The following is a 53,490-nucleotide window of genomic DNA, read 5'->3' as shown; positions in this document are numbered from 1 at the left end:
AGATGTGTATAAGAGACAGCCCCGACCGCCGCCCCGGACGCCAAGGCCGCCGACGTCAGGGTCTCGGTGCTCAACGGCACCGGCGAGGCCGGGCTCGGCGGCAAGGCCGCGGAGGCCGTCAAGGGCGCCGGCTACACCGTCACCACCGTCGGCAACGCGCCCGGAAAGCCCCGCGGCACCACCGTCGTCGAGTACGGCACCGGCGAGCGCGCCTCCGCCGAGGCGGTCGCCAAGCTGTTCCCGGGCGCGACCGTCCAGCCCGGCGGCCGGGGCATCAGCGTCGTCCTCGGCCACGACTTCGCGGTCGCCGTGACCGCCGCCAACCCGGCCGCCGGTGCCCCCGCCGCCCCGGCCCCGCTGCCCACCAGCGTCAGCGGCGCCGCCCGCTCGGCGGACGACGACCCCTGCGCCAACCTCTCGTACGGCTGAGCCCCTCCGGACGGCGGCCGAGCAGCGGCAGGCCGACGCGCAACGGCGGGGCACCCCCGGACCACCGATCCCGGAAGCGCCCCGCCGCCCCTCACCTTCGAGGCATCACCGGCCGAGTCATCGCCGGCCGAGGCGTCGTCAGCGCCGCGTCCCGCAGGACGGGCAGAACGCGGCGCCGTCCGGAACGTCCTTGTGGCAGCTCGTGCACTGGACGGGCTGCGCCAGCCGGTACCCGCAGCCCGGGCAGAACGGCGTGCCGTGCGTCTCGGTGTGGCACTGCGGGCAGACCAGCTGGCGCGGCGCGTTCACGTCGAACTCGGCACCCGACTGCTGCCCGGCCTGGTACGCGCGGTCGCTGACCGCGTCGTTGAGGCCGCGGTGCTGCGCCGCCATCGCCTCGGCCGCGGTGTCCGGGGCGCAGTTGTGGCACAGGCCCTGGGCGGGGTTGAAGCAGCGGCCGCAGACGTAGTGGGTGCACCGGGCGCAACGGTTGAAGTGCGTCTGGGCGTTGGCGATCGCGCGCTGGAAGGCGGCGTCCCGCGTGGTGCCCCAGGTCTGGCCGGCCAGGCCGTCGGCGGCGTTGCTGATGGTGTTGGCGTTGCCGCCGATGAGGTTCCAGGCGGCGCTGACGCCCTTGCCTATCCAGCCGGCCATCTGACCGGTCCGGAACGCCTCGAACGGCGATCGCCAGGTGTCCGAGCAGCGGTAGCAGTAGAACTCGAACTGGAAGCCCGCGCCGGTGCCGTACTGCTCGCACAGGTCGCGGTAGTTGCTGCTGAAGTAGATCTCCGAAGTCACGTCGTCCCCGGTTGCTGAAAGTGGCATGTCGGCGGTCGCTCCCAGGGACGATAGGGCTCGCCGAACGGTTCCGCCAAGGAGTTGCGACGCGGCTGCTCAGAGGCCCGAGACCGGCAGCAGCAGCACCCGGGCGGGGTCGAATCGCTGCCAGCACGCGGGCTGCCCGCTGCGGCCGACCCGCAGCCGGCACCACTGCCGGCCGGCCGCGTCCTGCCACCAGCCGCTGATCCGGCCGAGCGCCCAGGTGCCGTCGCCGAGGTCCACCTCGACCGGCTGGTAGACCCACCGGACGTCCCGGCCCGCCGGGCCCGCCGTCTCCCCGGCGCCCCGGGGACCGCACTGACTCTCCATCACGGCTCCGCCTCCCGGTTCGGCCCCGGCCGCCGCCACCCGGTCAGGGCCGGCCGCACGGCCAGGAGCACAGCTCATCTCCGGAACTCTACAGGCGTGTAGAGAACGGCGGGGGGCGTTCCGTCGAACCCGGTCGACCCGCCCCGGCCCGGCCAGGCCGGGCCCGGCCCCTCGGGCTCACCTGCCCTTGCGCGCCGATGCCCCGCGGCCCGATGCCTGGCCGACCTCGGCCGCACCCGCCTCGGCCCCGCCCGCCGTAACCCCAGCCGCCGTAACCCCGCCCGCCGAGCGCCGGCGCCGCCACAACGCGACCGGCAGCACGCCGGCCAGCGCGAGCGCCTCCGGTGCCGGCGGCGCCTCGAACGGCGCGCCGGCGGCCCCGGCCGCCCCGGCCGGCACCTTGTCGAAGGTGTCCGGGACGGGCAGGGTGGACCAGTCCGACAGCGGCCACGCCACCACGAAGGCCCGGCCGACCACGTTGTCGACCGGCACGAAGCCGTCGCCGGTCTCGTTGTGGTGCCAGCGGGAGTCCCGCGAGTTGTTGCGGTGGTCGCCCATCACCCAGAGCTTGCCCTTGGGGACGGTGATGGTGCCGACCGGGTCGTTGTCGCAGGGCGTCGAGCCGGGGAACAGGTACGGCTCGTCCAGCGCGACGCCGTTGACCTTCACCGGGCCGCCCGCCTCGCACACGACGGTGTCCCCGCCGACCGCGATCACACGCTTGATCAGGTCCTTCTCGTCCGCCGAGGGCATCAGGCCGACGGTACTCAGCGCCTTCTGAACGGCGCCCGTGAAGGAGTCGCCGGAGCTCGTCGGCACGCTCTCCAGCCAGCCGCCCGGGTCGCGGAAGACCACCACCTCCCCGCGCTCGGGCTTCGCACCGAACCACGGGGTGAACTTGTCGACCAGCACCCGGTCGCCGATCGCCAGGGTCTGCTCCATCGAACCGGAGGGGATGGAGAAGGCCTGCACGAAGAAGGTCTTGATGCCGAGCGAGAGCAGCAGTGCGATCACCAGCAGGATCGGCAGCTCCTGCCAGAACGGGCGCTTCTTCCGCGGGCGCTTCGCCTCCGCACCCGCCCGGCCTTCCCCGGCTTCGTCACTCTCGCCGGACTCCGTGCTCTGCTGCACACTCATCTTCTCGGCCCCTCCCGACGGCCCGACGGGAGCCGTGTAGAAGACCCCCTGTCAGGAACGAACCTACCGAACAGAGGTTCCCGGGCGCGCCCTGACGTGCATGCGCTCGCCCTGCGGGCCGAACAGGCTGAGGAACTCCACCGGGTGCGGGCCGGCGTTGCCGAACGCGTGCGGGGTGCGGGTGTCGAACTCGGCGGCCTCACCGGCGGTCAGCACCAGGTCGCGCGCACCGAGTACCAGCCGCAGCCGGCCGGACAGCACGTACAGCCACTCGTAGCCCTCGTGCACCTTCAACTCCGGCTCGGGCTCGGTGTTCCGGCCCGGCGGCACGATGTGCTTGAACGCGTGCATCCCGCCCAGGTGACGGGTGAGCGGGATGATCGTCTGACCGTTCCTGGTCACCGGGCGCGGGTGGATCCGCGGGTCGCCGGTCGCCGGTGCGCCGACCAGTTCGTCCAACGGCACCCGGTACTCCCGGGCCAGCGGCAGCAGCAGTTCCAGGGTCGGCTTGCGCTGCCCGGACTCCAGCCGGGACAGGGTGCTGAGCGAGATCCCGGTCACGGCCGCCAGTTTGGCGAGCGTGGTGCCACGCTCCCGGCGCAGGGCGCGCAGCCGGGGGCCCACCGTGGTGAGGACGCTCTCGAACTCTTCGTCGACCATGCCTGCCATTTGCCGCTACGGCAAGGGCCCTTGTCAATCCGGCACACGGGTGAGGCCGGAGGCCCGTCCTCCGGGGCCCTATCCTCGCGTCATGCGCATCCACCTCACCCGGGACTCCGTCGCGGCCGGCGACGACGTCGACGCCCCGCACCACGCCACGGTCGACCTGCCCGACGGCCTCGACACCCCGGCCGCCCTCCTCGCCCTCGACCTCCCCCGGATCTGGCTGCCGCAGATCGGCGGCGGCCGGGCCACCTGGGTGGTACGCGCCGCCGACGGCACCCCGCTCGCCGTCCTCGCCCAGCAGTGGCCGCACCCGCGCCCGCTCCCGGCCGGCCGGGGCCCGCTCGCCGGGCTGGCCGGACCGGACGGAACCGTCCGACTGCACGTCGAGTACCGGCTCCAACGCGACCCGGACGCCGAATACGAACGTCTCGGCTAGGGCCTGTCGGCCGTACGGCCCGTACGGTCCTGAAGTCGGACCGTACGGCTACCGGTACTCGCGCAGCCGGGGCCGGACGCCCAGCGCGGTGAGGCCGAGCGCCACCGCCAGCACGCCCGCCGCCAGGGCCGCCGTGCCGCCGTCGAGGTCGTCGTCGGTCGCGGCGATCGCGGTGTCCATCGCCCTGGCGTTGATCGCGATGGTGTCGCCGATCGCGGTGCCCAACTGCTCGAAGTCGTAGTTGGACTGCCCCTTCGAGAGCCCGGTGTTGAGCGTGACCGCCTCCTTGAGCTTCCCCGCGGTGCGCAGGTCACGGATCTTGCGGTCGGTCAGCTGGTACTGCTGGAAGGTGTCCAGCACCCGCTCCGCGGCGTCCTGTTCGCCCGCGAAGGTGATGTTGCGCAGCTCGCTGCCGAGGTAGCCGCCGAAGGGGACCACCGCGTGGTCCGCGCGGTGCCGATCGGCGGCGGCGGCCAGTCGGTCGTTGTAGCCGGCCAGGGTGGTGCCCTCGATGCGGGCGATCGCCTGGGTCTGCTCCAGGAAGACCTGCTCGTACACGGTGGCGCGGGTCGGGTCGATCAGGTAGCGGCTCTCGTCGGCGTTCATGTCGTACGCGATGGCGCGGGCCCGGCTCAGCGCGATCACCGAGTCGTAGGCGTTGCTCTTGGCGGTCACCAGGTGGTCGTCGGCGCGGCCCACCAGGGCCAGCCCGGTCACCAGCACCGCACCGGTCAGCAGGGTGACGGCGGCCAGCGCCGGGTTGACCACCCGGTGGTAGCGCACGGCCAGGGCGCGCTGGAGGCCGAGCAGCGCGGCGAGGGCGAGCAGCCCGACGACGAGCAGCCACCACCAGCCGCTGCCCAGGGCGTCGCGCTGCTGCTGGTAGACGTGGTCGACGGTGGCCTCGTTGGCGACGGTGACCTGGTCGGCGGCGGGCAGCAGTTGCTGGCGCAGCAGGTCGGTGGCCTGCCGGTAGGTCTCCAGCGCGGCCGACGAGGGCTGTCCGGCCGGGGACTTGGCCTGTTCCTCCAGCAGCTGCGCCCGGGCCACCAGGGCCTCGTAGCTGCCGAGCCGGCCGAGCACCAGCTGGACGGCACGCTGCCCGGCCGGGTCGTCGGCGGCCGCCTGGGCGGCCTGCTGGAGGTCGTCGTCGGCCTGCGCGCGGCGCTGCTCGTAGGTGTCCAGGGTCTGCCTGCGCAGCGCCGTGTAGTCGGGGTCGGCGCCGATCAGCAGCAGGTTGGCGGCCTGGGCGTCCATGTCGCTGAGCGCGAAGTAGAGGTCGGCGGCACGGGTGGCCTGTGGGGCCGCCCGGTGGCCGATGGTGTCGGTGCCGTCGCGGGCGCCGCCGAGCACGTCGGTGGCGGTGGTCCCGAGGGCGAGCAGGGCGGCCAGGCTGAGCGCGGTGAGGGCGCGCACCAGGCGCGGGGTGGTCCAGTGGGCCCTGCTGCCGACCGTTCGGACGCCTCGGCCGAGGCGGGCCAGGGCACTCGGCGGCTCGGCCGGGGCAGGGTCCGCTTCCCCTGCCGGGCTCCCCTCCCCCGGGCTCCCCTCCCCCGAGCTCCCCTCCCCCGGGCTCCCCTCCCCCGAGCTCTCCTCCCCCGAGCTCTCCGAGCTCCTCGACGTGGTCGTCCCGCGCTCCATGGAGGTCGTCATGACCGCACGTCCCTTTCCCCCGTTGCACGGCCTGCCGGGGTTCCGGACGGAAGCCCCAACGCAGAACCGTTTCTTTCTTCCGCCGCGCGACGTTAGCGCCGCACCACCTGCGGCAAGGTGCGCCCTGACGCCTCCTTGACACCGCAGGGCACCGTTCTTGACGCTTCCTTAGCGCCCTCCCGGCGCCCGGCAGGTCAGCGCCCCCGGCGAACGGCCGGCAGGCAGAGCCGGGCGGCGGCCGCCTCGGCCTCACTCCCCCGGGGTCCGCCCCCCGGCCCTCGGCCCGTGTCCTGGACCCGCGCCCCACGTCCCGAACCCCACGTCAACGGCCGTCCCGCGCAGCGGCGTTCGTCCAGGTGAAGCCGTTACGGGGGGCCGTCCACGCCACTACGCTACGTGGCATGACTTCTTCGGAAAGGGCCCCGGGGCGGGGCACTGCGGTGGTGATCGGCGGCGGGCTGGCCGGGTTGGCGGCGGCATGGGCGCTGCGCGGCTTCGCCGAGCGGATCGTCGTGGTGGAGCGGGACCGGTACCCGGCGGAGGCGGCGTTCCGGGCCGGGGTGCCGCAGGGGCGGCACGCGCACCTGGTGCTGGAGGCCGGGCACCGGGCGCTGGAGGAGATGATGCCCGGGATCAAGGCGGAGCTGACGGCCGCGGGCGCGCTCCGGGTGACCACCTCGGAGGTCAAGTGGCTCAGCTCCGCCGGGTGGATGGCCGACTACCCGGCGCGGATGGCCTTCCTCTCCTGCACCAGGCCGGTGCTGGACAAGCTCGTTCTGGACCGGGTCCGCACCGAGGCCTCGATCGAGTTCCTGGAGGGCACCGACGTGGTCGGCCTGCTCGGGTCCGCCGGAGCGGTGACCGGGGTGAAGGTCCGCGAGCGTGGCCCGGAGCGCGGCGAAACCCACGACATCGCGGCCGAGTTGGTGATCGACGCGGCCGGCCGCTCGACCGCGGTGCCGAAGTTGCTGGCGGAACTCGGCTGCCGGCCGGTGCCCGAGGAGCGGGTGGACGCGGGCGTCGCGTACTCCTCCCGGCTGTTCCACCGCCCGGCCGGGGCCGACCTCGGCGGCCAGGCGGTCTACCTGCAGACCAAGGCCCCGGACGCGCCGCGGATGGGCGTCCTGCTGCCGGTCGAGGGCGACCGCTGGATCGTCAGCCTCGCCGGGATGCGCGGCGCCGAACCCGAGCCGGGAGAGGAGGGGTTCACCAAGCACCTGGCCGGGCTGCGCGATCCGCTCCTGCGCGAGGCCCTGCGGGACGCCGAACCGGCGGGCGAGGTCCGCGGTTTCCTCCCCGGCCCGGGCGTGCGCCGCCACTACGAACGCGCATGCCCCGACGGCCTGGTGGCCGTCGGCGACGCCGCGAGCACCTTCAACCCGGTGTACGGCCAGGGAGTCACCGTCGCCCTGTTCTGCGCCCAGGCCCTGCGCCGCACCGCACTGCGGCACGGCGGCATCGGACATGTCACGGCCCGGGAGGCGCGGCGCGCCATCGCGACGGCGTCCAAGAACCCGTGGGTGATGTCCTGCGCCGAGGACGCCCGCTTCGACACCACCACGGGCGCACCGTCCGGCGCCCTGCTCAGGCTCCAGCACCGCTTCCTGGACAAGGTGCTGGCCGGCGCCACCCGCGACCCGGTGGTCACCGAGGCGTTCCACGAGGTGCTGTCCCTGGTGGCGCCGCCGTCGCTGCTGTTCCGCCCATCGGTGCTCGGCGCCGTCCTGCGGGGCTGAACGGGCACCGGCGCCGCGAGGCCGTCCGGACCGTCCCTGGTCCGGGCGGCGCTGGACGGCGCTGGACGGCTCCTGACGGCTCCGGACAGCGCTGGACAGCGCTGGACGGCTCCGGACCGTGCCCGCCGGCGGGCGCGGGTGCTACCCGTCGAGGTGCGCGGCGACGTACGGGATCGCCACCTGCTCCAGGGCGCGCCGACCGAACGCGGGGTGGACGTTGACCTCGAAGACCACGCCGCCGCTCTCCGCGGCGAGGTCCACGCCCGCGAGGTCGAGCCCCAGGGACACAGCTGCGGCGATCGCCAACTCGGCGAGACCGTCCGGCAGTTCGCTGCCGTCCAACAGGGTGGACACGGCGCCGCGGCTCTCGTTGCAGGGCGCGTCCGGGTCCGCCTGGACGTGCTCGACCACACGCACCACCCGGCCGTGCAGCACCACCACCCGGTACTGGTGGCGGCGGCCGTCCGGGAGGAAGTTCCGGGCGTCGCGGGCGATCAGCCAGTCCGCCCCCGTCCCCGCGTAGTGGCTCGCGGCGGCCTGGAGTTGGGCGTGGGTGGTGACGTGGAAGACGTCGCCGCCGCCCATCCCGACGCAGGGCCGGGCCCAGACGTCTCCGCCGAGCCGCTCGAAGGCCTCGGCGGCGGTCTGCGGGCTCGGCCGGGACAGCGCGACGCTGGGCATCTGCGGGACACCGTCCCGGCGGAACCGGGCGACGGTGGCGTCCTTCTCGGTGGCCGCCCGCCACGCCTCCGCGTCCGTGCCGAGCGAGCGGGCACCGTACTTGCGCAGCAGCCGCTGGCAGTCCTCGAACTCCCGGCGCCGGTGCGGCGGGATCTCGTAGACGACCACGGCATCGGCGGCCACGGCCCGGCCGTCCGCCAGCAGCCGGATCCCGCCCGCGTCGTCGGCCTCGATCCGGCCACCGCCGCCGGTCATGAAGTGCCGGGCGTCCAGGTGTACCGACTCCCGGCCGGTCAGCGTCCGCGCGGCGGTGGCGAGTACCTCCCGGCTGCCCTCGGTCGAGCTGTGATCGGTCAGGAGTACGAGGTCTCGTCGGCCCATCCGGCCATGGAAGCGGCTGTGGCGCGACAGCGACAAGACGGCCCGGTGCGCCATCGGCCGCGGGCCGTGGCCGAAACCCGCGCCGTGCCGGGCCGCGCCAGGCGCCCCTTCCCTGCGTACCAACGGTCGTTCGAACGCGATCGCTCCATCGACTGCGGCCGCCCCTTCGACGTGCGGCCGCTTAATTCGGATGCGGCCGCTCCGGGGCGCCCGCTATGGTGGCCCGCATGTCTACGCCCCGAATTTCCTAGCTGACGGACCCGCCTCCACGCCACCCGTGTGTCCGTCAGCTGTTTCGGAGCGTTATCCCATGATCACCACCCGTGGTGTCGACGTGCGCGTCGGCGCCCGTCTGCTGTTGTCCGACGTCACCCTGCACGTCGCCCCCGGCGACCGGATCGGCCTGGTCGGCCGCAACGGCGCCGGCAAGACCACCCTGCTCGCCACCCTCGCCGGGCAGTCGGCGCCCGCCGCCGGAACGGTCACCCGGACCGGGGCCGTCGGCTACCTCCCGCAGGACTCCCGCACCGCCGACCCGGCCGTCACCCTCACCGACCGCATCCTGTCCGCCCGCGGCCTGGACACCGCCGTCCGCGCACTGCGCGCCGCCGAGGAGGCGATGGCCTCGGCGGGCTCCCCGGCGGAGCAGCATCGGGCGATGGACGGGTACGCGCGCGCCGAGGCGGCCTTCCAGGCCCGGGGCGGCTACGCGGCCGAGGCCGAGGCCGCCCGGGTCGCGGCCGGGCTCGGCCTGCCCGCCCGGGTGATGGGCTCCCCCGTCGGCACGCTCTCCGGCGGCCAGCGCCGCCGGGTCGAACTGGCCCGGATCCTGTTCGCCGACCACCACACCCTGCTGCTGGACGAGCCGACCAACCACCTGGACGCCGACGCCGTCACCTGGCTGCGCGGCTTCCTCACCGCCCACCAGGGCGGGGTCGTGCTGATCAGCCACGACCTCGGCCTGCTGGAGGAGACCGTCAACCGGGTCTTCCACCTGGACCCGCAGCGCGCCGCGATCGACGTCCACAACACCGGTTGGCAGGCCTACCTCACCCAGCGCGCCGCCGACGAGCGCCGCCGAACCCGGGAACGCGCCAACGCCGAACGCAAGGCCGCCGCGCTGCACGCCCAAGCCGACCGGATGCGGGCCAACGTCGCCACCGCGACCACCGCCCGCAGCATGGCCCGGCGCGCCGACCGGATGCTCGCCGAGCTCGAACCCGTCCGGCAGGCCGAGCGCACCGCCCGGATCCGGCTGCCCGAACCCGCCCCCTGCGGCCGGATGCCGCTCGGTGCGATCAGCCTCAGCAAGTCCTACGCCGGCCGGCCGGTGCTGACCGGCCTCGACCTGGCCGTGGACCGGGGCAGCCGACTGGTCGTGCTCGGCCTCAACGGCGCCGGCAAGACCACCCTGTTGCGGATCCTGGCCGGGCAGGAGAGCCCCGACTCGGGCCGGGTCGTGCCCGGACCGGGGCTGCGGCTCGGCTACTTCGCCCAGGAGCACGACACCCTCGACCCGGCCCGCAGCGTCCGGGACAACCTCGCCCAGGCCGCACCCGGCCTCGGCGACGGCGAACTCCGGCACGTGCTCGGCGCGTTCCTCTTGCGGGGCGACGACGCCGACAAGCCCGCCGGAGTCCTGTCCGGCGGGGAGAAGACCCGCCTCGCCCTGGCGGGCCTGGTCCACTCCGGTGCCAACGTCCTGCTCCTGGACGAGCCCACCAACAACCTGGATCCGGCCTCCCGCACCGAGGTCCTCGGCGCGGTCGGCACCTACCCGGGCGCGATCGTGATGGTCACCCACGACCCGGGCGCCATCGAGGCCCTCCGCCCCGACCGCGTCCTGCTCCTGCCGGACGGCGACGAGGACCTCTGGCACGACTCCTACCTGGACCTGGTCGTCCGGGCGTAGGCACGCGTGCTGCGGCGGGCGTAGTGCGGCTCGGGTCCTAAGGCTTCCGAGCCTCGATCAGGAACCGCGCCGAGTGGGCGACGAACGGCCCCTCGGCGCGGATCCGCGCGTCCAGCTCACGCAGCCGGTCGAGGTGGGCGGCCACGGTGAAGCCCGGGACCATCCAGATCACCTTGCGCAGGAAGTACACCACCGCGCCGATGTCGCGGAACTCCATCCGCAACCGCTCGGAACGCAGGTCCACCACCTCCAGCCCGGCCTCCCGGGCCTCGGCGCTCTCGACCTCGGGGCGACGGCCCGCGCGCGCCTGCGGCTGCGGCCCGAGGAAGTACTCGACCAGCTCGAAGACGGACGCCGGACCGACGTGCTGGGCGAAGTAGCTGCCGCCGGGCCGCAGCACCCGGGCGATCTCCGTCCACCAGGCCCGCACCGGGTGTCGGCTGCTGACCAGGTCGAAGGCCTCGTCCGCGAAGGGCAGCGGCGGCTCGTCCGGGTCCGCGACGACCACCGCGCCCAGCGGGTTCAGCAGCCGCGTGGCGCGGGCCAGGTTCGGCGGCCAGGACTCGGTCGCCGCCACGACGGCCGGACGGCGTCCGTGCGGCTCGGCGCGGCCAAGCTCTCCGGCGAGCCGCAGGGCACCGGCCAGCACCTCACCGCCGCCGGTCTGGACGTCCAGGGCCGCCGTCGCCGTGCCCAACCGCTCGGACAGCAGCCGCTGGTAGCCCCACGAGGGGCGCTCTTCGGTGGCCCGGCCGTCCAGCCATGAGAAGTCCCAGCCGTCCACGGACACGGCCTCGGCCTCGGCGATCAGCTCTTCGAAGGTGCGCATGCCCGCATCCTCCCGGCGACGGCTCCGCCCGGCCACCGAATTCCGCGTCGCCCCGGTGCCGGGCATGGACGCCCCAGCCCCACCACCGGCCCTCGGGCCGTCCGACCACCCCTGCTCAGTCGCCCTTACTGGGTCATCCCTGCTGCGTCATCCCTGCTGGGTCACGCCGGCCACCGTGGCCGCCCGGGAGCCACATCCACGATGCGCGGGTGACGGACGGCCTCCAGCTCGGTGTCGGCGAGCAGGTCGGCGATCAGGGCGGGCGGGCCGAAGACCTCGGTGGCGTTGAGGTCATAGTTGGTCAGGACGAACCAGGAGCGGTCCGATGGCCACCAGTGCGCGGGGAACCGGCACCCCGAAGGGTCTGCGTCGTGGTGGGCCACCGCCTCGTCCAGGCGCCCGCGGTGGGCCTCGACCGGTTCCAGCAGGTCCTCGATCGCCGCCGAGGCGAAGCAGCAGGCCGTCCCCGGCCCGTCGGCGCTGTGCCGGGCGAGCACTTCCACCAGCCGGGCCAGGCAGTCGCGGTCCGGCGCCCCGAGCTGCGGCCACTCGACCTCGCCCGCCGGCCTGACACGCTCGTCGAACACCAGGTTCGACAGGGTGCCCGGCCAGTCCGCGAGCTGTCGCCCGGCGCCCGCCAGGGCCTCGGACCAGCACACCCGCTGCCCGTCCACCCGCAGCGTGTGCAGCACCCAGCAGCCGTCCGCGAAGCCGTGCTCGGGGGCGTTCGGCTCGTAGCCCAGCACGGCGTCCGGCGCCTCCAGCAGCGGGCGCAGCCCGTCCAGACCGTCCTCGTCCGGCACCCGTTCCACCGCACCCGCCCCCTTCTCGGCTCCGAAAACCGGTTACTCCGCGCCGGTACGCCTGGGCGAGGATAGCGCCCTGCCGAACGGGCCGGTCACCGCCTCGCCTCGCCCCCTCCGTCACGACCCGTGCCGCCGACTTCCCCTCGTGACTCCCAGCCACGCCCCGAGCACGCCACGGATCGGGCGGACCGCTGCCGTGGGCACCCCCACCCCGACCTACCTAGCCTGGAGAGGAGGAGGCGAATCACCATGCTGGGAGACGCACCGGTGCTGGCCATGATTCCTGCCGCCGATCTGGCGCGGGCCAAGGCCTTCTACACCGACACCCTGGGCCTGAAGCTCGTCGAGGAGACCCCGGAGGATCTCACCTTCGAGAGCGGCGGCACCTTGTTCGGCATGTACCAGACACCGAGCGGTGGCCAGGCCGCGCACACCCTGGCCAGCTTCAAGGTCGCCGACCTCGACGGCGAGATGTCGGCACTCCGCGCGCGCGGCATCACCTTCGAGGAGTACGACTTCCCCGGTCTGAAGACCGTCGACGGCATCGCCGAGGGCAGTGACGGCCTGCGTGCGGCCTGGTTCAAGGACAGCGAAGGAAACATCCTCTGCGTGGCCGAGAGGCCCACGAAGTAGCACCCGCCCTCAGTCGGTGCCCGGCCCGCTCAACGCGAGCGGGCCGGGCACCGACGGGGCAAGCCGTCAGCCGATCGGGCAGCCGAGGGGGCGAGCGGTCCGAGCGAGCGGGAGGACCGAGGGATGACGTCGGCGAAGGAGGCCGCGGACCGCTGGCGGAAGCGGCTGGCCCGGCAGCGCACCCGCTTCGAGCGGGCACGGGCCGAGGCCGAGCGGCACTTCCCGGTGATTACCGAGCTGACGGCCCGCCTGTTCTCTCCTGCCCTGCTGGACGCCGCCACCCGATTGGCCGCCCAGACGTTCCTCACCCTGATCCCGCTGCTGTTCGCTGTGGCCGCCTTCGCTCCCCCCGCCGTACGGGACCAACTGCTCGACTCACTGCGCACGGTGTTCGGCCTCAAGGGCACCTCGGAGGAGCAGCTGCAGCAGGCCCTGCGCGGCGCCGGGGACTTGCGGCAGACCACCGGCATCATCGGCGTCCTCATGGCGCTGGTGTCCGCGACCAGCTGCAGCCGCGCCGTCGCCCGGGTCTGCGAGCGCGCCTGGCTGTTGCCGAAGGCCGGCACCCGGGTGGCGGCGTGGCGGTGGCTGCTGTGGATCGTCGCCTGGGTGGCCGCGCTGGTCCTGCAGGGCCCGCTTCGGGACGGCTTCGGCACCGGCCTCTGGTTGGGCCTGCCACTCACCTTCGCCGCGTCCGTCACTTTGTGGTGGTGGACCACCCACCTCCTGCTGAGCGCGCGGATCGGCTGGCTGCCGCTGCTTCCGGGCGCCGTGCTCACCGCGGCGGCGGTCACCGCGATGTCGTTCAGCGCCAGGGTCTACATGCCGGCCGCGCTGAACCGCGCGCTGGCCCAGTACGGTTCGCTGGGCCTGGTCCTGATGGTGCTGTCCTGGCTGATCGCGCTCTGCGCCGCCGTCACCTTCGCCATCACGGCCGGGGCGGTGCTGGCCCAGGGCCCGCCACTGGACGCCTACCTCCGCAGGCCCCGCACCGAGCAGCACACCGGCTGACCGGACGGTTCCCCGCCGATCAGTGCCCGCGCACCCGGCGCCAACTCCTCCGCGCGGAGTCGACCGGGTCGAACGAACCCGGGCGCTCCCGGGTCAGCGGGTAGCAGGCGAACCCGATCAGCGCCGCGCTCAAGTGGCCGATGCTGGTGTAGTCCCGGCTCCGCTGGACACCCAGGCCGTAGACGACCAGCACCCCGACCGCGTACAGGTAGCGCCAGGGCCGCACGATCAGGTAGGTGAGCACCGCGACCACCCCGGCGAGCGCGTAACTGACTCCGTAGTCCAGGGTGTAGACGGCCTTCGGCGGGGCGAGACCGCGGTGGATCGCCCAGCCGAGCACGCCCTCACTGAGGTAGGTCGCGCCGACGTGGGCGAGCATCGCCACCGAGATCCAGCGCAGCGTGCCCAGCCAGCGCTCGGCGGGTACGTGGAAGAGGTTGTAGAGCAGGAAGTAGAACACCCACCCGCCGCCCGCGATCCACAGCGCGCTGGTCACCAGCACGCGGACCGGCGAGACCTGCAGGTGGTGCAGATTGGTCGAACGCCGCTCCAGGATGCGGTCGGCGGTCACCGGGTCGACGTGCCGGATGACCTGCGTGGTGACGAGCAGGATCGCCAGCCAGGTGTACGTCCCCGGCGCGCGCCGAACGTAGGCCCACACCGTGTGGGCGGCACGCGACCACCGGGGCCTCCGATGCGCCCCGGAGTCCCGGGCGGTACTGCCGGCCATCGACGCCTCCTCGACCGTCCTCCCCCGTCCCTCCCTACCCCGGCCCCTCCCGGGCTCCTTCCTCACCCTGGCCCGGCCCCGCCACCACCCGCCGCCGCGGCGGCCCGTACGGGTGATCCGGCCCCTCCTGCCGCCTGCCGGCGGGCCCCGACGATCACGCTCCGCTGACGTACGCTGGCGATCCGACCCTCCCGGCCACGACCTCCTCGGCCACGCACCGGGCGTGCCGGTACCGGGAACCACAGAGCAAAGGGCAGCAGGCACGATGAGCGACCGCCTCGGGACGAGGACACCGACCGGCCCCACTGTCGCCCGGCACCGGGCCCTGAGAACCGCCGCCCGCCTGCGGCTCACCACGGCGTACGTCCTGCTGCTGACCGTGACGGCCTCCTGGCTCGCCAGCCAGGGCCACGCCGAGCGCGCCAGGTTCGTCCGGCACAACAGCAGCAACATCCACCACATGGAAGTTGGCAAGTGGTGGACCCTGTTCACCAGTGGGCTGGTGGTCGACGGGGTCCCGGCCTGGGCGGGCATCGCGGCGGTCGCCGTCGTCCTGGGCCTGGCCGAGTGGCGCTGGGGCCCGGCCCGGGCCGCCGCCGTCTTCGTCTTCGGGCACCTGGGAGCCACCCTGCTCACCGAGGGCGCCATGTGGGTGATGCTGACCGCCCACATCCCCGGCGCGCTCTCCCGCGCCCGGGACGTGGGCATCAGCTACGGCCTGGTCGCCACCGGCGCCTGCCTGCTCGCCCGGGGCCCGGTACTGCTGCGCCGCTACGGCCTGCCGGCGCTCGCCCTCGCCCTGGCCACCGCCTGGGCGTTCGACCAGCAGCTGGCCGACGCCGGGCACCTGGTCGCACTCGGCCTCGGCGTGCTCGCCTCCCGGACGGCCTGGCTGCGGGCCCGCGCGCCCCTGCCGCGCTGACACCGCACCCGTGGGACGGGCCGGAGCCGCACATGAGTCCGGCCCGTCCCGCTTTCCCACCCCTCCCTCAACCCCTTCCCTCCCCCTTCTCAACCCCTTCCCTCCCGCCCTCGACCGACCAGGACCGCGCCCCCGCGCACCGCAGTCCCAGCCGAGTCGATCGCATGCTCTTGCATTACTCTGCAAATCTATGCCAGAGTTCGGGCATCGGATCGAATACGCCGAATCCCGTCACACATCGCTGAACAGGGGCCCGCAGCGCGGGTCATAGGGTGCATCCATGTCGAAGGTCTTGAGCAAGCTGCCGGTCGGTGAACGGATCGGCATCGCATTCTCCGGTGGGTTGGACACCTCCGTCGCCGTCGCGTGGATGCGCGAGCACGGTGCCGTCCCCTACGCCTACACGGCCGACATCGGCCAGTACGACGAGCCCAACCTCGCCGACGTCCCGGCCCGGGGCCGTGCGTACGGCGCCGAGCAGGCGCGCCTGGTCGACTGCCGGGAGGCGCTCGTCGAGGAGGGCCTGGCCGCCCTCGCCTGCGGCGCCTTCCACATCCGCTCCGCCGGGCAGACGTACTTCAACACCACCCCGCTCGGCCGCGCCGTGACCGGCACCCTGCTGGTCCGCGCCATGCAGGAGGACGGGGTCTCCATCTGGGGCGACGGCTCCACCTACAAGGGCAACGACATCGAGCGGTTCTACCGCTACGGCCTGCTCGCCAACCCCAACCTGCGGATCTACAAGCCGTGGCTGGACCAGGACTTCGTCGACCAGCTCGGCGGCCGCAAGGAGATGTCCGAGTGGCTCGCCGAGCGCGACCTGCCCTACCGGGACTCCGCCGAGAAGGCCTACTCCACCGACGCCAACATCTGGGGTGCCACCCATGAGGCCAAGCGGCTGGAGTTCCTGGACACCTCGATGGAGATCGTCAGCCCGATCATGGGCGTGGCCTTCTGGGACCCGGCGGTCGAGATCCAGACCGAGGACATCACCGTCGAGTTCGAGTTCGGCCGCCCGGTCCGGATCAACGGACAGGAGTTCGCCAGCGCCGTCGACCTGGTCCACGAGGCGAACCGTGTCGGCGGGCGCCACGGTCTCGGCATGTCGGACCAGATCGAGAACCGGATCATCGAGGCCAAGAGCCGCGGCATCTACGAGGCCCCCGGCATGGCGCTGCTGCACATCGCCTACGAGCGGCTGCTCAACGCCATCCACAACGAAGACACCATCGCCACGTACCACACCCAGGGCCGCCGGCTGGGCCGGCTGCTCTACGAGGGCCGCTGGTTCGACCCGCAGTCGCTGATGCTCCGGGACAGCATCCAGCGCTGGATCGGCCACCCGGTCACCGGCAGCGTCACCCTGCGGCTGCGGCGCGGCCAGGACTACTCGGTCATCGACACCCAGGGCCCCAACTTCAGCTACCACCCGGAGAAGCTGTCCATGGAGCGCAGTGTCGACGCCGCGTTCGTCCCGGACGACCGCATCGGCCAGCTGACCATGCGCAACCTCGACATCGCCGACTCGCGCAGCAAGCTGGAGCAGTACGCGGTGCACGGCCAGCTGGCGCCGTGGAGCGGCCTGATCGGCGAGCTCGCCCCGGGCGGGGCGGCGCCCATCGCCGCGGGCACCGGCGACGAGGCGCCGTCCACCGCGCTCGACCACGCGGCGCTCGAGTCCGGCACCGACTGACGGACTGGGGTGGGCCCGACGGGTCCACCACTGCCACGCACGGAGGCCGCCGCACCACACCGGTGCGGCGGCCTCCCCCGTCCTCGCCACCGTCCTCGCCCCGCCCGCCTCGCCCTCCCGCGGGCCCGCACGCCCCTCACCCGGACGGCCGAGTCGACCGTGCACGCCGGGCCGCACCGTAGCTGAATGGCGGACGTGCGCCCGGCGACGGGAAGGCGGGAACCGGGATGGGTGAAGCGGTCGGTTCGATGCTGGCCTCGGCGCTGGCAGTCGCGTTCAGCCCGCTGCCGCTGATCACCGTGGTCCTGATCCTGGCCACCCCTCGCGGCCGGACCAACGGGCTCGCCTTCGCGGCCGGCTGGGTGCTCGGCCTCGCCGCGCCGGTGGCCGCCGTCGTGGTGGCCGGCAGCGCGTTGAACCGGACCCAGCCCGTTCCCACCTGGTCGTTCTGGGTCAAGCTCGTCCTGGGAGTGCTCCTCCTGCTGGCCGCCGCGCGACAGTGGCACGACCGACCACGCGCGGGGCACATCACGGCTCCGCCGAGCTGGTTGCAGGCGGTCGACCGTTACACGGCCGCCAGGTCCGCCGGCCTCGGTCTCGCGCTCGTCGGGCGCAGCCCGAGGTCACTGCTGCCGGCCGTCGGCGGCGCCGCCTCGATCGCCGCCACCGGGACCGGCGCCGGAGCCGAGGCGGCGGCAGCGGCCCTGATGGTGGTGATCGGTTCGCTCTGCGCAGTCCTGCCGCTCGCGGTCCGTCTGCGCGGCGGGGAGCGTTCCGCCCGGCTCCTCGGCGAGTGGAGGGCCTGGACTGCCACCCACGCCGCCGCGGTCCTGACCACGGTCCCGGCCGTGCTGGGCGCCGCCTACCTGGGCGACGCCATCTCCGGACTCACATGATCAACAGCTCTGCCCCCAGCGCCCCTACCGCCTGTCACCGTATCCGCACCACACCACGCCCCCGCACCGCCCGGACACCCAGCCGCACGGGGTCCGCCCTCGGCCGTGCCGCCAGCGCATCCCTGAGCGTCAGCAGGATCTCGCCGTCGTAGCGCTCCGCCAGCACCCGGGCCAGTTCGGCCGCGCCGCCGGGCCGTACGTCGGGCGCCAGGGTCGGCAGCCGCCCGGGGCCGCTGAGGTCCTGGGCCTGGGCGGCCCAGCGGGCCGCGTCGTTCCGCTCGCCCTCGGCGGTGTAGTGCACGGCCAGGCAGTGCACGGCCAGCTGGTCCCCGTACTGGGCGGCGATCCGCCACCAGAAGACGCCGTCCGCCGACCGGCCCAGGCCGTAGAGCAGGCAGCCGAGGGTGCGGAAGGCGGTCTTCTCTGCGAGTTCGAGGTCCAGGGCCAGCTCCCCCGGTTCCGCCGCGCCCGCCACGCCCGCGCACAGGTGCCGGAGGTCCCGCCGGAGCTCCGCTCGCCCTCCGGCCCAAGGGGGCTGCCCCGAAGCCGAACCCGAACCCGAACCGACACCGGACCCCGGGCCGCCCGACCCCACGCTCGATCCGCCCCCCGGCCCCGAGCCCGGCCCCGGCCCCGGACCTGACCCTGACCCCGGCCCCCAGCCCCAGCCGACACCCGAACCTGTACCGGCCGCCGTCCCGCTCCCCGGATTCGGCCCGGCGGCCGGAGCGTGCGGCGGCCGGGCGCCCGCCGGCGGACGGGCCGGGCGCTCGCGGACGGCCGGAGTGGGCCGGCGGGGGGGGGGGGGGGGGGGGGGCCGGGGGGGGGGGGGGGAGCCGTTCGGCCAGCCGCCGGGTGAAGGCCACCGGGTCGTGGTCGTCGAACTCCCGCTCCAGCTCGGCAGAGTGCGCGCGCAGCAGCTCCACGACCCTCATGTCCCCGACCTCATGTCGCTGCCCTCATGTCTCTGCCCTCATGTCTCCGCCCCGCCGTCGTCCTCCGGGTGCTCCAGCAGGTATTCGAGGTGTCTGCGCCCGAGGCTGTAGTAGGTGCGGGCGGTGGTGTGCGCGATGCCGAGCGACCGGCCGATGTCGTGGTAGGACAGGCCCGCCTGGCGCAGCCGGACCACGTCGGCCTGGACCGGTGCGGCCCGCGCGAGTTCGTCCATCGCCCAGTCCAGGGCGTCCAGTTCGGCGAGTTCGTCCAGCTCGTCCTGGCTGGTGTCGGGGCGGCGCTGGGCGATCACCCGCAGCCGTTTGCGTTCGGCGCGGCGGCGCTCGCGCAGCACGTCCACCACCGCGTCCTTCACGATCTTGAAGGCGAAGGCCTGCGGATCGGCGCTGGCCAGGGCTCGGCGCCAGTTCTTGTAGAGCGTTGCACCGGCGTTCTGGACCGCGTCCTGGGCGTCCTCGCGGTGCCGCAGGCGCTGCTGGGCGTAGCGGAGGTAGCCGGAGTTCTCGCGGGTGTAGAAGACCTCGAAGTCGGTCGGCAGGTCGCCGAGCGGGTCCGTCCGCAGGCCCCGCTCCTCGCCCGGCCCGGGAGTGTTCACGCACGCCCCCCTTTTCCTGGGTCAGCTGGCCGGCCCACCGGGTGGCACGCCGACGGCCCCTTGGGGCTCGTGGTGTAACCGTCCGGGAGGCGCGGGATGTTGACCGGATCGGGCGGACAATTGGCGAACGATTCCGTTCAGTTTCGAACAGTGCCGCTGACCTGCCCGTTCGGGCTCGCCGACCCTGCCGGAACCCGATCCACGTGACCCAGATCACACCGCATGGAAGGCCGGCTTGACAAGCCCCGGGGCACCGGCCAAAGGCGCCGGCCCAAGGCATCGACCCAAGGGCACCACCCCAGGACACCGTGCCCCCCGCGACACCGCCCGCGCGACAACGGACTCCGCGACAAGGCCCCTACGGCGCCGGCTCCACCAGCGCCGAGTCCAGCGCGCCCGTCACCCGCTCCAGCAGCCCGCGCAGCGCGGCCAGGTCCTCGATCGGCAGCCCGGTCGCGGTGAGCAGCCGACGCGGAACCTGGCCGGCCCGCTCGCGCAGCGCAGACCCCTCCGACGTGAGCCGGACGGTGACCGAGCGCTCGTCCTCCGGGCTGCGCTCACGGCTCACCAGTCCGGCCACCTCCAGGCGCTTGAGCAGCGGGGAGAGGGTGCCGGAGTCGAGCCGCAGACGCTCGCCGATCCGCTTGACGGGCAGTTCACCGTCCTCCCAGAGCACCAGCATGACGAGGTACTGGGGGTAGGTCAGCCCGAGGTCCTTGAGCAGCACCCGGTAGACGCCGCCGAAGGCGCGGGAGGCCGCGTTGAGCGAGAAGCAGAGCTGCTGGTCGAGGCGGAGCAGTTCCTCGTCCGCCATGCCGGGGAGCGTGGTCATGACCCCATGGTACCGATCGCGCTCGCGCGATTTAGTTGTGCGCAATTGAATTGTGTGCTCTACTTATCTCACGGCAGGGCACGAACAGGCCGCCAGAACGACGGCGACCACCCGGGCCATGCCTGATCCGAGCAACCGCAGCACCGCGAAGGGAACCGACCATGGACGCGCTCTACACCGCAGCCGCCACCGCCAACGGCCGTGAGGGCCGTGCCGTCAGCTCCGACGGGCAGCTGGACCTCGCGCTGGCGATGCCGCCGGCGCTCGGCGGCAACGGCCAGGGGACCAACCCCGAGCAGCTGTTCGCGGCCGGCTACGCCGCCTGCTTCGCCAGCGCCCTCGGCCTGGTCGGCCGCCAGGCCCGGGTGGACACCAGCGAGGCGTCGGTCACCGCTGAGGTGTCCATCGGCAAGGACGGCGCCGGGTTCGGCCTCGCCGTCGTGCTCCGCGTCGAGCTGCCCGAGTCCCTCGCGGGCGAGACCGGCGAGCTGCTGGTCAAGCAGGCCCACGAGGTCTGCCCTTACTCCCGCGCCACCCGGGGCAACATCCCGGTCGAGCTCGTCGTCGAGTAAGCACCCACGTCTCACGTCGTCCGAACCGACGACACCGGGCCCGCCGCACCGATCCTGCGGCGGGCCCGCCACCCAAGTCACCCCGGACTGCCCCGACCGCCGCCGACCGCTACGAGCCGCCCGGATCGACGGACCGACCGCCCGGCCCGTTCGCCGAGCGCAGCGTGTCCAGTCTGTGCCGGTACTCCTCCGCGTCGATCTCGCCCTTCGCGAACCGCTCCGCGAGCAGCTGTTCCGGCGTCGGCCCCGATGCCCAGCCGCGCGTGCCGCCCGGCCCGGGCCCTGCGACGCCCGGAGCCGCCGGGCCGTGCGGGACGGGCTGCCGCGTGCGGGAGACGTACCGGAACAGGGCGACGGCCAGCAGCACGAGCACCGCCAGGACCAGCAGCGTCCCGATCGCCATCAGCCCGATGCCCCAGCCACCCACGCCGTGGTCGTGCCCGAACCCATGCCAGTGCCTCATCAGGACCTCCTCCTCCGGCCCCGCCGGGGCCGCCGAGGTGACCAGCGCTCTACCACCATCGTGCGCCCGGCAGCGGTGAAAGCGCTGTGAAGAAAGCCTGAGAAAAACGTTCCGGCGCTCTGGCGAGCGCCCACGAGGTAGCGTGCCGCTCGTGACCCAGCACCCGCGGACGACCCGCCACCCCCCGGAGGACGGCCGCTCCCCCGAGCAGCTCGTCGCCGCCGGGGTGCTGCGTCGACACGCGGACCCCAGCCCCCACCCGACGCTCGGCCACTCCCCGGTCACCTACGTCGCCACCGCGCTCTGGGCCGAACTGACCGCCCTCGCCATCGCACCGTCCGCCGCCGAGGCCACCGCCACCGCCCTGCTGCGCGCACTCGCCGAAAAGGCCGTGGACGCGGCCCTCGCTCCGGGCAACGAGCGCGCCCCGCGCGACGACCTGTACGTGACCGACCCCGCGCACATCGGGCCGCACCGCCGGGCGGTCTGGTTCCAGCGCCACGGCCCGCACGGCCCGATCACCGCCGCCTTCGCACCCTGAACCACGAGCCCCGGGCATCGAGCCCCAGCGCCGAACCGAAGGTCTCGCAGCCTCAGCGCTCGACCCGCAGGCTGTGGCAGACCCAGCTGAGCCGGTCCGGCCCGTTGATCGGCGGCCGGTCGTGGTACGTCCCGTCCGCCACCGACAGGTTGACGATCAGGTAGGCGTGCCAGCCGGCCCCCACCCCGTGCAGGTCCGCGTAGATCAGCTCGTCCTCCACGTACCAGTCCACCGAGTGCGCGCCGAGCACCGCCCGCAGGCCGAAGGTCGCCCCGGGGGCGATCCCGGCACCGCCGCCGTGCCAGTACCGGAAGCCGCCCCGGACGTGGTTGGAGATCTCCAGCAGGTCCGGGTTGTCCGGGTGGTACTCGAAGACGTCGACCTCGTTACCACCGTCCCGCCAGGTCCAGATCGCCGGCCAGGCGCCCAGTTCGACGGGCAGCGTCACCTGCGCCGACAGCACGTCCCCGGTACGGACCTGGAAGCCGTCCGGACTGCCCTCGGTGGTCAGCAGGTTGCAGTTCCACAGCCCGCCGCTGGGCCGCCGGGTCGCGGTGAAGACCCCGCCGGGGCAGTACCCGCGGCTGAGGTAGTCGAGCTTGTGGTCGCTCCGGTTCGTCGGCCCCATCCTGGGGTACGCACTGCTGCGCCCCGCGATCCACTGCCTGGTCGAAGTGAAGTCCGCGTCGAACACGACTGTCACGACCGCCTCCCCGGTGCTCCGGCGCCCCGGCAGTCCGATCAGCCGGGCACATAGAGTGATTTACCCGATACTCTCCGCTGTATGCGAAGCGGACCACGCGGGGTCCGAGACGCCCTGGACCGGGACGGGATGAACCGGGACGGACCGGATCAGCCGACCGTCGCCGCGCCCCCGGCGCCGAGCCGGTCGGTGACCGAGACCACCCCGTCGACCGAGCGGCACAGGTTGAGCACGATCGGCACCAGGTGCGGCTCGGGCACCGTGCCGCTGAGCACCACCCGCCCCTGGTTGACCTCCACCCCGATCTCCGCCGGGCTGACGCCCTCGATCCGGCCCAGCACCTCCTCGACGATCTCCCGGCGGATCACCATGTCCTCGCGCAGGAACACCCGCAGCAGGTCGCCCCGGCTGACCATGCCGATGACGCGCCCCTCCTCGTCGAGCACCGGCAGCCGCTTCAGCCCGTGCCGGCTCATCATCCGGGCCGCCGCGACCACACTGGTGCCGGGCGTGGTGCACACCGGCTGGGTCGTCATCAGGTCGGCGGCGGTGACGTCGCCGTCCGGGCCCGCCTTCGCCGACTCGGGCGCCGGCAGCAGGCTGCCCGGGTCCTCCTGCGCGGCCAGGGTGCGCAGCAGGTCGGCCTCCGAGACCACGCCGAGCGGCCGGCCCTCCGGGTCCACCACCGGCATCCCGGTGATGTCGTACTCGCTGAGCAGCGTCACGATCTCCCGGAAACCGGTCTCGGGCGAGACCAGGACCACGGGGCTGGTCATCACGGATTCGACGGTGGCATGCCGCACGCCGGTTCACCTCGTCCAACGGTGCTGGTCCGACCGGGCGCGGATCGTCCCGGCCTGTTACCGGCAGCATGGCGCGCGGCAGTCCGGACCGCCAGGGGCCAAGGGGCCGAACGGGTGGGACCTTGGGCCCTGACCTGCGAACACGCCCCCGACATGGGCTCAGGCACTCCAGCCTGCGGTGCCGGCGAGGACGTGTCCACGGTGCGTTCGTCGTCGGAGCGGCGGTACGTGGCGCACCGCCTGCTCGCGCGCCGGCGGCGCACGCCGGTCGCCTCGGACGGCGCAACCATCACATGATCGACTCGTTAGACCGTCCACCACGACAGCAGCACAGCTCCCGGGAGGCTCCCTTTGGCAGGACGGACGGTGGGCGCGGCACCGCCGGCCCAGGGAGGAACGGTGCGGCCGGTGGCGCAGGCGGAGGCGACCCTGGTGCGCCACTACCGCAGGCTGGTGCGACTCGCCTACCTGGCGCTGCCCGCCGACCGGGACCGGCACAGCAGGGTGCTCGCCGCCCATGCCGCCGTTCAGCACGCCCTGCCCTTCCGCTGGGCCCGCCGTACCGAACCGGACGCCGCCGAGACCGACCCGGTCTACGCCGACCTGCGCCTGCGGGTCCTGCGTGCCGCGCTGCGGCCCCACCCGGCCGCGCGTCTGCTGGCTCCGCGGGCCTGGGGCCTGCGGCTGTTCACCCCGCACGGCGGCGAGGAGGACGCGGCGCTGGACCACGCGCTCGCGGCGCTCGACGCCCCGGCCCGGGCCGCGTTCGGGCTGCGGACGGTCGAGGGCCTGGACGCGGAGCAGGCCGCCGAGGTGCTGCGGCAGGCCGGGGTGGCGCGGCCGGAGGCGGCGGTCGCCGCTGCCGCCGGGGTGTCGTGCGGTCCGGACCGGGAGCCGTCCGCCTTCGACCCGTGCGCCGTCCGGGTGCAGCCCACCGACCTGCTGCGCCGCCGTCGGACGCTGACCGCCGCGCTGGCGGTCGGTGTGCTCGGGTTCACCACCACGGCGGCCGTACTGGGCGGGTCCGGCCCCGCCGCGCCCGCCGGTCCGGCCTCCGCCGCTCCCCCGGGTGCCGCCGACCCGGCCCGCCTGGTCCGGGTCGCGCCGGACGCCTGGCAGCACACCGCCCGGCTCGACTTCTCGGCCTGGCCCGCCCGCGGCGACCGCCGCGAGGACGCCGCGCTGCTCGGCCGCGCGCTGACCGCCTGGACGCAGCCCGGCCCGGGCAGCCGCGCCGAGCCGGGCACGGACTCCGCCCCGCCGGTCGAAGCACCGCACCTGCTGTTCGCCGGGACGGTGGACGGCACCGGCGTGGTGGTGCTGTACGACGGGCGGCGGATCGCCCGCTACACGGACGGCCGGGACGGCGGGCTGGACCTCGCCCGGGCGGACGGCTCGGACGTGACCACGGCGGGCGCGCTGGCACTGCGCCGCCAGGGCGCCGCCGTCCGGTACCTGCTGGCCCCCTGGGTGGACTCCGCCGAGCTCCGCCGGATCGACCAACCCGACGCGCCCGCCCGGCCGTTGGAGCACCCCGACGCCGTCACGGCCCCGGTCCCCGGCGGCGGGCCGGGCGACTGCCAGGGCGCCACCCTGCTGCAGCTGCGCTCCTCCCCCGTCATCGCCGAGAAGCACGCCTTCCTGCTGGCCGACCTGGGCGGCCTGGTCCCCGCCCACCTCACCTACTCCCCGCCGCCGGACCGCACCCCGCCGGACCGTTCCCAGGCCATGCAGTCCGCCCAGGCCGCGCAGTCCGCCCTCGCGCCTCGCGAGGCGACCGCCCAGGACGCGCTGCAGGCCTGGGCCCGTACGGGCTGCGCCGTCCCGGACGGCACGCCGGGCGTCAAGGAGCTCAACCTGTGGGCCTTCGCCGTCCAGCCGCTGCCGCAGAACGCGGGCTCGGCCGCCTGGGTCTGTCTGCGCGCCGACCGCTGGAACGGCGAGGGCAGCGCCGCCACCGCCGTCGTCCTGTCGACCGCGCGCGGCCCGCAGCGCACCGGCGGCGGTCCGGGTCGGGCGTGCAGCCGGTTCGAGCAGGACACGGTGGCCTGGACGTGGTGGCGCTCCCCGCAGGGTGCGGAGTACCTGCTCGTGGCGGGCAGCCGCCGTGTCACCCGGCTCACCGTCAAGGGCCCGGACTGGTCCGCCGACCGGCCCGCGCCGGACCACCTGCTCGCCGTCGAACGCCCGTCCCGGGCGGCCGTCCAGGTGGAGGCGCTCCTTGACAACGGCAGCCGCATCGGCCCGCCGCACTGAGTCCCGCGCCACCGCGAAGGTCCCCACCGCGAAGGTCCCCCGCCCCCGCTCAGCGCGTCGCACCGACCCGGCCGGACAGCTCCGCCTCGTAGTCCGGCAGTTCGACGCTGCTGACCTGCTTGCCCAGTTCCAGCATCTTGTCCAGCGCCCAACGCCGGTTCAGCACCGCGTTGCGGAACCGCAGCCCGGTCGGCGTGCGCGGCGCCAGGAACGGCCCGGTACGGTCGCCGCCCTTCTGGCAGCCCTGCGCGTAGCCGCGCAGCAGCTTCTCGTACCGCGCGAAGGCGGTGCGGTGGTCGCCGCCTGCGCGGGCCAGCTCGCCCGCCAGGACGTAGGCGGCGACCACGGCCGTCCCGGTGCCCATGCCGCCGATGGTCGCGCCGCAGGCGGCGTCGCCGATCAGGGCGGTCCGGCCGGTCGACCAGGCGGGCACGTCGGCCCGGCTGATCGAGTCGAAGTACAGCTCGGGAGCGGCGTCCAGGCTCTCCAGCAGCTGCGGCACCCGCCAGCCGAGGCCGGTGAACGCGGTCCGGATCAGCGCCTTCTGCTGCGCCGGGTCGTGGCGGTCGTAGCGCAGTTCGGGCGAGGCGAAGAGGCAGAAGGCGCCCGCCCGGCTCGGGTCCCGGTGGCCGGCTCCGACCGACATCAGCCGGCCGGGGACGTTGAGGCCGACCGAGCCGGTCGGCAGTCCGAGCGTGTTCGGCAGCTGCCAGGTGGCCGCGTAGTAGCCGAGGTGGCGGACGTAGCGCTCCTCCGGGCCGAAGGCGAGCCGGCGGACGGTGGAGTGCAGCCCGTCGGCGCCGATCACCAGGTCGAACTCCCTGGGCGCGCCGTGCCGGAAGGACACCCGGACCGCGTTCGGCGTCTCCTCCAGTGCCGTGATCGTGTCGCCGAAGACGTACTCGGCGCGGGTGCTGCTGTGCCGGTGCAGTAGCTGGGCGAGTTCCCCGCGCGGGACTTCCACGTCGCCGCCCGCGAACTCGGCAGGCAGGTGCAGCAGTTGACGCCCGTCCTCGGCCACGAAGGTCATCGGGCTGCCGCCGGTGCCGAGCGCGCGCAGCTCGTCCAGGACGCCCATCCGTTCCAGCACGGTCAGGTGGGTGCGGCCGCGGAAGTCGACGTCCTGGCCGCCGCCGCGCAGCGCCGGGGCCAGCTCGACCACGGTGACCTCGAAGCCGTACCGGCCCAGCCAGTGGGCCAGGGCGGGGCCGGCGATGCTCGCGCCCGAGATCAGGACCTTGGTGCTCATGGGGATCACTCCGTCTGCAGCTCTGGAAACTGTGTCTGGCGGACACTGTTTGTTGCTGTGTACGGTAGACACAGTTGAGCGAATGGGCAACCCCCACGGCAGCACTCGCGGACGGAAGCCCGGAACGGCGGCTCCGACCGGGAACTCCGAACGACAGCCCGCGACATGGACCCAGGACAGGAGCAGACGATGGGCGAGGCGGCGAACGACACGGTGCGGCTCCTCTGGGGCCCGCCCGCCAAACCGACCCGCGGCCCGAAGCCGGCCCTCAGCCTGGAGCGCATCGCCGCGGCGGGCGTCGAGGTCGCGGACGCGGAAGGCCTGGCCGCGGTCTCGATGCAGAAGGTGGCCGGGCTGCTCGACTTCACCAAGATGTCGCTCTACCGCTACGTCCCCGGCAAGGCCGAACTGGTCGCGCTGATGGTGGAGTCGGCGGTCGACGAGCCCCCCGCACCTGCGGACGGCGCCGACTGGCGGGAGCAACTCACCGCCTGGGCCCACCACTTGGCCGAGTCGTTCGACCGGCACCCGTGGCTGCTGGACGCCACCGTCGGCCCCCGGGTGCTCGGCCCCAGGGAACTCTCCTGGCTGGAACGGGTGGTGGCCGCACTCGACGGCCACGGCCTGACCGGCCCCGAGCGGATGGACGCCGCCGTCCTGCTCGCCGGACACGTGCGCGAGATCGCCGGGCAGTCCCGCGCCGCCGGCCCGGCCGGCTCACCGGAAGCCGAACTCCTCGCCGCCCTCGGCACCGTGGTGCGGCAGCACGCCGACCGCTTCCCCGCCGTCGCAGCCGCCATGGCCGACCCGAACGGGCGCGACCAGGCCCTGCACTTCGGCCTGGAACGCATCCTGGACGGCCTGGCCGCCCTGATCGCCCGCCGCACCCGACACCCCTAACCGACCGAAGCCGGCCCGCCTACCCGCCCCGAGCGCCCGCGCGCCCGCCCGCGCGCCCGGAAAAACCCCTCGGACCGCGCCTGCCCGCCCGCTAGCATCACGCCCCATGGCGATGTTCGTGCACCTGACCGCCGCGGCGAACGCGCCGCGCATCCGTCGCGCCGGGATCCGGGCCGACAGCCGCGGCCAGGGCGGGGCGCGCGGCCTGTACTGCTTCCCCGTGCTGCCGTCCTACACGCTGACCCACCAGTGGCTGCGCGAGCTGGCCCGGTTCGGGCCCAAGGGCTCGCTGGTCGCGGTGCACGTCCGGCTGGACGATGCGCAGGAGGTGCTGACCGGGCACTACCGCGACCGCGCCACCGGCGCCCAGCGCACGGTGTCCGCCGCCGAGGCGGTGCGGCGGATCGGCGAACTGACCGACCCACGCGGCTGGGAGGTCTTCCTGCCGCGCGCGGTGGGCGCCCGCGAGGTGCACCGGATCCGCGCCGTGCCGCAGGTCGCCGGCTGGCGCTACCTGCCGAACGCCCACGGCACCCGGCCCTGCACCTGCTTCGGCTGCCGGATCCGCGGCGAGTACGGCGGCCGTCGGCTGCGCGAGCGCCACCCGCACCCGCTGGACGGTCCGCCGCCGCCCGTCCCCGTCCTGCTGGCCCGGCTCGAAGCGGCCGGCGACCCGGGTGACCCGGTCGAACTCCGGGCCGTCCTGGACTGGTTCGGGATGCGCCGCCGCGGCCCGGTGGACCGCCTGGCCCGCCTGGCCGCCCACCCGGACCCGGACGTCCGGGAGGCACTGGTCTGGGCGGTCGGCGACTGGTCCACGCCGGGCGTCGCCGAACTGCTGGACGGCCTGGCGGACGATCCGCACCCGGACGTCCGCGAGGCCGTCGAGGCGGTCCGGGACCGCTGAGGCCCCGGCCGCCGGGTACGGGCCGCCCGTAGTCCCCCCTGACCTGTGGGGTTCTCCGCCGACATGCCCGTCCGGCCGATCCGGGTGATCATGGGACGAACCGCGTGTCGGCGATTCGGCGCACCGGTCGGCTCCGGTGGCGCCCGGAAGGGTGGACGGCGATGTTCCAGCTCCTGTGGATTCTGCTCATCGGCTTCGTGCTCGGCGCGCTCGCCAAGCTGATCCTGCGCGGGCCGCAGTCGATCCCCTGGTGGCTGACCATGCTGCTCGGCGTCGCAGGGGCCTGGCTCGGCAATGCCGTCTCGGGCTGGGTCGGCGTCCGCCACACCTCGGGCATCGACTGGATCCGCCACATCCTGCAACTCGGCTTCGCCGTCGCCCTGGTGGCCTTCGTCGCACCCGCCTGGAGCAGGTCCCGCCCGAGCCGCTGACCCCACGGCCCGCCAGAACCGCCAGCCCGCGAGAACCGCCGGAACCGCCGGACCGCCGGTTCAGCCCACGTGCACCGCCGGGCGGCGCGAGCGGTCCGGTTCGGCCTCCCGCAGCACCTCGCGCGTCACCGGTGCGATCTCCCCCTGCCCGAACAGGAAGAAGCGCAGGAACTGGGCGAACGGGTTGCCCTCGGTCCACTCGAAGTAGATGTGCGGCTGCTGCCCGGTCAGGTCGCGCACCTGCAGCAGCAGGGCGGCCAGCGCGTTGGGCACGCTGGAGCTCTCCAGCGACAGCACCCGGTAGCGGTCGTGCATCACCTCGCCGTGGACGGTCAGTTCGGCCTCGAAGTCGGACGGGTCGAGCACGGTGACCTCGACGAAAACCAGGTCGTCCTCGGCCGGGATGTCGTTGTCCCGGCGGATCTGGTGGATCTTGTCGCGGTACTCGGAGAGGTCCCGACTGTTCGGCTCGTTGGCGATCAGCCGCAGCGGGCGGTGCAGGTAGTCCCGGACGAACCGCTCCGCGACGTCGTCCAGCACCACGTCGGTGACGCGCAGTTCGAAGGCGCGCTTGAGCCGGGAGAGGAAGGAGACCAGCACGATGCCCGCGATGAAGCAGGCGCCGATCTTGACGCCGTCCGGGCGCTCGGCGATGTTCACCGCCGTGGTGTAGAGGAACACCGCGGCGATCACCGCGAAGCCGACCCGCCAACGGCGCTGCCCGGCCTTGTGGGCCGCGATGGTGACGGCGATCGCGGCGGAGCTGATCAGCACCAGCACACCGGTCGCGTACGCGCTGCCCTGGGCGTCCACGTTGGCGTCGAAGATCCAGGTGACCAGGAAGGCGATCAGGGTGAGGACGATGACCAGTGGCCGCACGGCACGCGCCCAGTGCGGGGCCATGCCGTAGCGCGGCAGGTAGCGCGGCATCAGGTTGAGCATGCCGGCCATCGCGGAGGCACCGGCGAACCAGAGGATCGCGATGGTGGAGAGGTCGTAGACCGTCCCGAAGGTGCTGCCCAGGTACTGGTGCGCCAGGTAGGCCAGGGCACGCCCGTTGGCCTCCCCGCCGGTCTTGAAGGCCGCGGCGGGGATCAGCACGGTGGTGATGAAACTGGTCGTGATCAGGAAGCAGCTCATGATCACGGCTGCGGTGGTGAGCAGCTTGCGGGCGCCGCGGATCCGGCCGACCGGGTTCGCCTCGGTGTCCTCCGGGTCGCCCAGGATGTACGGCATCACGGCGACACCGGTCTCGAAGCCGGAGAGGCCGAGCGCGAGCTTGGGGAAGACGGTCAGTGCGACGCCGATCATCGCGATCACGTTGCCGTGCTCGGCGGTCAGCGCGTCCGACCAGTCGGTGACGAGGTGCGGCGCCTTCAGGACGTGCCAGAGGCCGTTGGCCACCACGACCACGTTGAGCACGAGGTACACCGCGACCAGCACGACGGCGACCCCGATCGCCTCACCGAAGCCCCGCAGGAACACCGCCCCGAGCAGGGCCACCAGGACCAGCGTGACCAGCATCTGCTTCCCGCCGAGCGCCGCGCTCACGTGCGGGTTCTCCACCAGGTGGGCGGCACCGTCGGCGGCCGACAGGGTGATGGTGATCATGAAGTCGGTGGCGGCGAACCCGAGCAGGGTCAGGACGAAGAGCTTCCCCTGCCAGAACGAGAGCAGCCGTTCGAGCATCGCGATCGACCCCTCGCCGTGCGGGCTCTCCCGGGCCACCCGCCGGTAGACGGGAAGGGCTCCGAGCAGGGTCACGATCACCAGCACGACGGTCGCCACCGGGGACAGCAGTCCGGCGGCCAGGGCCGCGATGCCCGGCTGGTAGCCGAGGGTCGAGAAGTAGTCCACGCCGGTCAGACACATGACCCGCCACCAGCTCTGGCCCTCGTGCTGCGGCGTCTGCACGTGCGGTCCGGGGTGCTGCTTGGCCATGTCCGCCAGGCCTTCGAGCATCCACGCCCGGAACCACCCGCGCTTGGCCCGAGGCGGTACCCCCGGTTCGGCCGAACCCGACGAGACCACGTACACCCCTGTCCACGACTCGGCCGGCCGCGTGCGGTTCCGGACCCCCTGTGGCCGCCGGACGGCGGGCCTGGTCAGGCTAGGTGACCGGATCGGCGCGGCCCGGGAACCGCCGGGGCCAACACGCCAGGGTGCGCCCGTACGGCCCTCCCGGGCGGCGGGCTGCGTGCGGCCCGTGCCCGACGGCCCGGCGCGTTGGGCCGCACGCAGCCTCCCGAACGGGCGAGGATGTCCGCGCGCGTTGACGAAGCAGGTTGACGAAGGAGCTTGACGCATCACATCGCATCGCATCGCATCAACGCGCACCGCATCGGCGCGGACCGATGGACACAGCTGCGAACCACAGGGAGGCCGCCGTGGCGGAACCGAGCCGGCGCGGGATTCTGGGTCTGGGCCTGATGGCAGCCGCCGTCACCTCCTGCGGAGCCCACCACCCGGACACGGCACCCGCCCCGCACCCCGCCGACAGCCGGCCCGAGGCCCCCAGCACGGGTGACGCCGACGCCACCCGGCACGCCGAACCGACGAGCGACCCGCAGCACGAGCAGGCCCGGCCGGGCACGCCCGGCTGGGAGATCACCGACCCCGGCCCGGACGCCGCCATCGAGGGCTTCGCCGACCGGGTCAGCGTCCTGCCCGGTGAGTCCTTCGGCCTGCACGTCTCCACCCCCGCCGCCGCCTTCGCCGTCTCCGCCTACCGGATGGGCTGGTACGGCGGTGCCCGCGCCCGCCTGGTCTGGCACCGGGAGCACGTGCCCGGCGGCAGGCAGCCCGCCCCGCACGTCGACCCCGCGACCCGCACCGTGCTGACCGGCTGGCAGCGCACCCTCGCCGTGGACACCACCGGCTGGCCCGAGGGTGCCTACCTGCTGCGCCTGGACGCCGATGACGGCTCCGGCCGCCGCTACGTCCCGCTCACCGTCCGCTCGGCCGTCACCGCCGGGAGGACCGTGATCATGAGCGCCCCGGCGACCTGGCAGGCCTACAACGAGTGGGGCGGCTACAGCCTCTACAACGGCCCGACCGGCGGCCTGGCCACCCGCTCGCTGAAGGTCGTCTTCGACCGGCCGTACGACTACGACCACGGCGCCGGGCTGTTCCTGGTCTACGAGGCGCCGCTGGTCGCCCTCGCCGAGCGGCTGGGCCTGCCGCTCGCCTACACCACCGGCATCGACGTGGCCCGCGAGCCGGGGCTGTTGACCGGCGCGGCCGCCGTCGTGTCACTCGGCCACGACGAGTACTGGTCCCCCGAGCAGCGCGCCCAGGTGGTCGCGGCCCGCGACGCCGGGACCAACCTGGCGGTCCTGGGCGCCAACTGCTGCTTCCGCCGGGTCCGCTTCGAGCCGACCGACCTCGGCCCCGAGCGCACGGTGGTCTGCTACAAGGACGCCTGGGCGCAGGACCCGGGCCACCAGGCGGGCGCCCCGGCGACCACCGACTTCCGGGCCGGCCCGGGCGCCGACCCGGAGAGCTCGATGCTCGGCGTGATCTACGACGGCTACCCGGTGGACGCCCCGTACGTGGTGTCCTCGCCCGGGCACTGGGCCTTCGAGGGGACGGGGGTCACGGCGGGCGCGTCCTTCCCGCACCTGGTCGGCGTCGAGTACGACCGGGTGGACACCGCCTTCCCGACGCCGCGCCCGATCGAGGTGATCGCCCACTCCCCGGTGGTCTGCGAGGGCCGCCGCTCCCACTCCGACACCGCCTACCACACGGTGCCGAGCGGTGCCGGGGTCTTCGCCAGCGGCACGATGCGCTGGGTCGAGACGCTGGACGCCCACGGCCCCGGCGGCGGCAAGGCCGACCACGGCATCGACTCCCGGGCGGGGGACCTGGTCCGCAAGGTCACCGAGAACGTCCTGCGCACCTTCGCCGCCGGCCCGGCCGCCCGCACCCACCCCGCCCAGGACAACCTGGCGTCCGTCTACGGCCCGGCATAGCCCGAGCCCGGCGAAGCGCGAGCCCGGCGTAGCGCGAGCCCGTATCAGCGGGGCAGACCCCGGCCCAGCGTGGTGCGACGGATCGTCAAAGAATTTCTCCGGGTCCGCGTTCGGAACGGCGGTAGCCTGCCACATCGGCCCATCGCGGTCGAACGGATTGCCGAGCCCCGCCGGAGCCCTCCGACGCGGCGCCCCCGGACTGGATCTGGATCACGCCCCCGATACACTCACACGGTCCAACAGCGTAGGTCGTCCAGGAAATCCGACCGGTGTGGCACAGCTGCCGGCCGACGAGGATAACGAGGGAAACAGAACATGGTCGAGGCCTCTCCCAAGGTCGTTGTGGTCGTCCCCACGTACAACGAGCGGGAGAACCTCCCGGTCCTCGCGGGTCTGCTCGCGGAACTCCCGGTGCCGAACCTGCACCTGCTGGTGGTCGACGACAACTCTCCCGACGGCACCGGCGAGATCGCCGACAAGCTCGCCGCGGACTCCGGCGGCACCGTCGGCGTGCTGCACCGCACCGAGAAGAACGGCCTCGGCCGCGCCTACCTGGCCGGCATGGGCCGGGCCCTGGACGAGGGCGCCGAGATCGTGGTCCAGATGGACGCCGACCTCTCGCACCCGACCGCGGTGATACCCGAGATGGTGCGCACGCTGCTCACCGGCGACACCGCCGTGGTGCTCGGCTCCCGCTACGTCCCCGGCGGCTCGACCGCCACCGAGTGGCCCTGGCACCGCAAGGCCCTGTCCGCCTGGGCCAACTTCTACGTCAACGCCATCCTCGGTCTGGGCGTCAAGGACGCCACCGCCGGGTTCAAGGCCTGGCGCGCGGAGACCCTGCGCGCCATCGACCTGCCGACCGTGCAGAGCAACGGCTACTCGTTCCAGGTCGAGATGAACTACCGGGTGGTCAAGCAGGGCATGACGATCCGCGAGGTGCCGATCCGCTTCGAGGAGCGGATCGAGGGCGCCTCGAAGATGAGCATGGGGGTGCAGGTCGAGTCGGCGCTGGCGCCCTGGAAGCTCCGCTTCAAGCGCGACGCCTAGGACACGAGGGCCCGACCGCCGGCCCGGCCCCCGGCGCGGCAACCGGCCCGGCCATCCGGCCCGGCCATCCGGCCCGGCGGCGACGGCCGGGGCCTACGATTCCGGCTCATACGGGTGCCGGGCCGTCCCGGGGACGGTGTGAACGGCGGCTGAGGGGAAAGAAGGGCGACATGGCCATTCTCCCGGAGTCCCTCACGGCCCTGATCCGCCGCGGCGCCCGAGAACCCTTCGTGGTCCAGACCTTCCGGGCCACCGTCGCGGCCACCATCGCCTACGCGGTGGCGACGCAGCTCAGCAGCGAGCCCGCCCCGCTGACGGCACCGCTGACCGCGCTGCTGGTCGTCCAGGTCACCGTCTACTCGACACTGAAGACCAGCATCCGCCGGGTCAACTCGGTGGTGGTCGGGGTGCTGATCGCGATCGGCTTCAGCGCCGTGGTCGGGCTCTCCTGGTGGAGCCTCGGGCTGATCATCCTGGCCTCGCTGGTCGTCGGCCGGTTCGTCCGGGTCGAGGAGTTCGTCCAGGAGGTCGCGATCAGCGCGATGCTGATCCTGGGCGTCACCAAACTGGCCTCGCAGGCCTGGGACCGGGTGTTGGAGACGCTCATCGGCGCCGGCGTCGGCCTGCTGTTCAACCTGCTGTTCGCACCGCCGGTCTGGGTGGACACCGCCGGGGAGTCGATCGAGGACCTCGCCCGGCGGGCCCGTCGGCTGCTGCTGGACATCGCCGAGGAGCTGGGCCGGCCCATCCCGGTCGCCCGGGCCGCCGAGCGGCTGCACGAGGCCCGCCGACTGGACCAGGCGATCGCCGAGGTCGACGCGGCGCTGCGGCAGGCCGAGGACAGCCTGCGGTTCAATCCGCGGATCAGCGAGGGGCTGCTGTCCCGGCTGGTGCTGCGCACCGGGCTGGACACGCTGGAGATCTGCGTCGTCGTGGTCCGGGTGCTGGCCCGCTCGATGACCGACCTGGCCAAGCGGCGCGCACCCGGCGAGCGGCTCTTCCCGCCGGACGTCGCGGTCGGCCTGGAGGAACTGCTGGACCACGTCGGCGGGGCGATGGTGAGCTTCGCGGTGCTGGTCACCACCCAGGTGAGCCGTGACGCCGAGGAGGCGGAGAGCCGGCTGACGGCCGAGCTGGTGGCGGCCTGGGCCTGCCGGGAGAACGTCGCCCAGGTGCTGCTGCGCAAGGTCCAGGAGCATCCGGAGGCCTGGCAGCTGCACGGTTCGATACTGGCCGAGGTGGACCGGATCCTGGACGAGCTGGACCTGGAGCACCGCAGCCGGCGGCTGATGGAGGAGCTGGACCGCGCCTCGGTGGCGAACCGGGAGCGGTTCGCGCGGTTCGCCGGGCTGCGCCGGTTCCTCCGCGGCGAGCGGGCACCGGGCCGGGGGCGCGGTCCCGGTCGCGGATCGGGGCGGGGGACGACGGAGCGCCCGGCGGCTGAGGCCGGGCGCTGATCCGGTGCTTTCCGCTTCCGGTGCCTTCCGCCGATCCGGTGCTTTCACCGACGGGCGGAACGGCCTCGGGGCGTCAGGGCATGAGCCAGGGCTGCTGCGGGAGCGGGTGGCCGGTCTCCAGGTAGGTCTTGAGGTTGGAGAGCACCGCCGCCCAGCCCTGCTCCGCGTCCGCCCGCTCGGCCTCGTCGGCGAGGTTCTCGTGGGTGACGGTGAGCCGGGTGAGGTCCTGCCAGCTCCAGATCTCGAAGGTGACCCGGGAGGGACCGCCCGGGCGCCGCTCCTGCGGCCCGGCCCAGGTGGTGACCAACCGGTGCGGGCGGTCGGCGGCCTCGACGATGCCGATGACGTCGGCGATCCCGGAGTCGTCGGCGCGCTGGTGCTCCCAGGGCGCGCCGGGCAGCCAGGTCGAGACGTTGCGGTGGCCCCAGTAGATGCCGGACTCGTCGGCGTTGGTGAGCGCGTGCCAGACCCGCTCCGGGGTGGCCCGCAGGTAGAGGATCCCGCGGTGGGTGAGGGCGGTCACGGCATCAGCCCTCGGCCGCGTCGAGCAGCGCCCGGATGTCGAGCTTCTGCATCCGCAGCATGGCCGCCATCACGCGGTCGGCCTTGGCCCGGTCCTCGCCGCCGACCAGGTCGAGCAGGACGCGCGGCGTGATCTGCCAGGAGAGGCCGAAGCGGTCCTTGAGCCAGCCGCACGGGCCGGCCTGGCCGCCGTCGGCGGTGAGCTTGGCCCAGAGTTCGTCGATCTCCTGCTGGCCGTCGCACTCCACCTGCAGCGAGACGGCCTCGGTGAAGGTGAACTCCGGGCCGCCGTTGAGGGCCACGTACTCCCGGCCGGCGAGCTCGAAGTCGACGGTCATGACGGAGCCCGCCGCGCCGGGGCCGGCCTCGCCGTAGCGGGCGACGCGGGTGATGCGGGAGTCGGGGAACAGCGAGGTGTAGAAGGCGGCGGCCTCTTCGGCCTGGTCGTCGTACCAGAGGAAGGTGCTGATCTTCTGCATGCGCCCGACGGTAGCGGCGGGGTCCGACCGGACGGCCGAGCCACGGCCGGGGGTCACCGGTTCGGCGCCCCCGGCCGCGGCCGGGCCGTGGGTCAGTGCACCCAGCCCGCGTAGCGCTGGGCGAAGCGCTGCCCGGTGTGCGCGGTCACGATGACGTCGTAGCGGCCCTGCCGGTCGAGCGGCCAGGCCAGTTCGGCCTGCTTGCCCGGCTTGACCCAGACGGTCTGCGCGGTGCCCGCGAAGTCATTGGGCGCGGCGGTGAAGGCCACGTCCGTCATCCCGTCGTTGGCCAGCTGCAGGCGGAACTTCCCGTTGCCGCGCAGGTCCGCGGTGACGATCGGCACCCCGATGTCGTTCTGGCCGTCCTGGCCGTTCTGGCCGTTCTGGCCGTCGCGGACCACGGTGCCGGCGAAGCGGCGGACGAAGCCGTCCGGGCCGTGGACGGTGAAGTCGTAGCGGCCGCCGGTGGCGGCGGCGTCCCAGACGTACCGGGCGGTGGCGCCGGGGGCGACGGTGTGGGGGGTGCCCGCGAAGGGGAGCACGATGTTCGGGTAGACGGTGTACGGGAAGGCCACCGCGCCGTCGTTGCTCATCGTGCAGGTGACCTTGCCGGTCCTGCGGTCCACCTCGACGTCGGCCCACGGCTGGTACGGCAGCGGGCGGTGCGGGCGCTCGCCGCGCTCCTGGACCGGCATCGACTGGGCGCCGACCGCCGGCAGCGCGACGCCGGGCAGTTTGGTGCCCGCGTCGGCCCTGGCCATCAGGGCCTTGGTGTCGGGCAGCGCCGGGATCGAGTACTGCGGGGCGGCGAAGTCGAAGCAGCTGGTGAGGTCGCCGCAGACGGCCCGGCGCCAGGCCGAGATGTTGGGCTCGGCCACGCCGGTGACCAGCTCCATGAAGCGCAGCACCGAAGTGTGGTCGAAGACCTGGGAGTTGACCCAGCCGCCGCGCGACCACGGCGAGATGACCCAGAGCGGGACGCGGTTGCCGAGGCCGATGGCCCGTCCGTGGGTGAACTCCTCGGGGGTGCCGGGTTCGGGGGTGGGCGGGACCATGTGGTCGAAGTAGCCGTCGTTCTCGTCGTACATGACCAGGAACACGGTGTGCCGCCAGACGTCCGGGTTGGACATCAGCGACTGCAGCGCCTGGTCGACCCAGTGCGCGCCGTAGGCGGGGCCGGCCTCCGGGTGTTCGGAGAACAGGTAGGGCGCGACCAGCCAGGAGACGGTCGGCAGGGTGCCGTCCTTGCAGTGCCGGTCGAAGTCCGCCGGGTCGAACGTGGTCATCGCGTTGACGTAGCGCGGGTCGTCGTGCGGGAAGGCGTGGAACTGCTTGAAGTAGGAGAGGGCGTTGTCGTCGTAGTCGCCGGTGCGGTCGTCCTTGCTGGGGTTGTGGTAGACGCGCCAGCTGACGCCGGCCGCCTCCAGGCGCTCGGCGTAGGTGGTCCAGTCGGCGACGGGGTTGTCGGTGACGGGGGTGTTGTCGATCCAGGGGCCGGTGGTGCCGTCGCGGCCGGGGCCGGCGGTGCCGGTCCACAGGTAGAGGCGGTTGGGGTCGGTGGGGCCGGCGAGGGAGGTGAAGTAGGCGTCGCAGATGGTGAACGCGTCGGCCAGGGCGTACTGGTAGGGGATGTCGTCCCGGGTGAAGTAGCCCATCGTGCGCTCGCCCTTGGCGGCGATCCACTTGTTCATCGCGCCGTTGTTGATGGCCTGGTGGCCGGTCGCCCAGTCGTGGGCGAGGCCGCCGGCGTTCTGCGCGTTGTACTTGGCGGTGTCCATCCGGTACGGCAGCATTACCCCGCCGTCGGTGCGGCGGCTGTCGGGCTGGCGGAACACATCGGTGCCGTCGGGGAACTGCAGCGCCTGCTTGTCGCCGAAGCCGCGGACGCCGGCGAGGGTGCCGAAGTAGTGGTCGAAGGAACGGTTCTCCTGCATCAGGACGACGACGTGCCGGACGTCCTTGACGGTGCCGGTGAGCGGGGCAGCGGTCGTGGCGCCGGGGGCGGGGGTCGGCGCGGGGGTCGGCGCGGCCTCGGCCGGGGTGGCCGCCAAACCGGTCAGGGCGGTGGCGCCGACGGCCGCGGTGGCGCCGACGAAGGTGCGGCGGGAGAGCTCGGACATGACGGACTGGCCTCTCGGGGCTGGTGGGTCTCAGAGCTGGAAGGTGGCGACGGCGGCGGCGGTGTCGGAGGGCCACTCGTTGCCGGCCGCGTTCGGCTCGGGCTGCGGCCAGTCGGCGACCAGGGTGTGCGCCTCGACCAGCTTCAACGGGCCGGCGTACTGGACGTAGTCGATGCGGTCCTGCGGCTCGGGCCGGTCGCCGCGCCGGGTGCGGGTCGGCGACCAGGTGGTGCCCGGGGCCTTCGCCGGGTCGCGGTACTCCTCGCGGAAGGCGTCGGTCAGCCCGGCGGCCTCCAGGGCGACGGTGACCGGCCAGTCCAACGGGCCGACCCCACCGTGGGCGGCGGCGGTCGCGGCCGTCCAGTCCAGGTGGGAGGGTGAGGAGAGCGCACCGGCCAGCACGACCGGGACGTGCCGGGCGATGTCCGCGCCCACGGCCGCCGCGAGCGCCCTGGCCTGCTTCAGCCGCAGCGAGCCGTTCTCGGCGGCCTCGGTCTGGGCGGCGGTCCGGCCGTCCTGGACGGCGTACGGGCCGTAGCCCGCCTCGTCCAGGTGCGCGGCCCAGAAGCGGACGCTGCGGCCGCCGGGCAGTTGGAGGGTGGCCGCGGCGGCGGGCAGGTCGGCGGTCGGCGCCGTGACGTCCGCGAGCGGGTGGCGGCTGAGGATGCCGACGCTGCCCGGGCTCTGGTAGGCGTACCAGCCGAGGGCGTCGGCCAGGGCCTTGGCCCGCTCCCCTGCCGTCTCCTGGAGGGCGAGCACGTCCAGGCCCTGGGCGAGGACCACGCGCAACTGCTTCTCCAGCGCGTCGGTGTAGGCCGCGCCCGCGTCGTGCAGGTTCCAGCTGGCCGCCTTGAGGCGGGGCCGGTCGGCCGGGTCGACGACGGGGACCAGGACGGTGACGGTGTCGGTGGCGCCCGCGCTGTCCTTGACGCCGACGACGACCGGCTCGGGGTTGCGGCCGGGGGCGGCGGGGGCGGTGCCGGTGAGCGTGCCGTCGGCGCCCACCGAGGCCCAGGCCGGGCCGCCGAGCTTGCGGAAGACGGCGGAGCCGGGCGAGTTGCCGGCCGGGCGGGACCAGAGGCCGCCGAGCCTGATCCGCACGGCGGCGCCCGGGGCGACGGGCGTGGCGGTGAGGGAGTCGACAGCGGCGTGCGGGCGGACGACGGCGGGCTTGGGGCGGAAGTCGAACGGGGCGGTCCGGGCCAGGATGCCGTAGCCGTCCTTGGCGAGCAGATAGGCGGTGTACGGGCCGCCGGTCAGCGCGGAGGTGTCGAGCTGGACGTCCCCGGAGGCGCCCGGGGTGTACTTCCACAGGAGCGAGGAGCCGGTACCGGGTTGGCGGCTGCCGTCGTAGATGCCGACCCAGTTCTTGGCGTCGGGGGCGTCGGTGGTCCAGTGGAAGGTCAGCCGGTCGCCTTCGGTGGGGCTGGTGGGGGTGGATGAGGTGATGGTCAGGGCGCTGCCTGCGGCCACGGTTGTCCTGTCCGCCGGCCGGGCCCCGGTCCGCCGGGGGGACGGTTCGCCGGGGTCGGGTACGGCTGGTCACGGAGGCTGGGAGAAGGAGGGCGCCACAGTTGGCTGTACAACTGTGGGCGGGCTCATTCATCCGAAGGCCAGCGACCTGCGCGTGAACGTCGCATGACGGAGCGTCGGGCGGTTCGGGAACTTCGTCAGGCGGGCGGAGCGGGCGGGGCTGGGCGGGGCGAGCGAGACGGCCGAGGCAGGCGGGCGGGTGTGTGGCTGTGCGGCGAGGCGGGCGGGTACGCGGCGAGGGCCGCGCCGGGTGATCCGTCGCGGCCCTCGTGTGCGTGTGCCCGGCGTCGCGCGCCGGCCCGTGGGTGCGTACCGGCCGTCAGGCCAGGGCGAGGAACAGCTTCTCCAGCTCCGCCTCGCTCATCGGCGGGGTGTCCTCGCCGGCGGCGGCCATGCACTGGCGCATGCCGCTGGCGACGATCTTGAACCCGGCCCGGTCCAGGGCGCGCGAGACGGCGGCGAGCTGGGTGACCACGTCCTTGCAGTCCCGGCCCGCCTCGATCATCGCGATGACTCCGGCCAACTGGCCCTGGGCGCGACGCAGCCGGTTCAGGACCGCGCCGACCGATTCCTCGTCCACCTGCATGTCGGGGCCGCCTTTCACATCGACTGTCGATGTGCAACTGTACCCGGTGGGGTATTCATTCCCGGGCGGCCTCAGCGCCGGGCCAGGCGGCGCTCCCCGCCCGCACCGGTCGCGTACGGGATCTCGTAGTGCGCGAACACGGCGGGCTCGTCCCCGGCGGGCAGGACGTCGTCGGTGCCGATCGCCGGGGCGTCCTTGACCTGGCTCTTCGGGTACGCCACCCGAACGTAGTCCGGTCCGACGACCGCGCCCTCCAGCGGGACGAACACCAGACGGCGGCGAGCGGCGAAACCCACCGTGACGGTGGCGAAGAACGGCTCGTCACTGGCCGTCTCCACGTAGACCGACTCCAGCGTGCCGACGCGGTGGTTCTTCTGGTCGACCACGGCATGGCCGCGCCACTCGCGGATGTCTGCCATTGCGATTCCCACGGCCCGGACCTCCCGTCGCCGGATGCACCGCCCGCTCACTGCCCCGGGGCTTCCATCCTGCGCCCGGACGGGCGGGGGCGCTCGGTGAGCCCCCGGGGCGCACGGTGAGACGAAAGGGACCTACGGGGGCGGCCCGGCCAACCGCCACCGGGGCGTTGACCTGGGCTTTCAGGCTGTCCGCCGGCAGGGGCGCGAGAAGTCGGCGGGGTCGACTTCCTGCGCGGCGACGGAAATCCTTCGCCCCCGGATCGGCGCTGCCGTAGGGTGCGCGGGTCGTGGCGGGTGGAGAGGGGTCGGGAACGTGGCACCCAGGGCAGGGGTGCGGGAGCGGTTGGCGGGTGCGGCGCGGGCCGCACTGGGCGGTGGGCGGCGGCTGGCGGCCGCCGAGCGGGTCGCGGGCGGGAGCAAGAAGGGCGTGTACCGCCTGGTGATGGACGATGCCACGACGGCGATCGCCTATCTCTGGGAGGACGCCGAGAACTACTGGCCGGCGGCCGAGGGCGACGACGACCTCAGCGACCCGTTCTCGCCCGGGCTCGGGCTGGACCTGTTCGAAGCCGCGCACGCGCGGCCCCGTGGCGGCCGACGGGCTGGACGAGGACCGGCTCGCCCTCTACCTGCTCGCCCAGCGCCTGTCGTTGACCGCGGGGCCGCTGCGGCTGCTCGACGGGGACTTCCCCGACCGGGCTGCCATGGCCGCCATCGCCGAGCACAACCTCCGGCAGGCGCTGGACCTTTCCTGACACAGGACTGACGCGGCGTCCGGCGGGGACTGGCGGGGTTCACCGAGGCCGCCGAGGTCGGCCAGGTATCCGACGTCGGCGTGATCGGACGGCCGGTTCACGAATCGACAGGCGGGGAAAGCCGGTTGGCACGCGATTCGCCGGATCGTGGGCGAATCGAGCGGCGGGGCGGGAATTCCCGCTCCGGGTACGCATCGTGGGCCCGGTCCCGGAGCGGGGCCGCCCGAGGGTCAGAGGCCGACCTGGATCTCGGCGCGGTGGCGGATGTACTCGTCGGGGTGCGTGCGGGCGATGGCGACCGCCGCCTCCATCAGGCCGTGCAGCTCCGCGGGGTAGGCGCGCCGCACGAGCGGGAGACCGGGGAGGATGCACCGGCGGACGTCCAGGTCCTCGTTGGCGACGAACTCCCGCAGCGCGGTCTCGTACCAGGTGTCCCGGACGCTCGCGCCCTCGTCGGCGGCGGCGCCGTTGCGGCCGTCGCCGACCGACAGGGCCGTCCAGTACCAGGCCCGGGCGGCGCCGGCGCGCTCCGGGTTGGTGCCGGTGCGCAGGTAGCCGAGCAGGGCGAGCCGGACCCGGCGCTGCCCGAAGGCGAGCAGGGCGGGCTCGACGAAGCGCCGGTTGAAGCTCGGGTTGGGGTCGTGGACCGCCGCCTCCACCAGCGCCTCGAAGTACTCCTCGGGCAGGTCGGACCGCCCGGAGAGTGCCTTGTGGACCTCCCAGCGGGCCGCACTCTGGTAGTCGGGCCCGGGTGCGACCTCGGTCCCGATCAGGCGGAGCAGGCGCGCGAGCCGAAGGTCGAACGCCTGCGATTGGTCCGCCGTACGCCCGGGCAACGGCTGGAGAATCCGCACCTCGCCGGCCGTGTCCTTGGTTTCCACGAACATCCTCCTCATTCTGAGTCATCGGCAGACTACTCGCTGATACACCAGTTCGGAGGGTGTTTTCGGCCAGGCCCGGGGCCCGATCCGTTTCTGCTGCGGAAATATGACGAACACTCAGCAGGAAATCGGTTCACCCGGCGCGATTACTCAGGACGGACGGCCGGGCGGGACCAGGCCGGACTGGTAGGCGATCGCGACCAGTTGGGCGCGGTCGCGGGCGTCGAGCTTGGCCATCGCCCGGTGCACATGGGTGCGGACGGTGAACGGGCTGACGAACATCCGCTCGGCGATCTCCTCGTTGGTGAGCCCGGTGGCGGCCATCGACATCACCTCGCGCTCGCGGGCGGTGAGGACGGAGAGCCGTTTGCTCGCCGGGCCGGCGGCCGTGGAATCGGGCTGGGCCAGGAGCTGGTCGATCACGGCCCGGGTGGCGGCGGGCGAGAGCAGGGGGTCGCCGGCCGCGACGGTGCGGACGGCGGCGAGCAGTTCCTTCGGGTCCGCGCCCTTGCCGAGGAAGCCGCCGGCGCCGGCGCGCAGCGCCTGGGCCACGTACTCGTCGATCTCGAAGGTGGTGAGGATGAGCACCCGGGTGCCGGACAGCTCCTCGTCGCCGCAGATCTCGGCGGTGGCGCCGAGGCCGTCGGCGCCGGGCATCCGGATGTCCATCAGGACGATGTCGGGCCTGGTGGCGCGGGCGAGCTCGACGGCTTGACGGCCGTCGGCGGCCTCGCCGACCACCTCCATGTCCTCCTCCGCGTCGATCAGCAGGCGGAAGGCGCCGCGCAGCAGGGCCTGGTCGTCGGCGAGCAGTACCCGGATGGTCATGCGTGCTCCCTGTCCTCTCGAACGGCGCGATCTTGTCCCTCGGCCTCGTCCCGGCCGGTGTCCTGAACAGTGTTCCGGCCGGTGTGCCGGCCGCCGGTCCGCTGGCCGCCGGCGAGGGCCTCGTGTACCGGGCCGTCGTCGCGGGCGCCGGTGCGCAGGGGCAGCTCGGCGGTGACCAGGAAGCCGCCGTCGGGCCGTGGGTCGGCGGCGAGCCGGCCGCCCACCGCGCCGGCCCGCTCGCGCATGCCGATCAGGCCGAATCCGCTCTCGCCGGGGGCGGGCTGGGGCAGCAGCGCGGCGCGGGGGCGGCCGGTCGCGGTCGGGCGGCCGTTGGCGACGCTGACCGCGACGCGGCTTTCGCTGTAGGCGAGGGTGACTTCGGCGTCGGCGCCGTGGGCGTGCTTGGCGACGTTGGTCAGCGACTCCTGGACGATCCGGAAGGCGGTGAGGTCGACGCCGGGCGAGAGCGGGCGGGCCTCGCCCCGGACGGTGAGCCGGACCGCCAGCCCGGCCCGTTCGAAGGAGCCGATCAGCTCGGGCAGCCGGTCCAGGCCCGGGGTGGGTTCGAGCGGGGCCGGCTCCTCGGCGCGGCGCAGCAGGCCGACGGTGGCGCGCAGCTCCTGCAGGGCGGAGCCGGTGGCGTCGGTGATGTGGCTGAGCACTTCGCGGGCCTGGACGGGGTGGCTGTCCATGAGGTGGACGGCGATGCCGGCCTGGGCGTTGGCGAGGGCGATGTGGTGGGCGACGACGTCGTGCAGGTCGCGGGCGATCCGGATCCGTTCGTCGGCGACCCGGCGGCGGGCCTCCTCCTCGCGGGTGCGTTCGGCGCGTTCGGCGCGCTCCTCGATGGCCGCGAGGTGGGCGCGGCGGTTGCGGATGGAGTCGCCGAGGGCGCCGGGCAGCAGGGCCCAGGCGAGGACGCCGAGCCGTTCGCCGATGGACCCGCCGGTGTCGACGGTCAGCGCGATCCCGGTGAGCAGGACGGCGCTGAGGATGGAGGCGCGCAGCGCGGTGGAGCGGTCGGTGCGAACGGCGAGGAAGTAGAGGGCGCAGAGCAGCGGGGCGGCCAGGGCGATGGTCAGCCGGGGGCTGGTGAGCGCGAGCAGGACGGTGCAGCCCAGGGTGACGGCGGTGACCGAGCGCGGGTGGCGGCGGTGGCCGAACACGGCGAGGGCGGAGACCAGCCCGAGGAGGCCGGAGACCGGCTCCGGGCTGCTGACGTGACCGGTCTGGTCGATCGTGGCGCCGACTCCGACGATCGAGATCAGGACGGCGCCCCCGATCACGTCCAGTCGTCGGGGATGGTTCCGGCGCATGCGTTGCCAGGTGGTGGTCATGGTGCTGGTCTCCGGGTCCGCGAGTCAGGGGCCGTCAGCGCGAGCGGCGACGGCCCCTGACTGCAACGGTAGTCGGTGGGGGGTGGATCGGGGCCCGGCTACAAGGTGACGGACTCCCGGGCCAGGGCCGCTTCGGTGGCGGGCGTGTGCAGCTTGCTGCCCTCGACGTCCACCTCCGGTATGAGGTGGTTCAGCCAGCGCGGCAGCCACCAGGCGCGACGACCGAGCAGGGCGAGGACGGCCGGGACGATGGCCATCCGGACCACGAAGGCGTCGAAGGCGACGGCCGCGGCGAGACCCAGGCCCATCATCTTGATCATCGGCTCGCTCATCCCGATGAAGCCCGCGAAGACGGCGATCATGATGAAGGCGGCGGCGGTGACCACCCGGGCGTTGTGCCGGAAGCCGGTGACGATCGCCTCGCCGGGCTGCTCGCCGTGGACGTAGCCCTCGCGGATCCGGGTGACCAGGAACACCTCGTAGTCCATGGCGAGGCCGAAGACCACGCCGATCATGAAGATCGGCATCATGCTCATGACCGGGCCGGTCTGCTCCACGCCGATCAGGTCGGCCAGCCAGCCCCACTGGAAGACCGCGACCACCGCACCGAGCGCGGCGGCCACCGAGAGCAGGAAGCCGAGCGCCGCCTTCAGCGGGACGAGCACGGAGCGGAAGACTGCCAGCAGCAGCAGGACGGCGAGGCCGACGACCAGGGCGAGGTAGGGCAGCAGCGCGTCCGTCAGCTTCTGCGAGACGTCGATGTTCATCGCCGTCGTGCCGCTGACCAGGACCGTCGCCCCGGTGGCCGACTTCAGGCCGGCCGCGTCGCCGCGGATGGCGTGCACGATGTCCTTGGTCTCGGCCTCGCTCGGGCCCGTCGCCGGGATCGCGTTGAGCAGGGCCGTGTCGCCCGCCTTGTTGAACATCGGTGGCGTCACGGTGACGACGCCGGGCAGGCCGGAGACCTTCCTGGCCACCTCGTTCGCGGCGGCCTTCGGGTCGGTGACGCCCTTGGCGTCCACCAGGACGGTCAGCGGGCCGTTGAAGCCGGGGCCGAAGCCCTCCGAGAGCAGGTCGTAGGCGCGGCGCTGGGTGGTGGAGGTCGGCTTGGCCTCGTCGCCGGGCAGGCCGAGCCGCAGGTCGAGCGCGGGGGCCGCGAGCACGCCGAGGCCGATCACGCCGCCGAGCAGCACTGCAAGTGGGCGGCGCAGCACGAACCGGGCCCAGCGGGCGCCGCCGTTCTCCTTCGACGCCGCCCGGGAGTCGCCGCCGCGGGCCTTGCGGACCTTGCGCGGCAACACCTTGCGGCCGAGGAAGCCGAGCAGCGCGGGGACCAGGGTGAGCGCGACGAGCACGGCAAGGACGACCGTACCGGCGGCGGCCAGGCCCATCTTGGCCAGGATCGGGATGCCGACCACGGAGAGCCCGGCGAGCGCGATCACCACGGTGAGCCCGGCGAACACCACCGCGGACCCGGCGGTGCCGACGGCCCGGCCGGCCGCCTCCTCGGGCGTGCGGCCCTCGGTGAGCTCGGCCCGGTAGCGGGAGACGATGAACACCGCGTAGTCGATGCCGACCGCGAGGCCGAGCATCATGGCGAGCGTGCCGGTGGTGCTCGACAGGCCGAGCGTGCTGCCCAGCGCGGTGATCAGCGCCATGCCGAGGCCGACGCCGACGACCGCCGTGAGCAGCGGCAGGCCGGCCGCGACCAACGACCCGAAGGTGATCACCAGGACGACGGCGGACAGCGCCATGCCGATCGCCTCGCTGCTGCCGTCCGCCTGTGCCCTGGCCATCAGCGCGTTGCCGCCGATCTCGACCTTGAGCCCGGCGTCCCGGCCGTGCTGGGCGGCGTGCTCCAGCGCGTCGGTGGCGCCCTTGGACAGCTCGCCCGCCTTGGCGGAGTAGCTGACCGTCGCGTACGCGGTGGTGCCGTCCTTGGAGACGGCGCCGACCTTGAACGGGCTGACCGCTCCGGTGACCTGATCGGCGTGGGCCAGCTCGTCGACCGTGCGCTCGACCGCCTGCTGGTTGGGCCCGGCGGTGATCTTCTGACCGGAGGGGGCGACGAACACCAGCCGGGCCGAGGCGCCGTCGGCGTGGCCGCCGGGGAAGCGCTCGTTCATCAGGTCGAAGGCCTTCTGCGCCTCCGTGCCTGGCATCGCGAGGCCGTCGTCGGGTGCGGCGGGCGCCTTGGCCGCCAGGACTCCGCCGACCGCCAGCACGGCGACCCAGAGCAAGGTCACCAGCCGGCGTCGGACGAAGGCCCATCGGCCCAGGCGGTAGAGGAACGTGGCCACGGGGGAGCGGACTCCTTCGGATGCGGTTCTCGGAGACAGGGCGCCGCGGCGGGCCGAACGTCCTCGTGGACGCCGGGCGCCCCCATGGGCGCGGTCCGCCGCAGCATGACCAATCGTTGGTCGCCGACCCCTGCTCCGTCGTCGTCCCTGCGCAGGCCGTTTGCCTACTGCGGACGCAGTACGGGCCTCCCCCGTACGGAGGAGCGCACGCCCTGCGTCGGGAGTAGCCCTCCTACCTGCGGCGGAAGCCTCCGGGTCACCCGTGCGGACGGCGACGACGGGCCGGGCCCCGGCCGGGCGAAGTAGCGTGATGTGCCTGACCCGACCGCTTTTCCTGCGGTTCGGGAGGATCCGACCCGATCGGTGCTGCCCACCGCAGCCCGCCGCCGGAGGTGCCCCATGGGCGTTCCAGCCGCCCGCATCGTGTTCGACGAGAGCGACCGCGCGGCCGTCGCCGAGGCGGTGACCGAGATGCTCACCACCGGTGCCCTCACCCTCGGCCCGTGGACCGAGCGCTTCGAGCAGGCCTTCGCCGCCGAGCACGGTGCCTCGCACGCCGTCGCGGTGAGCAGCGGCACGGCGGCGCTGGAGGTGATCCTGCGCACCGTCGACGTCCGGGGCCTCGACGTGGTCGTGCCCGCCGTCACGTTCTACGCGACGGCCGGCGCGGTGGTCCACGCGGGCGGGCGCCCGGTGTTCGCCGACGTCGACCCGGCCACCCTCGCGCTCTCCCCCGAGACCCTCGCGGCGGCGCTCACCCCGGACACCGCCGCGGTCGTCCTGGTGCACATCGGCGGACTGGTCACCCCGCAGGCCGAGGCCCTGCGCGCGCTCTGCGACCAGCGCGGCATCCCGCTGATCGAGGACGCCGCGCACGCCCACGGCAGCAGCCTGAACGGTCGCGCCGCCGGGACCTTCGGCCTGGCCGGGGCCTTCTCCTTCTACCCGACCAAGGTCACCACCAGCGGCGAGGGCGGCATGATCCTCACCGAGTCGCCGGAGCTGCGCGACGAGGCCCGGATCTACCGCGACCAGGGCAAGGGCTCCTTCACCACCAACCACCACGTCCTGCTCGGCTACTCCTGGCGGATGAGCGAGCTCCACGCGGCCGTCGGCGCGGTGCACCTGCGCCGGCTCAAGGAGTTCATCGAGACCCGCCGGGCCGTCGCCCGCCGCTACGACGAGGCGCTGGCCGGGCTCGACGGCCTGGAGCCGGTGCTCGAACCGCCGGGCTGCCGCGGCAACTACTACAAGTACGTGGCGCTGCTGCCGCCCGGGACGGACCGCGCCGCGTTCAAGCGCGCGGTCGCCGAGGAGTTCGGCGTGCGGCTGTCCGGCGAGGTGTACGACCTGCCGCTGCACCTGCAGCCCGTGCTCGCCCCGTACCGGCGCAGGCCGCTGCCGGTGGCCGAGGACGTCTGCGCCCGCCAGATCTGCCTTCCGGTGCACTCCGACATGACGGAGGACGAGACGGAGCAGGTCGTCGAGGCCGTCACGGCGGTGCTCCGGCGGTCGGCCGGATAGCCGGGACAGCAGCAGGAAACGCCAACACGGACCCGCCGGAAAGAGAGCGAAGGGAGCAAGAACGTGCGGATAGCCGTCACCGGGGGGTGCGGATTCATCGGCTCACACGTCGTGGACCACCTGATCGCCGCCGGCCACGACGTCCTCGCGGTGGACACCACCGACAAGTACCTCAACCCCAACGCCGAACACGCGCGGATCGACGTCCTCGACCTGAAGGCGCTCACCTCCGCGCTGGCGGGCAGCGAAGTGGTCTACCACCTCGCCGCGATGGCCGACGTCGAACAGGTCTCCGCCGACCCGGTCCGGGCCGTACGGACCAACATCGACGGCACCGAGGCCGTCCTGGAGGCCGCCCGGCGCAGCGGCCTCAGCCGGACCGTCCTGGCGAGCACCGTCTGGGTCTACGGCGCCGCCCTCGCTGGTGAGCAACTCGGCGGCGAGGAACAGGAGTTGGACGAACACGTCCCGATCGAGCTGGAACACAGCGGCCACCTGTACGTGGCCACCAAGCTCGCCGCCGAGATGCTGGTGCACAGCTACCGCGAGCTGTACGGGCAGCACTTCACCATCCTGCGCTACGGCATCCCGTACGGGCCCCGGATGCGCGACGAACTCGTCGTCGCCCGGTTCGTCCAGGCCGCGCTGGCCGGCCGGCCGATCACCATCGCCGGCGACGGCCGGCAGAGCCGCAACTTCGTCTACGTCGAGGACCTCGCCGACGCCCACGTCCGGGCCCTGTCCCCCGCCGCCGAGGACCAGACCTTCGCCCTGGAGGGCTCGACGGCCGTCTCGGTGCGCGACATCGCCGACACCGTCGACGGCCTGCTCGGGCCCGTCACCATCGAGCACATCGACGGCCGCAAGGCCGACTACGCGGGACGGCGGATCTCCTCGGCCCAGGCGAAGCGGCTGCTGGGCTGGTCACCGCGGACCAACTTCGCGGAGGGCGTGCGGCGGTACGCGGACTGGTACCGGGCCACCACCGCCGCCTCCGCCACCACCTGACCGGGGCCGCCCGATGCCGCACGCCCTGCTGGTCTCCGGCTCGCTCGGCCAGGGCCACGACGTCATGGCCCAGGCCTGCGCCGACACCCTGCGGGAACTCGGCTGGACCACCAGCACCGTCGACGCGATGGCCCTGCTCGGCGAACGCTCGGGCGCGGCCGGGGAAGCGGTCTTCCGCCGGCTGCTCGACCTGCCCGGGGTGTACGACGCCTTCCACTTCTCGGCGCTGCGCCCGGGCGCACGGATCGCCCTGCTCGCCGACGCGGCGGCCCGCACCCGGCTCGTCCCCGCGCTGCGCAAGCTGGTCGAGGCGCAGCGACCGCAGCTGGTGGTCTCGGTGTTCGCCACCGCCACCTCGGCGGTCAACCGCCTGCAGGAGTGGGGACAGGGGCGGGAGTTCCGGCACTTCGTGTTCTGCACGGACGTCACACCGCACCGGCTCTGGGTGCAGGAAGGAACGGACCTGTTCCTGGTCACCTCGGAGGTCGCGGCCTGCGCGGTGCGGCGCTACCGGCCGGACGCCGACATCGCCGTCGTGCCCGCGCCGCTGCGCCGGCCGTTCTACCGGCCGCCGGGGCGGGCCGAGGCGCGCGGCGAACTGGCCGTGCCGCCCGACGCCCGCTGCGTGCTGCTGATGTCGGGCTCCTGGGGGCTCGGGCCGCTCGCCCGCACCGCCGCCTCGCTCGCCGCCGCCGGGCCGCACGTGCTCGCCGTGGCCGGACGAAACCGGGAGCTGGAACGCCGCCTGCGCGCCGCCGCACGCTGCCGGCCCCGACTGCACCCCTTCGGCTACACCGACCGGATCCCCACCCTCATGGCCGCCGCCGACCTGGTCGTCACCAGCTCCGGCGACACCTGCAGCGAGGCCCGTGCGCTCGGCCGACGGCTGCTGCTCCTCGACGTGGTCCAGGGGCACGGGCGCGACAACCTCCAGCACGAGCTCGAACTGGGCCACGCCGACGTCTCCTCCGCCCGCCCGGCCGAGGTCGTCCGCAACGCCCTCGCGGCGCTGAAGCGCCCCTCCCCCGCCCCCTCGCCCGGCGCCACGCCGGAGGGCTGGCAGAGCGGGTTCGGGGCGGCGCTGCGGCGGGTGGGGCTGGGCTGACGTCCGTCGGGCCCTACGGAGGCGGCACCGCGTGGTCGCGGAGGGGGCCGAGCGTGAGGTGGCGGGTGCGGCAGTGCCCGGCGATCAGCGGGAGGGCGGCGACGGTGGCGCGCCAGGAGCCGGGGGCGGAGGTGCAGTCGGAGTCGTGGAGGAGGAGGGTGGCGCCGGCGGTGAGGCCGGGACGGGCGGTCGCGTAGACGGAGGCGCCGGTGGCCTCCGCCGTCCAGTCGCGTCCCCAGGCGGTCCACAGCACGCTGCGCAGGCCGAGGCGGCGGGCGGCCAGGGCCGGGCCCGCGGCCAGGACGCCGTACGGCGGGCGGTACCAGAGCGGGCGGGCGCCGCACAGCTCGGTGACCGCCTCGGTGGCGCGGCGCAGTTCGCGCAGGTCGCGGGCGGGCGCCGGGTACCACTGCGGCCGGTGGTACCAGCCGTGGACGGCGACCTCGTGGCCGCGCCGGACCACCTCGCGGCCGAGCGTGGGGGCGCGTTCCAGCATCGAGCCGAGCAGGAAGAAGGTGGCGCGGGCGCCGAGTTCGTCCAGCGCGTCGAGGACGTACGGGGTGCTGCGCGGGTCGGGACCATCGTCGAAGGTCAGGGCGACGTGGCCCGGGGTGGTGCCGCGTCCGGCGGTTCGGCGGGCCAGGGTGCGGCGCAGCGGCGGGAGGCGGACGGCGGCCGGGGCGAGGTGCAGGAACTCCACTGCGGCCGCGGCGGCGAGGGGACGGACGAGGAGGGCCGTGGTGGCGCTGCCCATGCGGTGCTCAGCCGAAGCGGGAGGCCATCCGGCGGAACACGCCGGGCGCGACGCCGTGGATGCGGGCCGGGAAGCCGAGCCAGTGCGGCACGTACAGGCGGTCGCGTTCGGTGGTGATGGTCGCGACCACCGTGTCCGCGACCCGCTCCGCCGAGACGGGGCGCGGCCGCTCGCGCTGGTACGGCGTGCCGCGGCGGTCGAAGAACGGGGTGTCCACCGCCCCCGGGAGCACCAGGCGCACCCCCACCCCGGTGCCGCGCAGCTCGTACCAGAGGCTCTCGGCGAACATCGTCAGCCCGCCCTTGGTCGCCGCGTAGCCCGACTCGTCGCGCACGCCGACCTGGCCGGCCATCGAGCCGAGCAGCACGATCCGGCCGTGCCGGCGCTCCAGCATGCCGGGCAGGAGGAGGCGGACCAGGCGCAGCGGGGCGGCGAGGTTGACCTCGATCATCCGGTCCAGCGTGTCGGAGGGGGTGTCCGCGAACGGGCCGCGCCAGCCGAGGCCGGCGCTCGCGACCAGGGCGTCCACCCGGCCGGCCTCGGCCAGTGCGGCCTCGGCGAGGCGGCGCGGGCCGTCCGGCTTGCTCAGGTCCTCCGGCAGGGCGAGGCCTCCGGTGCGGTCGGCGACCTCGTCGAGGCGGGCCCGGTCGGTGCCGGAGAGCAGGGTGTGCCAGCCGGCCTCGGCCAGTCGGGTGGCGGTGGCGAGGCCGATGCCGGAGGAGGCGCCGGTGACCAGGGCGACGGGGCGCCCGGTCGGCTCCGGCCGCCGGGATCGGGGGTGGGAGTCCGATCGGGGTTCCTCCGCCATCGCGCACCTGCCGCTCTGTGGCCGTGTCGCCGTCCTTTTTGTCCGGCAAGTCACCTTCGCACGGCGGAACCGTCCGGGCTACCGGGGCGGGACGGCCGCCTCCGCCTCGGTGTCCGCATGCCGGGACGACAGCTCGGCCGACCCGCCCTCCAGTTCGCCGAAACGCGAGAGCAGGAAGGTGCCGCCCACCGCCACCGCGAAGCCCGTCAGCGCGCACCACTCGAACCCGGGGCGAGCGGCGTCGCCGAGCGCCATCACCCCGACCAGGGCCGGGCCGAAGGTCTCGGCCACCGTCCCGGCGGCGGTCGCGGCCGTCACCGTGCCGCGCTGCAGGGCCAGCGCGTAGGCGAGGTAGCCGCCGAGGCCGCCGACGGCCAGAGCATAGGCGGCGGGGTCGGCGAGGACCGCGGGCAGGCTGGAGGCGTCCATGACGCGCACGGCGAGGCTGGTCACCCCGAAACCGACCCCGGCCAGCAGGCCCAGCCCGGCCGCGGCCACGGTGCCGTCCCGGCGCACCAGGACGAGGGTGGCGAGCAGCATGACGGCGGTGGCGGCCAGCAGCGACCAGTGGAACGCGGCCGGGGCGTAGTTTCGGCCTTCCTTGCCGGAGCCGAGCGCGAGCAGGGTCAGGCCGACGACCACGGCGAGGATGCCCGCGAGGTCCGCCCGGTGCAGGCGCGCACCCAACAGCCAGACGGCGGCCAGGGCGGTGACGGCCAGGCTGCCGTTGGTGACGGCCTGTACGAGGAAGAGCGGGAGGCTGCGCAGGGCGACGATGCTCAGCACGAAGCCGAGGATGTCCAATAGCGTCCCGGCCACGAACTGCCAGGACCGCGCCAGCGCGGCCAGCAGCCCCGCCCGCACCCGGTCGGCACGCGGGGCCGACCGCGCCCCGCGCGCCTGGAACACCGCCCCGAAACCGAAGCAGACGGTCGCGACCAGCGCGGTGGTGAGTCCCAGCAGCATGCGTCTCCCAGTGTCACGGGGCAGCATCGGTCCACCACCAGTCTCTGCCCGGGGTGGCGGGGGCGCACGGGTGGGGAGACGGGGACGGACGGGGCTGTCGGGTGAAGGCGCGGCGGGGCGGCAGACGGGCGGGACGAAGGGGACCGGCCCGGGGTGGCAGGGGCGCGGCGCGGCGGGGCCG

General features: G+C 73.9%; 51 protein-coding genes and 1 pseudogene. 22 read left to right on the top strand and 30 right to left on the bottom strand.

Features of this window, described 5'->3' with window-relative positions; translation table 11 throughout:
• Positions 1-63: 63 nt before the first annotated feature.
• Positions 64-429, top strand: a pseudogene (locus OP86_RS38205) (LytR C-terminal domain-containing protein); the annotation flags it as partial.
• Between the two features lie 138 nt (positions 430-567).
• Here the strand turns inward: OP86_RS38205 and OP86_RS19635 are convergent.
• The 4 genes from OP86_RS19635 to OP86_RS19620 form a co-directional block, all read right to left on the bottom strand.
• Entirely contained in the window at positions 568-1,254 is a 687-nt protein-coding gene (locus tag OP86_RS19635) for a double zinc ribbon domain-containing protein (protein ID WP_033332553.1), read from the bottom strand.
• A gap of 69 nt (positions 1,255-1,323) precedes the next feature.
• A complete protein-coding gene (locus tag OP86_RS19630) occupies positions 1,324-1,581 on the bottom strand; it encodes a hypothetical protein (RefSeq protein ID WP_245231801.1) in 258 nt (85 codons plus the stop codon).
• A 174-nt stretch (positions 1,582-1,755) separates the two neighbouring features.
• Positions 1,756-2,715 (bottom strand): signal peptidase I, encoded by a 960-nt coding sequence (gene lepB / locus OP86_RS19625; RefSeq protein ID WP_051830290.1) that lies wholly within the window; start codon positions 2,713-2,715, stop codon positions 1,756-1,758.
• A gap of 63 nt (positions 2,716-2,778) precedes the next feature.
• Positions 2,779-3,375 (bottom strand): helix-turn-helix domain-containing protein, encoded by a 597-nt coding sequence (locus OP86_RS19620; RefSeq protein ID WP_030059803.1) that lies wholly within the window; start codon positions 3,373-3,375, stop codon positions 2,779-2,781.
• 91 nt (positions 3,376-3,466) lie between these two features.
• On the opposite strand from OP86_RS19620, the gene OP86_RS19615 reads away from it, so the two are divergent.
• Positions 3,467-3,817 (top strand): hypothetical protein, encoded by a 351-nt coding sequence (locus tag OP86_RS19615; protein ID WP_051830289.1) that lies wholly within the window; start codon positions 3,467-3,469, stop codon positions 3,815-3,817.
• 48 nt (positions 3,818-3,865) lie between these two features.
• Here OP86_RS19615 and OP86_RS19605 read toward each other — a convergent pair whose 3' ends face one another.
• Complete coding sequence (locus OP86_RS19605) at positions 3,866-5,233, bottom strand: hypothetical protein (protein WP_051830288.1); 1,368 nt, start codon at positions 5,231-5,233, stop codon at positions 3,866-3,868.
• A 638-nt stretch (positions 5,234-5,871) separates the two neighbouring features.
• On the opposite strand from OP86_RS19605, the gene OP86_RS19600 reads away from it, so the two are divergent.
• The gene (locus tag OP86_RS19600; protein ID WP_033332549.1) at positions 5,872-7,206 is read left to right on the top strand and encodes an NAD(P)/FAD-dependent oxidoreductase; all 1,335 of its coding nucleotides are present in this window, start codon (positions 5,872-5,874) and stop codon (positions 7,204-7,206) included.
• A gap of 141 nt (positions 7,207-7,347) precedes the next feature.
• On the opposite strand, the gene OP86_RS19595 is transcribed toward OP86_RS19600, so the two are convergent.
• A complete protein-coding gene (locus OP86_RS19595) occupies positions 7,348-8,268 on the bottom strand; it encodes an ATP-grasp domain-containing protein (protein ID WP_051830292.1) in 921 nt (306 codons plus the stop codon).
• Positions 8,269-8,578: 310 nt separating this feature from the next.
• On the opposite strand from OP86_RS19595, the gene OP86_RS19590 reads away from it, so the two are divergent.
• Positions 8,579-10,180, top strand: coding sequence for an ABC-F family ATP-binding cassette domain-containing protein (locus OP86_RS19590; RefSeq protein ID WP_030059808.1), 1,602 nt, complete (start codon positions 8,579-8,581; stop codon positions 10,178-10,180).
• A gap of 37 nt (positions 10,181-10,217) precedes the next feature.
• Here the strand turns inward: OP86_RS19590 and OP86_RS19585 are convergent, their stop codons facing one another.
• Both OP86_RS19585 and OP86_RS33675 read right to left on the bottom strand, forming a co-directional pair.
• The gene (locus OP86_RS19585; RefSeq protein WP_030059809.1) at positions 10,218-11,009 is read right to left on the bottom strand and encodes a class I SAM-dependent methyltransferase; all 792 of its coding nucleotides are present in this window, start codon (positions 11,007-11,009) and stop codon (positions 10,218-10,220) included.
• Between the two features lie 161 nt (positions 11,010-11,170).
• Positions 11,171-11,821, bottom strand: coding sequence for a hypothetical protein (locus tag OP86_RS33675; RefSeq protein WP_051830287.1), 651 nt, complete (start codon positions 11,819-11,821; stop codon positions 11,171-11,173).
• A 243-nt stretch (positions 11,822-12,064) separates the two neighbouring features.
• Here OP86_RS33675 and OP86_RS19575 point away from each other — a divergent pair, with 243 nt between their 5' ends.
• Positions 12,065-12,448: a VOC family protein gene (locus OP86_RS19575; RefSeq protein WP_030059811.1), complete on the top strand. Its 384-nt coding sequence runs from the start codon at positions 12,065-12,067 to the stop codon at positions 12,446-12,448.
• A gap of 123 nt (positions 12,449-12,571) precedes the next feature.
• Positions 12,572-13,459, top strand: coding sequence for a YhjD/YihY/BrkB family envelope integrity protein (locus tag OP86_RS19570; RefSeq protein WP_078653620.1), 888 nt, complete (start codon positions 12,572-12,574; stop codon positions 13,457-13,459).
• 19 nt (positions 13,460-13,478) lie between these two features.
• On the opposite strand, the gene OP86_RS19565 is transcribed toward OP86_RS19570, so the two are convergent.
• Positions 13,479-14,189: a rhomboid-like protein gene (locus tag OP86_RS19565; protein WP_033332548.1), complete on the bottom strand. Its 711-nt coding sequence runs from the start codon at positions 14,187-14,189 to the stop codon at positions 13,479-13,481.
• A 265-nt stretch (positions 14,190-14,454) separates the two neighbouring features.
• Between OP86_RS19565 and OP86_RS19560 the strand changes: the two genes are divergently transcribed.
• The 3 genes from OP86_RS19560 to OP86_RS19550 all read left to right on the top strand — a co-directional run bounded on the left by OP86_RS19560 (position 14,455) and on the right by OP86_RS19550 (position 17,700).
• Complete coding sequence (locus OP86_RS19560) at positions 14,455-15,111, top strand: rhomboid-like protein (RefSeq protein ID WP_078653619.1); 657 nt, start codon at positions 14,455-14,457, stop codon at positions 15,109-15,111.
• A 280-nt stretch (positions 15,112-15,391) separates the two neighbouring features.
• A complete protein-coding gene (argG, locus tag OP86_RS19555) occupies positions 15,392-16,804 on the top strand; it encodes an argininosuccinate synthase (protein WP_030059815.1) in 1,413 nt (470 codons plus the stop codon).
• A 227-nt stretch (positions 16,805-17,031) separates the two neighbouring features.
• Positions 17,032-17,700, top strand: coding sequence for a GAP family protein (locus OP86_RS19550; RefSeq protein ID WP_030059816.1), 669 nt, complete (start codon positions 17,032-17,034; stop codon positions 17,698-17,700).
• 34 nt (positions 17,701-17,734) lie between these two features.
• Here OP86_RS19550 and OP86_RS33670 read toward each other — a convergent pair whose 3' ends face one another.
• The 3 genes from OP86_RS33670 to OP86_RS19535 form a co-directional block, all read right to left on the bottom strand.
• Positions 17,735-18,175 carry a hypothetical protein gene (locus OP86_RS33670; RefSeq protein WP_051830286.1) on the bottom strand — a complete coding sequence of 147 codons (441 nt, stop codon included), beginning with the start codon at positions 18,173-18,175 and terminating at the stop codon, positions 17,735-17,737.
• A gap of 498 nt (positions 18,176-18,673) precedes the next feature.
• Entirely contained in the window at positions 18,674-19,249 is a 576-nt protein-coding gene (locus OP86_RS19540) for an RNA polymerase sigma factor (RefSeq protein WP_030059818.1), read from the bottom strand.
• A 358-nt stretch (positions 19,250-19,607) separates the two neighbouring features.
• Complete coding sequence (locus OP86_RS19535) at positions 19,608-20,081, bottom strand: MarR family winged helix-turn-helix transcriptional regulator (protein ID WP_030059819.1); 474 nt, start codon at positions 20,079-20,081, stop codon at positions 19,608-19,610.
• 161 nt (positions 20,082-20,242) lie between these two features.
• On the opposite strand from OP86_RS19535, the gene OP86_RS19530 reads away from it, so the two are divergent.
• Positions 20,243-20,653 (top strand): organic hydroperoxide resistance protein, encoded by a 411-nt coding sequence (locus OP86_RS19530; protein ID WP_030059820.1) that lies wholly within the window; start codon positions 20,243-20,245, stop codon positions 20,651-20,653.
• Between the two features lie 109 nt (positions 20,654-20,762).
• Here the strand turns inward: OP86_RS19530 and OP86_RS19525 are convergent, their stop codons facing one another.
• Positions 20,763-21,116 carry an SHOCT domain-containing protein gene (locus OP86_RS19525; protein ID WP_030059821.1) on the bottom strand — a complete coding sequence of 118 codons (354 nt, stop codon included), beginning with the start codon at positions 21,114-21,116 and terminating at the stop codon, positions 20,763-20,765.
• A 151-nt stretch (positions 21,117-21,267) separates the two neighbouring features.
• Between OP86_RS19525 and OP86_RS19520 the strand changes: the two genes are divergently transcribed.
• Positions 21,268-21,657, top strand: coding sequence for a hypothetical protein (locus OP86_RS19520; protein WP_157849785.1), 390 nt, complete (start codon positions 21,268-21,270; stop codon positions 21,655-21,657).
• 52 nt (positions 21,658-21,709) lie between these two features.
• Here OP86_RS19520 and OP86_RS19515 read toward each other — a convergent pair whose 3' ends face one another.
• Both OP86_RS19515 and OP86_RS19510 read right to left on the bottom strand, forming a co-directional pair.
• Positions 21,710-22,360, bottom strand: coding sequence for a LamG domain-containing protein (locus tag OP86_RS19515; protein ID WP_030059823.1), 651 nt, complete (start codon positions 22,358-22,360; stop codon positions 21,710-21,712).
• A 149-nt stretch (positions 22,361-22,509) separates the two neighbouring features.
• Entirely contained in the window at positions 22,510-23,136 is a 627-nt protein-coding gene (locus OP86_RS19510) for a CBS domain-containing protein (protein WP_245231802.1), read from the bottom strand.
• 435 nt (positions 23,137-23,571) lie between these two features.
• Here OP86_RS19510 and OP86_RS19505 point away from each other — a divergent pair, with 435 nt between their 5' ends.
• A complete protein-coding gene (locus OP86_RS19505; RefSeq protein WP_051830285.1) occupies positions 23,572-25,419 on the top strand; it encodes a hypothetical protein in 1,848 nt (615 codons plus the stop codon).
• A 49-nt stretch (positions 25,420-25,468) separates the two neighbouring features.
• On the opposite strand, the gene OP86_RS19500 is transcribed toward OP86_RS19505, so the two are convergent.
• Positions 25,469-26,668, bottom strand: coding sequence for an FAD-dependent monooxygenase (locus OP86_RS19500; RefSeq protein WP_030059827.1), 1,200 nt, complete (start codon positions 26,666-26,668; stop codon positions 25,469-25,471).
• A gap of 165 nt (positions 26,669-26,833) precedes the next feature.
• On the opposite strand from OP86_RS19500, the gene OP86_RS19495 reads away from it, so the two are divergent.
• The 3 genes from OP86_RS19495 (at position 26,834) to OP86_RS19485 (ending at position 28,906) form a co-directional block, all read left to right on the top strand.
• On the top strand, positions 26,834-27,568 hold the full coding sequence (locus OP86_RS19495) for a TetR/AcrR family transcriptional regulator (protein WP_245231800.1): 735 nt from the start codon (positions 26,834-26,836) through the stop codon (positions 27,566-27,568).
• Between the two features lie 106 nt (positions 27,569-27,674).
• Positions 27,675-28,475, top strand: coding sequence for a HEAT repeat domain-containing protein (locus OP86_RS19490; RefSeq protein WP_209440352.1), 801 nt, complete (start codon positions 27,675-27,677; stop codon positions 28,473-28,475).
• Between the two features lie 161 nt (positions 28,476-28,636).
• Positions 28,637-28,906, top strand: coding sequence for a GlsB/YeaQ/YmgE family stress response membrane protein (locus tag OP86_RS19485; RefSeq protein WP_030059830.1), 270 nt, complete (start codon positions 28,637-28,639; stop codon positions 28,904-28,906).
• 60 nt (positions 28,907-28,966) lie between these two features.
• Here the strand turns inward: OP86_RS19485 and OP86_RS19480 are convergent, their stop codons facing one another.
• Positions 28,967-30,868, bottom strand: a complete 1,902-nt coding sequence (locus OP86_RS19480) for an APC family permease (protein WP_051830284.1) — start codon at positions 30,866-30,868, stop codon at positions 28,967-28,969.
• 392 nt (positions 30,869-31,260) lie between these two features.
• Between OP86_RS19480 and OP86_RS19475 the strand changes: the two genes are divergently transcribed.
• The 3 genes from OP86_RS19475 (at position 31,261) to OP86_RS19465 (ending at position 35,384) form a co-directional block, all read left to right on the top strand.
• Positions 31,261-32,877 carry a N,N-dimethylformamidase beta subunit family domain-containing protein gene (locus OP86_RS19475; protein WP_425337762.1) on the top strand — a complete coding sequence of 539 codons (1,617 nt, stop codon included), beginning with the start codon at positions 31,261-31,263 and terminating at the stop codon, positions 32,875-32,877.
• 315 nt (positions 32,878-33,192) lie between these two features.
• Positions 33,193-33,927, top strand: coding sequence for a polyprenol monophosphomannose synthase (locus tag OP86_RS19470; protein ID WP_030059835.1), 735 nt, complete (start codon positions 33,193-33,195; stop codon positions 33,925-33,927).
• Positions 33,928-34,097: 170 nt separating this feature from the next.
• Positions 34,098-35,384: an FUSC family protein gene (locus OP86_RS19465; protein ID WP_051830283.1), complete on the top strand. Its 1,287-nt coding sequence runs from the start codon at positions 34,098-34,100 to the stop codon at positions 35,382-35,384.
• Positions 35,385-35,457: 73 nt separating this feature from the next.
• Here the strand turns inward: OP86_RS19465 and OP86_RS19460 are convergent, their stop codons facing one another.
• From OP86_RS19460 to OP86_RS19435, 6 genes are all read right to left on the bottom strand, one after another.
• Positions 35,458-35,907 carry an SRPBCC family protein gene (locus OP86_RS19460; protein WP_033332542.1) on the bottom strand — a complete coding sequence of 150 codons (450 nt, stop codon included), beginning with the start codon at positions 35,905-35,907 and terminating at the stop codon, positions 35,458-35,460.
• Between the two features lie 4 nt (positions 35,908-35,911).
• On the bottom strand, positions 35,912-36,385 hold the full coding sequence (locus OP86_RS19455; protein ID WP_030059838.1) for a VOC family protein: 474 nt from the start codon (positions 36,383-36,385) through the stop codon (positions 35,912-35,914).
• Positions 36,386-36,477: 92 nt separating this feature from the next.
• Positions 36,478-38,505, bottom strand: coding sequence for a phosphocholine-specific phospholipase C (locus OP86_RS19450; RefSeq protein ID WP_033332540.1), 2,028 nt, complete (start codon positions 38,503-38,505; stop codon positions 36,478-36,480).
• Between the two features lie 30 nt (positions 38,506-38,535).
• Positions 38,536-39,978 carry an endonuclease/exonuclease/phosphatase family protein gene (locus tag OP86_RS19445; RefSeq protein WP_033332538.1) on the bottom strand — a complete coding sequence of 481 codons (1,443 nt, stop codon included), beginning with the start codon at positions 39,976-39,978 and terminating at the stop codon, positions 38,536-38,538.
• 379 nt (positions 39,979-40,357) lie between these two features.
• Positions 40,358-40,624: a metal-sensitive transcriptional regulator gene (locus tag OP86_RS19440; protein WP_030059842.1), complete on the bottom strand. Its 267-nt coding sequence runs from the start codon at positions 40,622-40,624 to the stop codon at positions 40,358-40,360.
• Between the two features lie 71 nt (positions 40,625-40,695).
• A complete protein-coding gene (locus tag OP86_RS19435; protein ID WP_030059843.1) occupies positions 40,696-41,043 on the bottom strand; it encodes a PRC-barrel domain-containing protein in 348 nt (115 codons plus the stop codon).
• Between the two features lie 587 nt (positions 41,044-41,630).
• Between OP86_RS19435 and OP86_RS39200 the strand changes: the two genes are divergently transcribed.
• Complete coding sequence (locus OP86_RS39200; protein ID WP_425337761.1) at positions 41,631-41,798, top strand: hypothetical protein; 168 nt, start codon at positions 41,631-41,633, stop codon at positions 41,796-41,798.
• A gap of 230 nt (positions 41,799-42,028) precedes the next feature.
• Here the strand turns inward: OP86_RS39200 and OP86_RS19430 are convergent, their stop codons facing one another.
• The 4 genes from OP86_RS19430 to OP86_RS19415 all read right to left on the bottom strand — a co-directional run bounded on the left by OP86_RS19430 (position 42,029) and on the right by OP86_RS19415 (position 47,144).
• A complete protein-coding gene (locus tag OP86_RS19430) occupies positions 42,029-42,685 on the bottom strand; it encodes a hypothetical protein (RefSeq protein ID WP_245231799.1) in 657 nt (218 codons plus the stop codon).
• 144 nt (positions 42,686-42,829) lie between these two features.
• Complete coding sequence (locus tag OP86_RS19425) at positions 42,830-43,507, bottom strand: response regulator transcription factor (RefSeq protein WP_030059845.1); 678 nt, start codon at positions 43,505-43,507, stop codon at positions 42,830-42,832.
• Positions 43,504-44,844: a sensor histidine kinase gene (locus OP86_RS19420; protein ID WP_063832411.1), complete on the bottom strand. Its 1,341-nt coding sequence runs from the start codon at positions 44,842-44,844 to the stop codon at positions 43,504-43,506. The genes OP86_RS19425 and OP86_RS19420 overlap by 4 nt, the downstream gene beginning before the upstream one ends.
• A 98-nt stretch (positions 44,845-44,942) precedes the next feature.
• Positions 44,943-47,144: an MMPL family transporter gene (locus OP86_RS19415; protein ID WP_033332536.1), complete on the bottom strand. Its 2,202-nt coding sequence runs from the start codon at positions 47,142-47,144 to the stop codon at positions 44,943-44,945.
• Positions 47,145-47,543: 399 nt separating this feature from the next.
• Between OP86_RS19415 and OP86_RS19410 the strand changes: the two genes are divergently transcribed.
• From OP86_RS19410 to OP86_RS19400, 3 genes are all read left to right on the top strand, one after another.
• Entirely contained in the window at positions 47,544-48,668 is a 1,125-nt protein-coding gene (locus OP86_RS19410) for a DegT/DnrJ/EryC1/StrS family aminotransferase (protein WP_030059848.1), read from the top strand.
• Between the two features lie 63 nt (positions 48,669-48,731).
• On the top strand, positions 48,732-49,676 hold the full coding sequence (locus tag OP86_RS19405; protein WP_033332533.1) for an NAD-dependent epimerase/dehydratase family protein: 945 nt from the start codon (positions 48,732-48,734) through the stop codon (positions 49,674-49,676).
• A 13-nt stretch (positions 49,677-49,689) separates the two neighbouring features.
• A complete protein-coding gene (locus OP86_RS19400; RefSeq protein WP_030059850.1) occupies positions 49,690-50,781 on the top strand; it encodes an MGDG synthase family glycosyltransferase in 1,092 nt (363 codons plus the stop codon).
• Positions 50,782-50,794: 13 nt separating this feature from the next.
• On the opposite strand, the gene OP86_RS19395 is transcribed toward OP86_RS19400, so the two are convergent.
• The 3 genes from OP86_RS19395 to OP86_RS19385 form a co-directional block, all read right to left on the bottom strand.
• The gene (locus OP86_RS19395) at positions 50,795-51,535 is read right to left on the bottom strand and encodes a polysaccharide deacetylase family protein (RefSeq protein WP_078653617.1); all 741 of its coding nucleotides are present in this window, start codon (positions 51,533-51,535) and stop codon (positions 50,795-50,797) included.
• 7 nt (positions 51,536-51,542) lie between these two features.
• On the bottom strand, positions 51,543-52,343 hold the full coding sequence (locus OP86_RS19390; protein ID WP_051830282.1) for an SDR family NAD(P)-dependent oxidoreductase: 801 nt from the start codon (positions 52,341-52,343) through the stop codon (positions 51,543-51,545).
• A gap of 78 nt (positions 52,344-52,421) precedes the next feature.
• Entirely contained in the window at positions 52,422-53,309 is an 888-nt protein-coding gene (locus OP86_RS19385) for a DMT family transporter (protein WP_033332529.1), read from the bottom strand.
• Between the last annotated feature and the right edge of the window lie 181 nt (positions 53,310-53,490).

This window comes from Streptomyces novaecaesareae, assembly GCF_000716875.1.
Lineage (GTDB): Bacteria > Actinomycetota > Actinomycetes > Streptomycetales > Streptomycetaceae > Kitasatospora > Kitasatospora novaecaesareae.
Note: the sequence above shows the minus strand (reverse complement) of the source record. Positions and strands in the feature narration are given on the sequence as shown.

What these genes read in the sequence shown, in the direction of transcription:
- OP86_RS19635 (WP_033332553.1), bottom strand. Translation starts at nt 1,254, where the DNA reads ATGCCACTTTCAGCAACCGGGGACGACGTGACTTCGGAGATCTACTTC.
- lepB (WP_051830290.1), bottom strand. Translation starts at nt 2,715, where the DNA reads ATGAGTGTGCAGCAGAGCACGGAGTCCGGCGAGAGTGACGAAGCCGGG.
- OP86_RS19620 (WP_030059803.1), bottom strand. Translation starts at nt 3,375, where the DNA reads ATGGTCGACGAAGAGTTCGAGAGCGTCCTCACCACGGTGGGCCCCCGG.
- OP86_RS19615 (WP_051830289.1), top strand. Translation starts at nt 3,467, where the DNA reads ATGCGCATCCACCTCACCCGGGACTCCGTCGCGGCCGGCGACGACGTC.
- OP86_RS19600 (WP_033332549.1), top strand. Translation starts at nt 5,872, where the DNA reads ATGACTTCTTCGGAAAGGGCCCCGGGGCGGGGCACTGCGGTGGTGATC.
- OP86_RS19595 (WP_051830292.1), bottom strand. Translation starts at nt 8,268, where the DNA reads ATGGGCCGACGAGACCTCGTACTCCTGACCGATCACAGCTCGACCGAG.
- OP86_RS19590 (WP_030059808.1), top strand. Translation starts at nt 8,579, where the DNA reads ATGATCACCACCCGTGGTGTCGACGTGCGCGTCGGCGCCCGTCTGCTG.
- OP86_RS19585 (WP_030059809.1), bottom strand. Translation starts at nt 11,009, where the DNA reads ATGCGCACCTTCGAAGAGCTGATCGCCGAGGCCGAGGCCGTGTCCGTG.
- OP86_RS19575 (WP_030059811.1), top strand. Translation starts at nt 12,065, where the DNA reads ATGCTGGGAGACGCACCGGTGCTGGCCATGATTCCTGCCGCCGATCTG.
- OP86_RS19570 (WP_078653620.1), top strand. Translation starts at nt 12,572, where the DNA reads ATGACGTCGGCGAAGGAGGCCGCGGACCGCTGGCGGAAGCGGCTGGCC.
- OP86_RS19565 (WP_033332548.1), bottom strand. Translation starts at nt 14,189, where the DNA reads ATGGCCGGCAGTACCGCCCGGGACTCCGGGGCGCATCGGAGGCCCCGG.
- OP86_RS19560 (WP_078653619.1), top strand. Translation starts at nt 14,455, where the DNA reads ATGAGCGACCGCCTCGGGACGAGGACACCGACCGGCCCCACTGTCGCC.
- argG (WP_030059815.1), top strand. Translation starts at nt 15,392, where the DNA reads ATGTCGAAGGTCTTGAGCAAGCTGCCGGTCGGTGAACGGATCGGCATC.
- OP86_RS19550 (WP_030059816.1), top strand. Translation starts at nt 17,032, where the DNA reads ATGGGTGAAGCGGTCGGTTCGATGCTGGCCTCGGCGCTGGCAGTCGCG.
- OP86_RS19535 (WP_030059819.1), bottom strand. Translation starts at nt 20,081, where the DNA reads ATGACCACGCTCCCCGGCATGGCGGACGAGGAACTGCTCCGCCTCGAC.
- OP86_RS19530 (WP_030059820.1), top strand. Translation starts at nt 20,243, where the DNA reads ATGGACGCGCTCTACACCGCAGCCGCCACCGCCAACGGCCGTGAGGGC.
- OP86_RS19525 (WP_030059821.1), bottom strand. Translation starts at nt 21,116, where the DNA reads ATGAGGCACTGGCATGGGTTCGGGCACGACCACGGCGTGGGTGGCTGG.
- OP86_RS19510 (WP_245231802.1), bottom strand. Translation starts at nt 23,136, where the DNA reads ATGACCAGCCCCGTGGTCCTGGTCTCGCCCGAGACCGGTTTCCGGGAG.
- OP86_RS19500 (WP_030059827.1), bottom strand. Translation starts at nt 26,668, where the DNA reads ATGAGCACCAAGGTCCTGATCTCGGGCGCGAGCATCGCCGGCCCCGCC.
- OP86_RS19495 (WP_245231800.1), top strand. Translation starts at nt 26,834, where the DNA reads ATGGACCCAGGACAGGAGCAGACGATGGGCGAGGCGGCGAACGACACG.
- OP86_RS19490 (WP_209440352.1), top strand. Translation starts at nt 27,675, where the DNA reads ATGGCGATGTTCGTGCACCTGACCGCCGCGGCGAACGCGCCGCGCATC.
- OP86_RS19485 (WP_030059830.1), top strand. Translation starts at nt 28,637, where the DNA reads ATGTTCCAGCTCCTGTGGATTCTGCTCATCGGCTTCGTGCTCGGCGCG.
- OP86_RS19480 (WP_051830284.1), bottom strand. Translation starts at nt 30,868, where the DNA reads ATGCTCGAAGGCCTGGCGGACATGGCCAAGCAGCACCCCGGACCGCAC.
- OP86_RS19475 (WP_425337762.1), top strand. Translation starts at nt 31,261, where the DNA reads ATGGACACAGCTGCGAACCACAGGGAGGCCGCCGTGGCGGAACCGAGC.
- OP86_RS19470 (WP_030059835.1), top strand. Translation starts at nt 33,193, where the DNA reads ATGGTCGAGGCCTCTCCCAAGGTCGTTGTGGTCGTCCCCACGTACAAC.
- OP86_RS19465 (WP_051830283.1), top strand. Translation starts at nt 34,098, where the DNA reads ATGGCCATTCTCCCGGAGTCCCTCACGGCCCTGATCCGCCGCGGCGCC.
- OP86_RS19455 (WP_030059838.1), bottom strand. Translation starts at nt 36,385, where the DNA reads ATGCAGAAGATCAGCACCTTCCTCTGGTACGACGACCAGGCCGAAGAG.
- OP86_RS19450 (WP_033332540.1), bottom strand. Translation starts at nt 38,505, where the DNA reads ATGTCCGAGCTCTCCCGCCGCACCTTCGTCGGCGCCACCGCGGCCGTC.
- OP86_RS19440 (WP_030059842.1), bottom strand. Translation starts at nt 40,624, where the DNA reads ATGCAGGTGGACGAGGAATCGGTCGGCGCGGTCCTGAACCGGCTGCGT.
- OP86_RS19435 (WP_030059843.1), bottom strand. Translation starts at nt 41,043, where the DNA reads ATGGCAGACATCCGCGAGTGGCGCGGCCATGCCGTGGTCGACCAGAAG.
- OP86_RS19430 (WP_245231799.1), bottom strand. Translation starts at nt 42,685, where the DNA reads ATGTTCGTGGAAACCAAGGACACGGCCGGCGAGGTGCGGATTCTCCAG.
- OP86_RS19425 (WP_030059845.1), bottom strand. Translation starts at nt 43,507, where the DNA reads ATGACCATCCGGGTACTGCTCGCCGACGACCAGGCCCTGCTGCGCGGC.
- OP86_RS19420 (WP_063832411.1), bottom strand. Translation starts at nt 44,844, where the DNA reads ATGACCACCACCTGGCAACGCATGCGCCGGAACCATCCCCGACGACTG.
- OP86_RS19410 (WP_030059848.1), top strand. Translation starts at nt 47,544, where the DNA reads ATGGGCGTTCCAGCCGCCCGCATCGTGTTCGACGAGAGCGACCGCGCG.
- OP86_RS19400 (WP_030059850.1), top strand. Translation starts at nt 49,690, where the DNA reads ATGCCGCACGCCCTGCTGGTCTCCGGCTCGCTCGGCCAGGGCCACGAC.
- OP86_RS19395 (WP_078653617.1), bottom strand. Translation starts at nt 51,535, where the DNA reads ATGGGCAGCGCCACCACGGCCCTCCTCGTCCGTCCCCTCGCCGCCGCG.
- OP86_RS19390 (WP_051830282.1), bottom strand. Translation starts at nt 52,343, where the DNA reads ATGGCGGAGGAACCCCGATCGGACTCCCACCCCCGATCCCGGCGGCCG.
- OP86_RS19385 (WP_033332529.1), bottom strand. Translation starts at nt 53,309, where the DNA reads ATGCTGCTGGGACTCACCACCGCGCTGGTCGCGACCGTCTGCTTCGGT.